The organism is Actinoplanes sp. NPDC051859 (assembly GCF_044452725.1).
Classification (GTDB): Bacteria; Actinomycetota; Actinomycetes; order Mycobacteriales; family Micromonosporaceae; genus Actinoplanes.
Genome location: NZ_JBITBX010000025.1, coordinates 1 through 43,542 on the forward strand (window position 1 = coordinate 1; position 43,542 = coordinate 43,542).

Sequence of the window (43,542 nt, forward strand, 5' to 3'; positions counted from 1 at the left end):
TCCACGGCTTGCTCACACCCAGCCGAACGAGACCGATCTTCACATCGACGCGCTGATCAACATCGATTCAGCAGATCGTGTTAGCAGCTCTAAGGCGGAGCGCGGCGGGCATGATGCAACACGAGGAGCCAACCCGAGTCAGCGCGACGACCCTTACCCTAAACGACCGATTAGGGTAAGGCGTTTTGCAGCATAGCTGGTCAGGGCGACCGCTCCCCGTCTATCAGGGCCTCAGCGTGCCTCCGCCAGGCGGCCTCACGTGGAGCGACCAGCACAAACGCCTTACCCTAAACGTAGGTTTAGGGTAAGTGCGGTCCCGCACCACCGGCGAAGGCGCTCAAACCCCACGCCAAGCGCAGGTGGTACAGAACGCCTGTATCTATTCATCGGTGGGAATCACCAGGCCGGAGCGTGATGCGCCGCGAGCGCCTACGCGATACATCGCCGCTGCGCGTCGCTACGTCCGCGCCCTCTCCTCTGTACTGGCAGCAGGTGTGCCGATCGGTCCCGGCGCCCCTACTGCGGTGCGTGAATGGAGCCGGCAGGACATTGCCGCACTGCGCGAGTTGCATAGGCGTTGGGCGAGACGCTGAGCGCTCGACGGACGTGGGACGCAACACGGCCGCGGAGGTGGTGAGCTAGCCACACGCACCCTCAACGGCACGGTGACCCGATCTTGGCAGCCGGCGAGCCAGGCATGAACTGGCGGCGCACGCTCAGACAACCCTGGTGCTGTAAGCATGGAATCCAAGGGCGACGACGACCAACAAGGCGCCTAGGAAGAAGCCCCATAAGAAGCTGCCGGATCTAGGCCTGGGCCGGACTCGACTGGACGCCATGGCCAGGTTTTCGGTAGCACCCAAGACCGCTTGGGCTGAGCGCTCGAAGATCGGAGCACGATCGACAACCTCAGCTAGGGTCTGAATACCAGCGAGAACCTGCCGCATCTCGTCGTTGGCGTCCCTCAGTTGCTGCGGGTGACTAGCAAAAATGCTCGCGGCATTTGAGACACGGTCCCCCAGATCAGAAGTCAACACCTTAGATGCATCGTAGATCTGCTGCGCGGCGCCAGGGTTAATTGAGAGACTGGCCTCGTAGATCAGCTCTGCCGTACGATGGTTGATGGAGAGACTCGCCTCGTAAAGCATCTCTGCCGTACGATGGTTGATGTTATACGCGGCTTCACTGAGGGAAAGCGCAATGTGCGGCGATATAACTCCATCACGCAGGGCTGTCTTTAGTAGGTCGCCTAGCCTGGGAGCCTCCTTGGATATCTTGTCCAGAACGGACTTGGTCTTGGCGTCAACCATCTCGATGGTGCCGTGGTTGTCCCCATTAATAAAGGTGCCTGGGCCGGTGTTTTGCTGAAGCTGGAACGGTCGCCTAGGTTCGCCCGAGGTCGTCATCAGCTAGCCGTGATGGGCGGGTTGATGTTGCCGTGATTGTTTCCGCCGATGAACGTTCCAGACCCAGAGTTATGCTGCATTCCGATGAAGGTTGCGCGTGAGGCAACTGGTATCATTGCCGCGACCTCTCGCGCGAGTTCAGGGTCAGCCGTAAGGGCCTTCCGAATCTGAACTCGCAGGACGGCGTCACTTTCTTCTCCTCCCGCTGCCACGTCCTCAACAGCTTCTTCCAGCACTGGATTGTCGCGGCGAAGGAGGACGTTCAAGATTCGGTGGCCGACGCTCACGGATGCATCTGATGCCTTGTCGATGAGTCTGTCGCGCACCCTGTCAACGGTGCCCATGCCATAGGCGGCAGCGGTGGCCATGATGTAGGGCACGGCGGACGCCGCGGTGTGAGCAATGTCGAGATCCATTCGAACTGCATACCCGACGACTGCTTGGACAAGAAGGCGACAATCCGATACAAGAATCATCATCGACCGTGTGGGCGACCCCGGACGTGACCATCGAATCGCAGGGCATCCGCCAAACCGCCTACTGCGCCCACCTAAAGGGCTGATCATGTGTTCGTTGCCGCCTAGCAACGGCTGGTTGTCATCGCAGCGGACCACCTCAAGATCGTCATGTCCTGTCACCGATCTTCCCGGACGTCACGAGGCGATCAACGGCGAGGAACCTTTGCTTCCGTAGCGACGTCAGCAAGTTGTCTGGTGCGGTGCTGGTCTCTGATCAGCCCGCTCTTCGCATCTATCCTGTGGTGATTGAGAGACTTGACATGCGCTGTGCACGTCGGGCCAGGCCGGTCACGGTGAACCCGTCGCGGACCTTTCCCGCACGATTCACCAGCCCTGAACGTCGCGGTAGCGCACCAGCACCGGCTCGATGGCGCCGCGACGTACCCACTGCTGACCAGTTCGGACGGCATGGTCGAGCACCCACCAGGCGAGTTGGCATCCGATCCGCTGACCGGACGTAGGCGGGGTCTGTGACGGCGGTAGCCACGAAGATCGTTGGTTGGGCGCGTTCAGCTTCGGTCCAGAACCAGGCCGGGGATTCCTGGGAGAGACTGGTGCAGCCGATCACCCGGTCGTGGTCAGTGAGGGCCCACACGGGAATCCTGCCGCTCGCAGGCGACCTCAGCATGCCAGCGAAAGCCTCCACACCATTTGCCTAATTCGCACCTTTTATGCGATACGCTCTCCTCCCTCGAACCTCGCTAGGGAGAGGCGATTGTCGTGCACCAGATTCAACGAGAGGCCACAACTGCCTCGCACCGAAGGTCGCGGCCGGGCTGGCGATACCGTACGGCCGTGACAGCCGCTATTGGGTTGGCAGTCACAACGGGGACAATCGCCGCGGCGACCCCGGCTCAAGCTATCCCTGCAAATATCCACATCTCTGGCACCGACGGTCAGGGTGTCCGCATGAGGCCCGATCCCAACACTTCCCGAACAGCGGTTGGCAATATTCCGGAGGGGGCCAGTCCGGACTATGATTGTTTCACCTACGGCGAAATGATCGGAAACGTCAACGTATGGTTCTTGGTCAACTGGAATGGAACCCGAGGTTACTACGCCTCTTTCTATGACGATAGCCACTACAGTTCTGAGGCGGATCTAACCTCCCGCTACGGCATTCCGAAATGCGGGCAGCCCTCACAGGGCGGCCTGCCCGCAGGTAGCACGATCTACACCGTGATGAACACCAGTGAAGAGCCGCCCGACGGAGTTTGGTTTCGGAACAGCCCACATACCAACGACACCGATCGCGTCACCGGATTAGGCGTTTATCAAAACGAAAGGGTGCGGGCAATTTGCTGGGCCGATGGAGACGCCGTCGGTCGATACGGCAACAGGATCTGGTACAACGCTGAGAATCTGAGCCGCGCCACCGCCGGGGGCCGCACTAACGCTGGCTTCCTCAATACGCATTACGTCGATGACGGCATGAGCGCCGGCCACCCAGCTCCCGGGGTCCCGAAGTGTGGGGTCTCGTCGATCCCGTCGTCCCCTGAACCGAAGGCCATCGCCGGTTATTACTCGCCATATGGCCCAGGCGACAAATTGCTCCGCGACCGCACAGGAGTGCATAGCGTAAGCATGGGAAACTGGAACCGCTGGGATTCTTGTCCCCAGCTTTCCGATTGGCCATACTATGCACTCGACGGCCAGCTCGGCAGAAACGAATTCTACGATCGTGTAGGCGGATGGAGCTATGGCCGTCTCGGGCCGGCTTTCCTCATCCAGCACATGAAGAGCTACGACATGAACGAGCTTCGACTCTTGGACTACGTCATTTTGATCGACCCCGGAAACGCCGACGACCTCACACCGTGTGATGCGCGCAACGGATCCGGCGATCTGTATGCCTTCTGGTTGAAGTACAACACGAGAGCGCGACTGGTCGTCTTGTCTGGGAAAATCACGCAACAGAACAGTTCGCGCGGAATTCAGAGGAACTATTTCAATCAAATTCGCGCTCAGGCGACAGGCAATAACATCCGCAACCGGGTACTGGTCTGCAACTATTCGGCAGATCATCACCAAATGTACGACGCTGGCCAGTATTGGATCAAAAATAAGATCGGTTCGACATGCCCGACGCTCAATTACGGCGGGCGACGTTGGACCGGCCGAGGTTGGAACCCGTAGGGTCCACCTAGCCCCGCTTCCTGAGGCCGAAGGATGCCGCTGTCGCGCTGCAATGGCGGCATCCTTGCGTCTCCCTCTAGTCCATCACCATTCTCTTGCGGCGATGTGCTGACCATGGAGCGGTCCATGCCGCAAGGTCTTGCACCCAGGTCGCGGTGTTCTGCTGCGCCTTGGTGGACCACTTCGCCGCGTTCGCGGTTGCGAAGTGGTCAAGGACCTCGGAATTGGTCGCGGTCCAAGTCGGGAAGCGGGCTAACCAGTTCTCGGCCTGCTTAGGTGTGTGGCCGCTGCCGATAAGCCACGGGACGAGCATAGCCAGCTCAACCCACGGCGCTGCCTTCATAGCGAACGCCCAGTCAACGACCCGCAGCCCGTCTGGAGTGACGATCAGGTTGGCGGGATTCAGATCGGCATGGATGAGCATGAAAGCCTGGTGGAGGTGTCCAAGCGGCCCAACGTCAACCTCCAAGTCTTGCCGTTCCGAGCGGAGACCTACACCACCGCGTCGTTCCCCTTCATCGTCCTACGCTTTGGCACCGACTCCTCCTCTGACGTGATCTACTCCGAGGACTACCGCGATGCCGTCTACCTGGACAGACCAGACGACGTTAAGGCGTACTCTAGGTTGTGGGACGACCTGCGGGCGGCTGCTCTCGGACCTGAAGAATCCCGCAGGCTCATCGTCGAGCTAGCCAACGAGTTCGAGGGAAGTGGCTCGCAGTGAACACCCCAGACCTGACTCACCTCAAATGGAAGAAGAGCGTGCGGTCGGATAACAACGGCGGGGCGTGCGTCGAGGTGGCTGGCCTCCCCGACTGCGGAGCCGCGGTTCGCGACTCCAAGGACCAGGGCGGCGGACCCATTCTCGCCTTCGCGCCCAGTGAGTGGTCCGCTTTCATTGTCGGAACCAAGAACGGCGAGTTCGCCCTCTAACGATCCCCAACAGCAATAGCGCCCCGGCTTGGCATCGTTGCCAGCCGGGGCGCTATGTTCTTCGAGGAGGGCTACACCGCGATGCCGTTGAGGGTACTGGCGATGCAGCCGCCCCTCGGCGAGCAGGGTCGAGACGCGGGGCTGTGAGACGCCACGGTTAGCGGCGATGTGCTTCTCGCGCCAGTCGAGGCCGTAGCGCAGCAAGAGTGCTTGACGCTGGGCGAGGGTCAGTGGGGCGTTTTCCCAGCCTGTGCGGATGTCGGCGAGGTGGGCGGACAGGGTGCCGGCGTGGACAGGGTCGGCGTTGGTGCTTGGCATATCGGAATTTGGTGTGTTCGGTGTGTCCAAGCCATATGCGTACTGCGGGTCCCACACGGTAGGGAGCAGCGGCTCGATCAGCGGGCGGTTGTAGTCACTCATGCAGCTCCCAGGAGGTCGAAGGGCACGTGCCTGTTCTTGCGGCGTGCTTCGGTGCGGGTGGGTCGGCCGGGCAGTGCCGCAGCCACACGAAGGTGTAACCCGGGTTGCCGCTGGTGAGGTAGCTGCGGACGCGGGCGGCGTGAGTGGTGAGCAGGATCAGCGCGTCTTGGTGGAGGTCGTCGGTTTCAGCGATGTGGCGGTACTCGGCGGCGACGCTGTGTGCGGCCTTGCGGGCGATGTCGGTGATGCCAGTCTCGTCAAGGACGGTCCAGTCAGCAGCTTCGGTCTCGGGATTCGTCCTCACGAGGGGTTGTCGGTCAGCAGGTCGCGTAGCGCTGAAGCGCCGCCGGCCCGGTAGGTGTCGGTGACGTCGCCGTGGCGCAGGCGTACAGGCCGGGCCTGACGTAGCGCTCGAGTGACCCGGTTAGTTAGGTCTGCGCCGGCATCGTCGGGGTCGGCTCAGACGTGGACGCGGTTGAAGCCGGCAAGCATCCGGCGGTGGTGGTTGCGCCAGGAGTTGACACCGGGAAGCCCGACCGCGGGAAGCCCGATCTGGTCGAGGATGATGCCGTCGAGTTCGCCTTCACACAGGTGGATCTCGTCGTCGGCCTGGTGGATCGCGGCGACGTTGAACATCCGTACTGGCTCGTCTGCGACTGCCATGTATTTGCCGTGTCCGTGTCGCGGTGCTCGTGCGTCTGCATGCAGCGAAACCGCATCGCGAGCGGCCGGCGCTCCCGGTCGAGTTGCGGGATGGCGAGGAATCCCGTGAACCTGGTGTGGCCGGGAGCGGGGTCAGAGACGACGCCAAGCCAGAACGTTCGCGCTGTTTCCTGGCTGATTCCGCGGGCGAGTAGATACTGGGCGGCGCCGCCGTAACGGCTGCCTGATAGCGGCTGGTGGTCTCTTCCAGCGTCGCCCGTTGCGAGGCCGAGAGAGGCCGCAAAGCTCGGGCGCGGACAGAGGGACGCCCCTCCTTCCCATGATCAGTTGGTAGGCGTCGCCGCCTTTGCCACACGAGTGGCAGTGCCACACCTCGCGCTGCAGCTGTAGCGACAGCGAAGGGGTGCGGTCCTCGTGCCGGCGACCCGAGCTGCGTGACCAAGTCGTGCAGGCATTTACGGACGCGGTACGCGGCGAGGCCGAATGGAACTTCCGTACGCTTGCCTGCACGCGATACGAGCCAATAGTTCCGCCAGAGCAACCCGACACAACACGAGCGGGGATGGCAGCGTGGCCGTCACGGAGCGGCCGCGGCGCGTCGGTTAGCCTGCCGTCATGGCAAGTGCCGAGCTGGATGAGTTGATCGTCGCAGACGCCGCAGCGTTGCGCGCATGGCTGTCGATCCACCACGAGACCTCCCCCGGCGTCTGGCTCGCCCTGACCAAGAAGGGCGGCACCGTCACCACCGTCACCTGGCAGCAGGCAGTCGACGAGGCGCTGTGTTTCGGCTGGATCGACGGCCAGGCCCGGAAACGGGACCAAGAGTCCTCGTGGATCCGGTTCACCCCTCGTCGATCCCGCAGCTCGTGGTCACAACGCAACACCGCCCACGTGGCCCGCCTCGAAGAACAGGGGCTGATGCAGCCAGCAGGCCGCGCCGCGGTCGACGCCGCGAAGGCGGACGGCCGGTGGGCGGCGGCCTACGCACCGCCCTCGGAAGCCGAGGCACCAGCCGATTTCCTCGCTGCCATCGCCGCCGTGCCGGCAGCACAAGCCATGTTCGACGTGCTCACCAGCGCCAACCGGTTCGCGCTGATCTATCGAATCAACGCGGTCAAGCGGGCGGAGACGCGCGAGCGGAAGATCGGTGAGTTCGTCGCCATGTTGGCCCGCCACGAAACGCTTCACCCGCAGAAGGCCCGGCCGCTGAGTCCGCCGTGACGGTCAACCGGGGATGGTGGTCTGGGCGCGGACTCGGCGCAGCGGGGAGCAGGCGAGCAGCACAGCAGTAGCCAGCAGGGCGACGCCGGCCAGGAGCATGGTTGCCCGCAGTCCGACCCCATGACCGGACAGGCCGCCGAGCAGGGCACCGAGCGGCAGCGCCGCTCCGGTCAGGACGTGCGTTGCGGCATCGGTGGGGGCAAGCAGCGGATTGGGTACGAGCGCACGACGCAGCCCCGCCACCGCGGCGGCGAACGCGGTGCCGCCGTACGCGAAGATCGGGTAGGCGAGCGCAGCCCAGGCGGGACCGTCGGAGAGGCCGAGCAGCAGGGCACCGACGCCGGCGACTCCGGTGCTGATCACCAGGGCCGGGCCGGGTCCGGGTCGCCGGGCGAGAACGGGGCCGGAGACCGCGCCGAGCAGCCCGCCCATGCCGCCGATGCCGAGCAGGATGCCGATCATCGCGGCGCTCAGGTGCAGCGTACGGACCAGGTAGAGCAGCATGATCGCGACCAGGGCAGCGGTGAGCAGGTGCGACAGTGCCGAGGCGAGCGCGACCCAGCGGAGCAGCGGTGCTCGGCGGAGCACGCGAAGTCCTTCGCGCAGTCGTTGCCACACCGCCGGTGCGGGTGCGGTTGTGGGTCCGGGCTCGCGGATTCTGAGCAGCAGCAGGGCAGCGAAGAGGTGGCAGGCGGCGTCGGCGAGGAGGGTGATCGGGGCGGTGACTGTTTGGATCAGGGCGCCGCTGACTGACGGGCCGGCCAGACCGGTGCCGGCTCGGCTGACCTCGAGCCGGCTGTCTGCTTCGTAGAGGCGTCGGGGGCCGGTCAGGGCGGGGAGCAGCGATTGCGCCGCCCGATCAGCGAACAGGCTCAGGGCTCCGGTGACGAAAGCGACCGCGTACAGCTGCGTGAGGGTGAGTCGGTCCAGGGCGACCGCCGCCGGGATGGTGAGCAGGACGGCCGCGCGGGTGAGTGCGGTGTGGACCAGCACGGGACGGCGAGGCAGGTGGATCAGCCACGAGCTGGCGACCGGTCCGAGGAGCAGGCCTGGCAGCAGACCGGCGGCAGCGAGGATCCCGACCTGCACCGCGGTGGCGTCCAACACTAGGACGGCTACGAGTGGGAGGGCCAGCTGTCCGACCTGGCTACCGGCCATCGACGCCGTACGGCTGGTCCAGAACGTCAGGAAGTGCCGGTCGTGTCGCAGCAGCCGCGACGACCACAGCCCCGGCGCCGGGGCGACGCCGGTGGCGGTGTGCGCCTCGGCCGCGGTCATCGCGACGGTTCCCGCACAGCAGTGTCGTGCACCGCGCGGCGCCGGGAGTTGTTTCCCATTCGGCGCAGGAAGTACCGCAGATCATGGGCCGGGCCGCGGTCGCTGGTCCGGTAGGTGCGCCCGGCCGTGGGTGGGGCGTACGACGGCAGTTCACCCCCGCGCTCGAGGATGTCCAGCCAGCCTGCGAGGCGGTGGATGGCGAGGAGGTCGGAGCGGCAGTACAACTGTTCGGGCAGTTCGTCGCCGTGCACTTGCGGGCGGACCACCTCGATCAGTTCGCCGGTGCCGATACCCGGGTCGACCCGGTGCAGGGTGGCACCGACTCGGTCGAGCCGTCCGTCGTACACGGCGAAGAAGACGCCGTGGTCACCGCGGTAGTAGGGCAGCAGGCCACCGTGCACGTTGATCACGAGTGGGCCGGCGGCGGCGAGCGTGGGGGGTGCGAGCGGCGAACAGCCGATGATCACCACGACGTCGACGAACTCCGTCCGCAGGGCGTTCACCACCGCGTCTTCGTTGACCGAGCGCACTCGTAGTCGGTGGGGACCGGGATCCGCCCACAGTTCGGGGCTGTGCGTGAAGTATTGCCGGCGGTATCCGTCCTTGCCGGTAAGGATGCGCCGGCAACGGTGGTAGTGGTGGTACGCCCAGTCGCGGTAGCGGCCCCGGCGGCGCAGTCCGGCAGTCTGGACGCCTTCCGGTTCGACGACGACCAGGGCAAGGTCGAAGCGACTGGCAAGCAGCGATTCGAGGTACCGGTGATGGTGGTCGTCGGCGCGCAACAGCGCGAGGCGCAACGGGGTCACAGCGCACCCCCCGGCACCGCCACCGTCCGGGTCGACCAGCCGGACAGGCGTTCCACCGCGGAGCGTGCACCCCGGGAGGCGCTCACCCGGTCGTCCGCAACGGTGACCACCGCCCCGTCAGCCCCGGGCCGCACCGATACCAGGCCCGGCAGGTCGATCCAGGCGGCGTCGGCTCGGGCGGGAGCGCCGCGCAGGTCTGCGCGGCGCAGGCTGGCGTGCCGTCGCGCTTGGCGGCCGATTCGGTGGTGGGTGGGCGGCAGCGCTGCCGAGACGGCCGAGCGTACGGCGCCGAGGATCACGTCGTGGCCGGTCGCGAGCTCGATGACCGAGGCGATGCAGCCGTCGATCCGGCCGGGCGCGATGCTCGCCACGGACACCCGGCGGCCGTCGGCGTGCAGGACCAGTTCGGCCGGCCCGCGGGTGAGTCCGGTCGCGGCGAGGGCGGCCCGGGCCCGGGATCGCAGCCGGCGGGCGGTGCCGCCGCGGGCCGTACCGGGGCAGTCGTAGTCGCGGCCGGTTCCGTCGGCCGTGACGTCCTCGACGATGCCGATGATGTCGCCGTCCTGCGCTTGGACGATGTAGCGTGCCGACTCGTCGGGTCCCGGTGCGGCCACGGTCCGCCGACCGGCGACGAAGCCGGCGGACCGGGCCATTGCACCCGGATCGGGGGTCCGGGCGCCCAGGAGCGCCGCCACCCGGGCCGTCGTCTCCGACAGGCCGGGGCCGTCGCCGATGAGCAGGGCCGGGGCGATCGACCGGCCGCCCGCGGGGGCGAACGCGGTGGCGATGCTGGCCGGGTCCAGGCCGGAGGCGGGTCGCAGCGACCAGCCGTCGGCAGCCAGCCGGGCCAGACAGCGCTCGTCCGTGCTGACCGCGAGGGTCCGCAGGCCCAGGGCCCGACCGGCCCGTACGGTTCGGCGGGCACAGGAACTCGCATCACCGGTGGTCGTCCATTCGCCGGCGATGAGCCCTAGCCAGCCGATCGGCGCGCTCATGCCGGCACCGCCGGAGTGACCCGGTCAACGATGGCAGCGCCGGCAGGGTGGTCGACCGGCGAGCCCTCGACGCGAGGCGGGCCGGCCCGGTCGGGACGCGGCTCGCCGGCTCCGGCAAAAGGGTCGGCCCGTCCAGGCAGGACAGCGGGGCGAGCGGGCAGGAAGTCGTCGATCCGGACGCCCAGCCCGGCCTGTTCGGCGCGGTCCCGGGCGTACCGGGCCACGGCCAGATCGAGGACGCCCAGGCCGGCCGGCGAGAAGATCGTCGTCCGGCGCGGGTCCCGCACGCCGGTCGTGCCGGCCAACAGCAGGTCGCCGAGGTTGGCGGTCAGGAACGACCGGTTGCCGGAGAGCCGCTCGGCCAGCGCCAGCGAACCGTCGGCCCGGCAAGCATGCTCGGCGTCGTCGACCACGTTCACCGCGGCGAGCACACTCTCCGGGGTCACGTCCCGCAGCGAGGTGTGCAGGACCAGAGTGCCCGGTCGCAGCCGGCGGGTGTCCAGCCAAGGCGCCGCAGCGCGGGTGGACAGCACCACGAGACTCGCGGCGGCGAGCGCCCGGGCCCGGTCCGGCTCGAAGCGGACCCGCAGCGTCGGCAGTTCCCGAGCGACCCGCGCCGCGAACGCCCCTGCTCGCTCGCGCCGCAGATCGTGCACAGTGACCTCAAGGAGATCCGGATGCACCACGTGCAGATACCGCAGTGTCTCGAACCCGACGGCGCCGCACCCGACCAGCGTCACTCCGGCCGCGTCCTCCCCCGTTCCCAGCGCCGACGCGGCGAGGGCGGCACCGGCCGCTGTCCGCCGGGCCGTGATGAGCGACCCTTCGAGCAGGGCTTCCGGACGCCCGGTCACTGCCGAGTTCAGGATGATGGTGGCCGCGGACAGGGCCGGACCACCTTCGCCGTCGTCCGCGGCGGACGCCTGCCACGCGACACCCGCCGCGGGCTTGGTGCCGCCGAGGAAGGCGGGCCGGGCCACCAGCTCGCGGAACTCCTCGGGCGGGTTGAGGACGGCCGGCCGCGGCACGGCGGTCGCCCCCTGCGAGTGCAGCACGTACGCCCGGCGGACGGCGTCGAGGACGCTGACCTCGCGGGCGTCGAGCACGGATCTCAGGTCGTGATGGGTCAGTACGAGCACGGTGTCCCCCGTTGCCATTACTGGCACGCCCTGCGGCGTGAACTACGGGATTCATCCTGCGCTCAGGCGATGGAACGGCCACTGGAACGCCGACTGGAACGGTGGCTGGAAGTGCAGGTCAGTCCACGTCCCCGGCCCGCAGATCGGAGCGCAGGAGGCCGTACATGAGCATGTCGCGCCATTCACCCTCGCGGAACCGGGCGCCGCGCAGCACGCCTTCGCGGCGGAAGCCGATCCGTTCCAAGGCTCGCTGTTCGGCGATGTTGTCGGCGTCGGTCTGCGCCTCGAGCCGGAAGGCGAGGGTGCAGTCGAGCAGGTGCCGCACCAACTCCCGCTGGGCGGCCGTGCCCAGGCCTCGGCCCCGGTATTCCGGCAGCAGGGCCAGGCCGATCTCGTAGCAGCCCCCGGGCGGTCCGCCGCGGTCCTTCGCATCCCAGCTGGCGATGCCCAGGACGGTGTTCGGGCCGCGCTCCGGGTCGTCGCCGACCACCGCGAGTGCGGAGGAGTCGGCGCTGACGTACCCGTCCTTCTCCCAGCGACGGCGCCGGGCGCGCGGGTCGCGGAAACCGGCCCAGACGTAGCGTCCGGTGACGCTCGGGTCCGAACTGAGTCGTTCCAGGAACGACAGGTCCTGTTCGGAGAAGGGCCGCAGTATCACGTGGTCGTCCATTACCACCTCGAGAGAATCGGTCACGGGTCACAGCATCATCGGCCATCGCACCGGCGCGGGGGAACCGCAGGAGCGGTGAGAAGCGTCGTCGTCCGTCCGGTCAGGACCACCGGGCCGGGTGACGAGGTGGGTGCCTCATCGGGTCGCTCCGGCCGGAAGGGCCAGTGCCAACGCGGAAGAGCCGTCGAGGAACATCAGCCCACGCTCGGCGAATCCGGCGAATGCCTCCTGCACGGCTTCGACCGGCAGCCGCCCGCCCAGGCGCTCGGAGACAGCATTGGCCCCGATCGGGCGGTCTGTGCAAGCAAGATAGATCTCGGCGAGGTCGCCTTCGAACGTGTACGTCCCCTCGGTGCCCGGATGCCGACCGTCGTAGATCTGCAGGAAACCGGGCGCCGAGTAGTACGTGAGGACGGGTGGGTCCGGGCGGGCCCAGGCCGCTTGCCAGTCTTCGATGGCCTTGCGCAGTCCGGCGTACGCGTCGTCGGGCAGCGGGTCGGCGAGCTCGTACTCGAAGAAGTAGGCGATCTTGTCCAGGTCGAAGCTTGCCGGATAGACGTAGCGGTAGCCGCGCTCGGGCCGGCGGGTGAGGACGCCGGAGTCCGCTTCGGTGTAGAGCGGGCTGAATCGCTCCAGCCAGACCCGCCCGGCCCCGACCGGTGGCTGGAGGTGGACCAGGTGCGGCACGACCGCGGCCTGCTCCCGATAGTCGTCGGCGGATTCGCCGGGGAAGCCCCACAGGACGTTCCAGGAGATCGTGATGCCGTAGTGCTGTCCCCAGCGCAGCACGTTGATGTTCTGCCCGGCGCGGACGCCCTTGCGCATCAGGGCCAGCACGCGGGTGCTGAGCGACTCGATGCCCGGCTGGAGGTGGGTCACGCCGCCCGCACGGAGCTGCCGGAGCTGTTCCCGGCTCAGGTTTGCCTTGACCTCGTAGAAGATGTCGTAGGTGGTGCCGGTGGCGGCCAGCTCGGGAAACAGTCCGGTCAGGTACGAGGTGTCCACGATGTTGTCCACCGCCTCGAAACGGAAACTGCGGTAGCGGCGCGCCTGGGCGGCGAGCTCGGCGGATACCCGGGGTGCCGACTTGGCGCGGAAGGCCATGGTGGAGCCGTTGAGTCCGCAGAAAGTGCAGTGGTGTTTGGCTCCCCACCAGCAGCCGCGCGCGGACTCGAAGGGAATGCGGATAGTGCGGAGTCCGGTGACCGGTTGCAGACCCAACGCTTCGGCGCGGGCGAAGTATTCGTCGTAGTCCGGCAGCGGTGAGTCGTCGAGTCGGGTGTACGGAGCCTGTGCCGCAGCCGCGGACACGCCTGCCTCGACACGGCAGGCGACGCCGGGCACCGCGCCGGGATCTGCGCCGGTGGACAGGGCGGCGAGCAGTTCGGGCAGGGCCACATCGCCCTCGCCGATCACCGCGTAGTCGATGCAGCCGGCCCGCCGTACGTGTTCCAGGCCCATCTCGTCCTCGAAGTTGGCGCCGCCGAACACCGTGACCAGGTCAGGGAATCGGTCCTTCAGCCGGCGGGCCAACGCGAAGGAGGCCGCGTTCTGCTGGAAGGTGCAGGAGAAGCCGACGACGCCGGTCTCGGCCCAGGCAAAGTCGCTCAGCAGCGCGTCCAGGTAGGCCGGGACGTCGCGCTCACGGATCCGGAGCAGCAGTTCGCGGCTGTCGTGCGCGGAGTAACCGGGCAGGGTCAGCTCGGCGGGGAAGTCGTCGAGCAGGGCGCCGTCCGGGTCGGGGGCCGCAGCGCCGAAAGCCGCGACGGAGAAGAGCCAGTCGCCGATCATCAACCCGCGGTCTTCACACAGCAGTCGGTACGTTTCGGCGCCGATCCGGGCCGCGAAGTCGAGATTGGCGTGCAGCGTGCGGACGGCGTACCCGTGTTCGGCGGTGAGGGCCTTGAGCAGGCCCAGCTGGATGGAGGGCCGGTCGGCCAGCAGGAACGGCATGGCGACCAGGACGACCGGCCATGCGGCACGCTGCGCCGCGCTCGGACCGGTTGAGGGCGTCGGTCCGAGCGGGCGCAGCGGGATCGGTCGGCGGCTCGCGGGTGTCTTCCCGGGATCCGCCGCGCTAACCTGACTCACCGATGATCGCGGTCAGTTCCGCTGGTCACAGATGATCGCGGTGAGGTCGGTCCGGGTCGGTGTCACGGCGCCGGCGGTGAACGACACCCGGAACTGTTCGCTGAAGGTCGCTGCCGGAGCGTCAGCGGCGACGCGCGGTGCCTGGCAGGTGATGACCCTGGTCTCGGTCACGACGGCGGGCTGCTCCGCGGTGGCCGCGGACGCTGCTGCCGGGGTGCCCAGCAGGGCACCGACGGCGAGTCCTCCGATGATGACACCCGACCCCCCGCGGATCGATTTCGGTGCACCAGTCTTGTCGGACATCTTTTTCCTTTCGCTGGTCGCCTCGTCGAGGTCCCGGACGACGGCACCCGGCCCGAACCCCCCGAGGCCTCAGCTTAGCCGCCAATTATCACCGTCGATGTTTAATATCCGGCAGATCCGGGAAGGAGATCCATTTTGGAGCGAACCGTGGCGGCCTCGGGATGGCCCAGCCCGTCGAAGATCCGCATTGCCCGCAGCCAGGCATCCCGGGCGGCGGGCTGGTCACCGGCAGCCCGGTGCGTGTCGCCGAGGCGCAGCAGCGTCATCGCCACCTGATAGCGGTCGCCCAGGTCGTGCCAGAGCGCGAGCGCCTGGTCGTAGCAGGCGATCGCCTCGTCGTGGTGGCCGAGATGATGGTGGGCGTAGCCCAGGCTGTCCCAGGTGTCGGCCCGGCCCGGCCAGTCCCCCGAGCCCTGGTGGACGACCAGGGACTGATGGCAGTACTCCAACGCCTGCTCGTGGTAGCCGAGCTGGCTGTGATACCAGCCGACCCAGTTCAGCGCGTCGGCCTCGCCCGCGGGGTCGCCGGCGAGCCGGAACAGCTCGAGCGCCTTGCGGGCCTGGTCCAGCGCCTGCTGAAAGTGGCACTGTCGTTCCAGCACCCGGCCGAAGTTCAGGTGGATCCGCGCCTGCCCGGGCAGATCGCCCAGCTCGGCGAAGACCCGCAGGGCCTGCCGGGCATGGGCACCGGCCTCGTCCAACCGGCCGAGCTGCAGGTAGGCGAGGTTGAGCAACCGGTGCGCCTGCCCTTGCCCGCCGAGATCGGCGAGCCGCCGGGCCGCCCGCAGCGCCGCCTCCATCGTGGCCGCCCAGTCGTGCCAGTGGCCCTGGTAGTTGAGGAAGGCGGTCATCGTCCAGGCGAGGCCGTACACGCGCTCGTCGTGGCCGGTGCCGCTGGCCAAGGTGATCAGGGCGAGCAGGTTCGGGTGTTCGGCGCCGAACCAGGTCAGCGCCCGGTCCGGGCTGGTGAACTGGGCCAGGGTCACCGCCTCCGCGCTCGACCCCACCTCCAGCGGCACCCGGTAGGGATAGAGCAAGCGGTCGGCGGCGTGCGCCGTGTGCAGGTAGTGGTCGAACATGCGGGTCAGGGCCAGCTCCCGCTCGGCAGTGGCTCCCGGCGAGCGGGCCTGCTCGGCGGCGTACGCGCGGAGCAGGTCGTGGAAGCCGAACCGTCCGGGCGTGCCCTCATCCAGCAAGTGCGCGGCGCACAACGCGGCCAGCAGCCGGCGCGCCTCGGGCACCGAAACGCCGGCGAGACTGGCCGCGGCGGTGACCGAGATATCCGGGCCAGGGTGCAGACCCAACAGCCGAAACAACCGCGCGACTGGCGGCGCAAGCAGGTGGTACGACCAGGAGAGCACGGCCCGCGCGTCGGTGGCTTCGTCCTCGCCGACGAAAGCATCCAGCCCACCTCGGGCCGAGGCGAGATCACCGGCGAGCGCGGCCAGCGAGAACCGCGGATGAGCCGCGGCGCGGGCGGCCACAATGGCGAGTGCCAACGGCAGCCGGGCGGACACGGCGATGATGTCGTCCACCGCCCCGGGCTCCGCCTCCACCCGGGACGGGCCGATCCGCCCGCGCAGCATCTGCCGTCCCTCGTCGGCGGTCAACAGGTCCACCGGCACCGCGACCGCGCCGGCAGCGACCAGGCCGGACAGCCGATTTCGGCTGGTCACCAGCACGAGGCAGCCCGCCGAGCCCGGCAGGAGCGGCATCACCTGATCGACGTCGCGGGCGTTGTCGAGCAGCACCATCATCCGCCGCCCCGCGAGCAGACTGCGGTAGAGCGCGGCTTGCTGTTCCAGAGTGGCGGGGACCCGGCGGGCGGGCACGCCCAGCGCGTCCAGGAAGCCGCGCAGCGCGTCGCCGGGCTCGACCGCCGACAGGTTGGGGTCGAAACCCCGCAGATCCACGTAAAGCTGACCGTGCGGGAACCCACCGCTGATGCGGTGCGCCCAATGCACGGCCAGGGAGGTCTTACCGACTCCGGCCGTGCCGGTCACCACGGCGATGACCAGACCGTCGCCGCCTTCGCTGACCACCAGGTCGTCGAGGCGGTCCAGCTCAGCGTCGCGGCCGACAAAATGCGGGATAGCGTACGGAAGCTGCGCCGGAACCGGCAGTCCGGGGCCGGCGTCTGTCCCGGCAGCCTCGCCGACCGGCCGCAGCAGCGCAGTCGCCCCGCTCAGGCTGGGATCATTCGTCAGAATGCGCTGGTAGAGCTCCTGCAGATCGGCGGACGGGTCGACGCCGAGTTCCTCCTTCAGGTAGCGGGCCACCGCGTGAAACGCCGCCAGCGCCTCGCCCTGCCGCCCGCTGCGGTACAGCGCGGTCATCAGGGAACCGCGCAACCGCTCCCGCATGGGATGCTCGGCGACCAGGCGTTGCAGCTCGGCGACGAGATCCTGATCGTTGCCCATTGCCAAATCGATCTCAATGCGCTCCTCGAGCACGCTGATCCGGCGTTCGGCGAGTCGCTCCCGCTCGGCGTCGAGCAGCGGGCTGGTCAGCCCGTCGAAGGCCGGGCCGCGCCACAGCTGCAGCGCGGCGTGGACGGCCTGCGCCGCCTCCGGCAGCTCCCCGGCGGACCGGGCGGACCGGGCGCGACCGATCTCCCGGTCGAAAACCTCGAGATCCAGGCAGCCGGGCGGCAGGGACAGCCGGTAGCCGATGTCGGTCCAGGCCAGCAACCGCGACGGCGCACCCGCCGAGCGGACCGGCTCGAACGCGCGCCGCAGCCCCGAGATGTACTTGTGCACGAGGTTCACGGCGTACGCCGGGGCGGCCGCACCCCAGACCGCCTCGATCAACTGCTCACGGCGCAGGGGGCGGTTGGCGTGCAGCGCCAGCACGGCGAGCACCACTCGCTGCTGCACCGGACCCAGGGTCAGGCAGGTGTCCCCCTGCCAGGCTTGCAGGGGGCCGAGCACCTCGACGCGGAGCGCCGGTCCCGGGGTGTCCAATGCAGCCTCCCGTTGCAGAGACAGAGCCGCCCACAGTCTACGAGCGCACGGTCACCCATTCATCGATGGCCGCAAATTCTGCCAGAAGCGCAGCTATCGGGTCGGCGGGCCGACCGACAGTCCCGAGTGGTGGTCGGCGAAGTCCCGCACGGTTCGCGAGGTGATCTCCCGGTGCAGCCGAACGAGCTGGCTCACCTCCCGGCGCATCGTGGCGGTGGTGGCGCGGACGTCCGGCAGCAGGTCGTGGCCCGGCTCCTGAGCAGTCCGCGGCAATCCCGCAAGCGCGGACCGGCGGGTCACCTCGAGCCAGCAGGCGATAGCGACGAGCCGCCGCCCGGCCGCGGCATCTGCCAGGAGATCGGGTGTTGCCCAGCCGTCGTGCAGCAGGGTGATGCTGTCGCGGATCTCCACGACTCGCTGGTGCAGCAGCTCCCAGGAGTTGCCCGGAGCCAGCAGGTCAGCCGTCCGCGACGCAGGCTCGTGCAGGACCAGCTCGGGGGTAGCGGCCCGCAGCAAGGTCCACAGTCCCGCGAGGCGCTGGCGGCGCGCCCGGTAGACGAGGGCGCGTACGGCCGGCTCGAGGGCCGCGACCGAACAGGCCAGGGCGATCACCACGAAGCGGGTGAAGGAACACCAGAAGCCAGCCAGCACCAGCCCGGCGGGCGCGTCCGGGACGAACCACCGGATGGCCCGGATCACCAGGTACGGCAGTTCGGCGCCAACCCCAACGGTCAGGGCGACCATGCTGTACCGCACCAAGGGGCTGCGCACCGACCGGGCGGTACGCCAGAAGATGAGCGCAGCGGCGAGAGCGGTCGTGACGCCGTACGCGATCCAGGCGACGGCATAGCCGATCCACCAACCGCGCGCCTGCGCGCCGAAGCGGTCGGCCTCCGGGGTGATCAGAAAGAACAGGACGGCGAGCACGGCCATCGTCGCGGCGGCCAGCAGGGGCGCCCAACGGGCCGGACCGGGCTGGGTGTCCCGGCGCAGGTGCAGCGCAAACCACCACACGGCGGCGAAGTCGGTGAGTGCGACCAGGGCGACGACCAGGTCGCTCAGCTGCGGCACCCCGGTCGTCGCGTCGATCCACTCGGCGATGCCGGCCTGGATCGCCACCGAGCCGAGCGCGAGACAGAGCAACACGATCCAGGCCGGCCGCTGTCCGGGCCGACGCACGGCCGGCAGGCGCAGGATCACCACGATCCACACCACGACAAGGATCAGGCCACGCAGGCTCTCCACCCAGGCGGGGACATCACGCACGGGAGGCCCCCAGCAGCTCGCTGGCGCGTCGCTCGGCCGCGCCTACCGTGCGCGGCGGCCGCTGCCCCGCAGCTCGGAGCACCATCGCCGCGAAGGTCTCGGCGACCTCCTCCTCAATGCTGTCGCACACCCGGGCCCGGCTCGCACTGCCTTGGTCGGGGCGGCGCGGCACGCCGTGCCCGGCCAGGATGTGACAGAGCTCGTGCAGAATGATGTGGTCGCGGTAATAACCGGTGGCCCCGGCACGGTGGATGATGCGGTCGCTGACGCCGTCGTCGTACCACAGGCCGGAGGGTAGGCCGCGCAGGTTGACCGCGTGCACCGTCAATGGCCGCCCACGCAGCCGCGCAGTGTCCCGGCAGAGCGCCTCGATGTCCCATGGCTCGGGCAGGTCCGGTAACCGGGCGACGAGCCTGCCCGCAATGGCACGCGTGTATTTGGCCGTCACGACCGTCTCCGTTCTCCGCCCCACCGGGCAGCGCCGGCTCACCGCCGGTCGATGGTCTTGACCATCTCGATGGCCTTCTCGATGGCGGCCAGCTCCTCGGGCCGCAACGACGAAAAGCGCATCGCCAAGGTCTCCACGGACGGCGGGCCGGCCGCGCCGGCGGTCGGCTCCGGTGCCGGCATCAGCGCTGTCGGGGGTACGCCGAGGAAACGGGCCAGCACCGCTCGAGTCCGGTCGGTGATGTTGACCGCGCCGCCGCTCAGGATGTTGTGCATGTGCCCGTGCGAGATGGTGTCGCCGTCGGTGCTGTCCCGGATGTGCCGGGCCAGGACCCGTACGGACGGGACGCGGCCCCGGCCGTACCGCACCTCGAGGAGGCGGAGGACGGTGCCGGCGAGCCAGACACCGGACGTGTCGCCGGTCGGCGTGCTGCTCATGGGGTCACCTCGTCAGGTCGTTGCCGCCCGCCCGGCCCCGGCAGTGCGGAGGCCGTCGAACAGATCCCGGTCGGGTAGCGGCGCGCCACTGCGGTCCCAGGTGCGGATATAGGTCTCCGAGCCGAGGATCGCCGGCATGGGGCCGCGGTACAGCTTTTCGATCCACGTGCCACCGACCTGGCTTGCGTGGGCGAGGACGGCGACCTGCTTGCGCTCCCACACCTGCGCGACGTCGACACTCGTGGTGATGCGGTCGTCCACTCGCCGGTTCTCTGCCGTGGCCACGGGCTTCGCAAAGGCGTCGCCGAGGCCAGCCTGCTCGGCAGCCGCATGGATCCCGGCCCAGTACGCGGCGCCGAGCGCCACCGAGTAGACCTTGGCCGGAATGCCGGTGCGCTCGGCCGCCCGGTGGGTCGCCACGGCGGCGTGCACGTGGTCGGGGTGGTAGTGGACCTCGGGATCGTAGGTCACCACGACCTGCGGCCGGTGCTGCTGCATGAGAGCGGCGAGCCGGTCGGCGACCTCATCGACGGGCACGTCGCGGAACGCATCGGCACGCGGCTCGCCCGCCATGCCGGAATCCTGATAGCCGAGGAGTTCGAGGTGGTGCACGCCGAGGTGTGCGCAGGCGGCACGCAGCTCCGCGAGCCGGGCCGCGGCAGGCTCCCCACCGGTGCAGGTGACCAACACGACCCGTACGCCCTGGCGGGCATAGTGCGCGAGGATTCCACCGGTGTTTGTCGACTCGGGACCGGGGTGGGCGTGCACCACCATCAGCACCAGCGCCTGTGCCTTCGCCATCGTCGCGAGGATCCCTTCGTAGCGGGCGGCTCGGGTTCGAGTCAGTCTACGGTCCCATCGATTTGTTTCTTCGCGCGCCATCGCGACAATCCACTGCAGACGGAACAACACTGCAGGTGGTGGCGGGGAGAATTCCCGTCCACTATGGCGTCCGATCCACTTGACACTGTTGGGTGACCCTCCTTAGGCTCGGTCGGGTCATCGAAGAATGTGCCGTTCGGCGCCATTACGAAATGACGATCACGCCATATTCCTGTGACATTTCGCAAGCGGCACACCACGTCAGACCGGCGGGCGTTCCGCCGCCCTGGGCGCCACGGCGAGAATCGGGGGCGTCGCGCTCAGGACACCGCACTGTCCCCGCTCCAGGAGATCTTCATGGCCACACAAGTCATCACCGTGCTGACCGACGACCTCGACGGCGGGACCGCCGACCGGACGGTCGAATTCGGCCTCGACGGCGTGACCTACACCATCGATCTGTCCGAGGACAACGCCGGGCGGCTGCGCACCGCGCTGGGTCCGTTCCTCACCGCCGCCACCCGTACCGGCCGAGACAAGCTGGGCCCACCACGCCGCCGCGGTCCCGCACGACCCCGCCGGTCCGATCGCGGCGAAAACCATGCGATCAGGACGTGGGCCGGCGAGAACGGTTACGCCGTCGCCGGGCGCGGCCGCATGCCACTCTCCGTCGTCGAGGCGTTCTACCGGGCACACTGACCGCCCGCTGGAACCCGTGCGATGTGATCGGCTCCGGGTTCAACCCGGCCCGCGGTCAGGTGCCGGCGCGCACTTTCGGTCAGGTGCCGGCGCGCACTTTCGGTCAGGTGCCGGCGCGCACTTTCGGTCAGGTGCCGGCGCGCACTTTGGCCGGGTCTTTCCACACCTTCGCCGCGCACGGGCCCGCCCCGTGTTGGGCAGGCCGAGGCAAGGACGATCGCAAGCCCGGCCGCGGCGTCAGCGGACGGCAACTGTCAGCCGCAGAGGCGCCGCGGGCCGGGTGCGAGGCCGGCTCAGTGCCGGTGGCGGTGATGCCAGAAATGCATGTGCCCGGAGCCGCGGTGTGACGGCGGCGTGAGCACGATCATCGTGATCAGCATGCTGACGATCAGCAGCGTGCCGAGCAGAAAATCGATCACTGTGGGGACCCCCTCCCCGCTGGTGCGACCAGCTCGTCACTGAGCGTCGCGCGTCCGGGGGTGGCCCGTCAACCCGTACGGGGAGCTCAGCCCTCGTACTCCTCGATGATTTGTGCGCTGGGGCCGAAATCCCAGTACGCCGTGATGACAGAGGCGTGCGAGGTCCCGGAGAGGCGGATGACCAGCACCGTGTCACTGCTGCGGGTCGAACTGGCGACGTACCCGGGGCGCAGCTCGGTGTCGATCAGGTCGATGCGCGACTCCGAGTAGGCCACGATGGCGTCGCCGCCGTCCGCGCTCACCCGGTATCGGGGGCGCCGGTCGGGAGGTGTCGGCGTCGGGGTCGGTGATTTGCTCGCCTGGGACGGCGGGGGCGTCGTCGGCGGCTTGGTCGTGGGCGGTTCGGTCGTCGGCGTGCGGGTGGGCCGGGCCGAGGAGCGGCTGGGTTGTGGCTTCGGCGGGGCCGGGGTGACGGTCGGATCGGCCGGACCGAACCTGACCTCCGTGTACCGTCTGTTGACATCGATGGCTACCGGCGCCTCGGCGGTGATGGCCGGGGCAATTCCGACGCGGACCCCGAACCAGGACACCGTGATGGCCGCGGCCGCCGCAGTCAACCAGGCGACAACGAATCTCCAGCTCCGGCCCATGATTACATTCTGCCTCAGCGATAGATAGATTGTGACCATGGCCCAGGTGCTGGTGATCGAGGACGACCGCGACATCCGAGAGGCCATCGACCGGTTACTCTCGGTGACTGGTCATGTCGTTCGGCTGTGTGCCGCCGCCCTGGACGGGCTGCGCGAGCTGGCGAGCTGGCGGCCCGACGTGGTCGTTCTGGACCTCAATCTGCCCGATCTCGACGGTGCGACCGTATTGCGCCGGATCCGCGCCACGTCCGCGGTGCCGGTCGTCGTGGCGACCGCCCGGGGCGCGGAAAGCGAGATGATCAGCCTGCTGCGTGCCGGTGCCGACGACTACGTGGTCAAGCCGTACTCCGCCGAGCAGCTCGAAGCCCGGATCGCGGCGGTGCTGCGCCGGGGCGTCACGCCGCCCGAGGCAAGCACGCTCGTGCAGGGCGGCCTGGAACTCGACCCTGAGGCGCGGACGGCGTCGTTGGACGGGGCGCCGCTGCAACTGTCACGGCTCGAGTTCGACCTGCTCGCGTACCTGATGCAGCGGGCCGGCAAGGTGGTCACCCGGCGGCAGCTGCTCGACGAGGTCTGGTGTTCGGAAAGCCGGTCGCTGGAGACGGTCGACGTGCACGTGACCTGGCTGCGCCGCAAGCTCGGCGAGCGGGCCGCGGAACCTCGTTACCTGCACACCGTCCGCGGCGTCGGCATCCGCCTGTCCGCACCGGGCGAACCGGCAAACTAGCGGCGGCCGGCCAGCCAGCAGCAGGCCGAGGCAGCCAGCAGCAGGCCGAGGCAGCCAGCAGCAGGCCGAGGCAGCCAGCAGCAGGCCGGAGCAGCCAGCAGCAGGCCGGAGCAGCCAGCAGCAGGCCGGAGCAGCCAGCAGCAGGCCGGAGCAGCTAGCGGCGGGCGTGGGCGCCGCTGCCGCCGGTGGGTCCGCCGAAGAAGCGGTGCCAGAAGCGGCGGCGAGGCGGAGTGGGCGGCTTTTCCTCGGCGGAGAGGCCGAGGGTGAGGACGACGCGGGCGCCACCGAGGTTGCTGCGGCCGATCGTGAGCTTGCCGCCGGTCTCCTCGGCGAGACGCTGGGCGATGTCCATGCCGAGCCCGGTCGAGTCGGCGTCGCTGGCGCCGCGGGACAGGGCCGCCTCCGGGTCGCGGAAACCGGGTCCGCCGTCATCCACGGTCACCGACGCCTGGTCCGGGCCGCGCTCGACCGTCACCCGGCACGCGGCGGCGTCCGGGGTGTGGTGGAAAACGTTGCCCAGGAGAACGTCCAGCGCCTCTGCGACCACCGAGAAGGCGGCGGGGACCGTGATCCCGGCCGGCGGCGCGTCAGCCTGCCACGGGCGGCCCTGATCCTCGGCCAAGGCGCCCCAGAACTGGGTCCGGTCGGCCACGACCGCCCCCAGGTCGCAGCGCAGTCGGGGCCGGGCCGCCAGGGGCCGGGCCGCCTCCACGATCACCGCGTTGATCTCGTTCTCCAGCCGGTCCACCATCCGGACGTGCCGGTCCCGGTCGGGTCCCGCGGGCAGTGTCTCGGTGTTCAACCGCAACGCCGTCAGCGGTACGCGCAACCGGTGCGACAGGTTGGCGGCCAGCGCCCGCTCGGTAGCCAGCAGCTCCACGAACCGCTCGGCGAGGACGTTGAGCGCGCCACCCACCTCCTCGATCTCGCGGGGGCCGCTGGGCTGGACCCGGGCGTGCAGGCTGCCGCCGCCGAGACTCGCGGCGGTCCGGGCCAGGTCCCGACTCGCTCGGACCACCCGGGCAGCCAGTCGGTCGGCGAGCAGCGTGGAGACGACGACCAGCACGATGGCCTCGCCGAGGAGCACCAGCCAGGCAAAAGCGACGCCGGAGCGCAACGATTCGGTGGGGACGTACACCTCGAGCACGGCGATGGCGCCCTCGGGGAGGGCGACCGGACGCAGGTAGACCCGGCCGCCGTCGATCTCGGTGGTGCCGGCGACCTGCTGTTCGCGGATGCGGGCGACAACGGTGGCATCCACCCGGGAGGGGCCGACCGTGCCCAGCGCGGGCAGGTGGGCCGCGAGTCGCCCGTCTTTGCCCGCCTGCGTGCTTTCGATCGAGGTGAGCACCAGCTCCCGGTCCTTGGCGACCACGACGACGGCGGACAGGCCGAGCGCCTGACGCTCCGCCTCGCGCATCGCGCGGTCCTGCGCGGCGGTCAGCACCAGCATCGCCAGCGGAATGACGAAGGCCAGGGCCACCAGGGTCGTCACCGCGAGGGCGACGCCTACGTAACTGCGTCTCATGCCAGGGACACCGCCGGTCGAGTGATCAAGAACCGACAATAGCGGCAGGGGACGGACCGCGCCCACCGCGGTCCGTCCCCTGCCAGTGCCCCTGACCCTCTAGAAGGTCAGGCCCCAGGAACGCAATGTGCCGGTGTCACCGGTGTAGAGGTCGCGCACCCGCAGCTTCCAGGTGCCCGCGGCCTGCTCGGCCGAGGCGTCGACCGTCACGTCGAGCTTGACGTCGTCGGCCCGGTCGAACCGGCTCGACTTCTTGAGCCGGAACTCCGTGCCGTCCGGCGCGATCAGGTGGATCTCCAGGTCGCCCCGGAAGGTGTGCGCGATGTCGGCGTCGACCTTGAGGTTGGCCGAGGCCTGACCCTGCCGCTGCACCGTGATCGGCGACTCGACGGCGGCCCGGTCGCGGATCGCGAACGGGGCGTCGTTGGACACCCGAGCGCCAGTCGACTCCACCGGCGCCTTGACCCCGGTCAGCTTCCAGGCGGCGTACGCGGCCACGTCGGTGTGCGTGTCCAGGGCGGCGGTGCTGATGTTGTCCAGAGTGTCGCAGTCCTTGTGGTAGCAGGGGTCGAACGGCTGTCCGGCCTTGCCACCCCAGCGCTGGGCCTGGGCCTGGCTCATCGTGGCGGCGAGGCTCAGCGTGGCGGTGCCGCCGCTGGGGATGCCGGCCGCCATGAACGCGGCGTGGTCGGAGCGGCCGCGCAGGCCGACGCCCTCGGACTCGATGCTCTTGGCGGTGAAGCCCTCCTGGAAGGCCTGCGTGATGAACGCGCCCTTGGCGTCGTCGTTGTAGACGAAGTACCCCGGGTTCGGCGAACCGATCATGTCGAAGTTCAGGTACGCGGTCAGCTTGGCCTTCTCGGCGGCGGGCAGCGAAGCCACGTACGCCTTCGACCCGACCAGGCCGTCCTCCTCCGCACCCCACCAGCCGAAGCGGATGGCCTTGTCGCCCTTGGCGCCGGAGGCGGCGTAGGTCAGCGCGACCTCGAGGACGCCGGCGGAGCCGCTGCCGTTGTCGTTGATGCCGGGGCCCTCGTCGACGCTGTCCAGGTGCGCGCCGAGCATGACGACCTGGTTCGGGTCGCCCCGGCCGGGCAGGTCAGCGATCAGGTTGTAGCCGGTCTTGCCCCCCGAGGTGAACTCGGTGACCTTGGTGGTGTAGCCGGCGGCGTCCAGCTTGCTCTTGACGTAGTCGATCGAAGCCTGGTAGCCGGGGGTGCCGTGCGCGCGGTTGCCGCCGTTTTCCTCGGCGATGCGGGCGAACTCGTCCAGGTGCGCCTCGACCTTGGCGCCGTCGATGTCCGGGGCCGTCGAGGTGGTCTGGCCGCCGTTCGGCGCGGGCGCCGAGGGGACCGGGCCGGACGGAGTTGCCGACGGGGTCGCGGACGGCGTGGCGGTCGGCTTCGGCGCCGGGTCGGTCGGCGTCGCGGTGCAGGTCGGGTCGTTCTGCGCCGGCACGGTCACCGCGTCCCAGGCTGCCTTGACGGCGTCGAACTCGGTGCAGCTGTTCGGGTGCAGTTCCTTCGTCGCGTCCAGGGTCGCCTTGCGGACCTGGCTGTAGGTCCAGCCGGAGGTCTTGCGCAGCAGGGCGTGGTAGTAGATCTCGCCCGCTTCCCACAGGCCGATGCCGGTGACCGTCTTGTTGTTGCAGGTCGGGCTGGCCGGCTTGCCCGCAGGCTTGGAGCCCTCCGCGGCCAGGTAGAACCAGTGGTTCAGCGGGCCGGCGGCCGAGTGCACCTCGGTGCGCGGGATGGCGGTGGTCCAGCAGTTCGGGTCGCCGCTCTGCGCCGGGTCGAACATGGTGCGGATCGGGCCCTGGCCGACCAGATCGACCTCTTCGCCGACGAGGTAGTCCGCGGGGTCGTTGGGGTTGTTGGCGAAGTGCTCGGCGAGCGTGCCGAAGATGTCGCCGGTGCCCTCGTTGATGCCGCCGGTCTCGTTCGAGGTGCCGCGGCTGCCGCCGGGGGTGTGGCAGAAGACGCCGTGGCCCAGCTCGTGTGCGACCACGTCGACCGAGTTGACCTGGCGGGCGTTGTCCTGGGTGTGGCCGTACTTGGTCTCGTCGCGGCTGGCGTCGCCGTTGCCGGCGCAGCTGTAGAAGGCGTTGACGTCGTCCAGCCCGACGAACATGGTGGCGGTGCGGCCCTTGCCGTCGATGCCGTTCCGGTTGAACTTGGTCTTCAGCATGTCCCACATGGTGGCGCCGGCGAACTGGGTGTCGACCGCGCCGGTGACCAGGTCTTTCGCCTGACCGTTGCCCCAGGAGTCGTCGGCGTCGGTGAAGGCGCGACCGCCGGACTCGTTGACCGTACGCATATTGCCGCGGGTCGGGTCTTTCAGCTCGAACTGGCCGCCGCTGCCGGTGGTGCCCAGCTGCACCTTGCCGTTGTAGTGGCCGTTGCCGGTGCCACCGGCGATCTCGTCCCAGGAGCCGGCGTAGGCGCCGGTGCGCGCGTCGATGAAGGCGTGCACCCGGCTGGGACCGTGGTCGGACTGGCCGTCGACGACGACCTCCCAGACGAGGCGGCCCTTCTCCTCGGCGATGACGCCGAGCGTCGGCGTGCCGCGCACCTTGCCGGGGTGCTTGCCCAGGGCGGCGGCGCTCGCCTGCTTCGCCGTGAGCTTGGCCTTGGTGGTGACCTTCAGCGGCCCGGCTGCGGCGGTGCTGCCCTTGACCGCACCGTCCTTGCCGGTGACCACGACGGTGTCACCGCCGACGAAGACCGGCAGATCTTGATAGGTACGGGCGTAGCTGACGTAGGTCAGTCCACGCTCGGTCGTGGTCGCCTGCTGGCGGGTGAACTTCTCCCCCGAGCCCTTCGTGAAGCCGGTCGAGCTGCCGGTGACGTACTGGTCGGCGGCCGCGGTGCTGACGGCGAGCTGGTCGGCGGCGTTGGGCGGGTTGACCCCGGCGCTGACGGTGTATCCGGCGGTCACGACCGCGCCGGTGCCGAGCACGGCGAGCGTGACGCCGCCGAAAACGGTCGCGCGCAGTGCCGCCCTGCTCTTCCTCGCATGCTTCACGAGTGGTCCTCCCCAGGCCCGAATCGATCATCGTGACGCTGGGAGTCTGGGCGTCGGTGCCTTAAGGGCGCCGGAAGGTTCGCTATCAGAGCGGTAACGGCATCGTTATAGATGACGTATTCGATACGCTGCGGCGCCAAGCCACACCGGTCAGTGACGGGCGGGCTCGTCGGTCGTGAGTCCCGTGATCGAGGCGAGTGTGGAGTCCGGGTCGGCACCGAGCCCGGCGAGAAGGTTGACGAGCATCGGCACCAGGACCCGCGGGACGCCGTCCGCGCCGAAGTAGCCGCCGACGTCGAGCAGGACGTACCCGTGCATGGCGGTCCACAGTTGAGCCGCGATCGCTGCGGGATCGGCCGGGCGCAACCGGCCCTGCGCCACCGCACGTTGGGTGCCGGCCACGATCTCGTCGAAGGTGTACCGGCCGCGGCCGCGCTCGGAGGCGGCCTGTGGCCGGAACTTGCCGAGGGCCGCGCTGCCGAACATGACCGCGTACAGATGCGGGTTCTGGCGGGCGTTGATCAGGTAGGCCTGGGCCAGCCCGGCCAGGTCGGCGATCGCGTCCTCGCTGCGCGGCACCTCCGCGAGCAGGGCGGCGAGCCGGGCGAAGCCTTCCGCGACCACCGCGTCGGCGAGGTCGGCCATCGAGCCGAAGTGGGTGTAGACCCCCATGGTGGAAGTCTCGGCCTCCGCGGCGGCCCGGCGCAGCGTGAGGGCCGCGGGTCCCTCCTCGGCGAGCAGCCGGGCGGCACCTTCGAGCAGGCGGACCCGCACGTCAGGCTGGGCTCGGTGGTCGGTCACGCGACCGATCCTAGCGCTATAGCAATTGATATATCATGTGCTATGGTCGGCGTTGGAGGTGTCCTTCATGACTGAGTGGGACGCGATCGTCATCGGCTCCGGCCTCGGCGGGCTCACCTGCGCCGCCTACCTCACCGCCGCCGGCAAGCGCACCCTGGTGCTCGAGCAGAACCAGGTGGCCGGCGGCTGCAGCCAGGTGTTCCGCCGCAAGGGCAACCGCTACGAGTTCGACGTCGGCATGCACTACATCGGCGAATGCCACCCCGAGGGACGGATGACGGCAGCGCTGCGCGGCCTCGGCCTGGACCAGCGGATCGAGTTCCGCCCGCTCGACCCGGACGGGCACTCCACCCTGGTGTTCCCGGGCCTCACCTTCCGGGTGCCGAGCGACTGGGACACCTACCTTGAGCGACTGGCCGAGGCGTTCCCCCGCGAACGACGCCGGCTGCGGCTGGCCGCCGGCATCCTGCGGCGGGTCGGCACCGAGCTGCGCCGCGGTGAACTGCCCGGCCGGAGCCTGCGCAGCCTGCTGCGATTCGCCCGGTCGGCCCCGACACTCGCCACGCTCGGCCAGCTGCCGCTGAGCCGACTCTTCGCCCTGTGCCGGCTCAGCCCGCTGGCTCGGGCGGTGCTGGTCGGCGAGTCCGGCGACTACGGCACACCGCCGTCGCGGTCCTCGGTCGCCTTGCACGGCGGGTTCCTCGATCACTACCTCACCGGCGGCGCCTGGTATCCCCGCGGCGGCGGCCAGGTCCTGCCGGCCCAGCTCATCGACGTCATCGCGACCCACGGCGGCGCGGTGCGCACCAAGACCCGGGTGCGGAGGATCCTCGTCGAGAACGGGACCGTCACCGGCGTCGAACTGGATGGCGGCGAGCGAGTCCAGGCGCCGATCGTCGTGTCCGGGGCGGACCTCAAACGCACCTACCTCGACCTCGTCGGGCCAGAGCACCTGCGCCCGCAGACCGTCGCCCGGATCGGGAAGTACCGGATGGCGCTACCGCTGTTCAGCGTCTACCTCGGACTGGACATCGATCTCACCGAGCGGCTCCCCAACAGCACCTACTGGTGTTACCCGCACACCGACGTGGAAGGCGTCTACCGCGACGTGCTGGAGGGCCGGCTCCCCGCCGAGGTGCCGATCTTCCTCACTTCGGCCAGCACGAAGGACCCGGGCAACCCGCACACCGCTCCGGCCGGCCACAGCACGGTCGAGGTGATGTGCCTCGCCCCGCAGGGCACGTTCTGGCCGAGCGGCGACGACTATCGCCGCGACGCGGACTACCTCGCCCGCAAGGAGAAGCTCACCGAGCAACTCATCGACCGGGCCGCCACCGTGATCGGCGGCCTGCGGGACCACATCGTCTGGCAGGAAGCGTCCACGCCGGCCACCCAGGAACGGTTCACCCTGTCCACCCAGGGATCCTGCTACGGCATCGAGATGGCCGCCGACCAGATCGGCCCGCGCCGGCCCGGCCCGCGCACCGAGATCCGCGGCCTCTGGCTCACCGGCGCCAGCACCATCTGGGGCAACGGCATCGTCGGCGCTGTCAGCAGCGGACTGGGTACGGCCGGAGCGATCCTGCGCCGCCCGCTGAGCGCCGAGGTGCGCGCCGGAGCGGTGCTCGCCGACCCGGCCAAGCTCAGCCCGATCGGCCCGAACTGGGACCCCCTCGCGGCGTCCAAGCCCAGCTCCCCGCTGCGTCGCCGCTCCCGCACCGGGTCCGGTAGAACTGAGCGGTGACACTCACTCTCTGCACCGACCGGACAGCCGCCGACTGGCTCACCGACAGCCCGCTGCCCTGGCAACGGCTCGTGGCGTTCGGTCCGGCGGGATTCGCGGCCTCCGCACGGCTCCGGCTGTTGCCTGATCCCGCATACCCGGAGCAGAGCGAGAACGACGTCGAGGCCGAGGAGTGGCGCTCCGGGCAACTCCCTGTCCTGTTCGAGGTCCTGGCGGCCGGAACGACCACGCCGGACGACTGCTCCTTCTGCTTCTGGGAGGGTTCCGGCATCTCCTGGGCCGGCAAGCCCACTGGGGACGGCCCGAAGGTGGTGCTGCCCGAACGTGCGTACTGGCTGTTCCGCGGGCCCGCGACCACGCCCGTTGCCGAGGAGCCGGCGTTCGTGTGGCCCGCGGACCGGGCCTGGTGCTTCGCTTTCGACGTGGATCCGCACTGGGCGGGGATCAGCGGCCCGATCGACCTGATCGACCGGCTGGTGGCCGACCCCCGCCTCGACGTCGTCCGCGCCGACCCGGACGAGCCGCAGCCGCACTATCGCTGAAGGACCGCGCGCAGCTTGGCGGCGAACTCTTCGGGTTTGCCCGCATAGCCGAACTCGCCGCCGAGGAAGCCGCCGTGGTGGCTGGGAAACACCGTGGCCTCCTGGCCGAGCAGCGCTGCCGTGCCCAGCGCCGTCCGCGCGGTGTAGGTGCCCGCGGACTCCTCGCCGACCGCGATCACGATCCGGGTCGGCGCGGCGGTCAGCGCTGCGGCGTCCGGCTGGAAGTCGGTCACCGCCCAGGACTTCCTCGACAGCAGCGGATCGTCGCGGTTGCCGTCGTCGGTGGCGGGCATGCCCATCAGCGCCGGATCGGGTAGCGGCTGGGCGAAGAACTCCTCGGTGAACTCGCCCTGCCAGGCAGCCATCGCCATGAACGCCGCCATGCCCGCGCCGAACCCCTTCGCCTCGTACGCGTCGTTGAAGCGGGCCCGGCCACGGGTAGCCGCCTCCGCGTCCGGCAGCACCGCGTTGATCGGCGGTTCGTGGGCGACCAGGGTGGCGACGTCGTCCGGATGGGCCGCGACCCAGGCCAGGGCGGTCACCGCGCCGCCGCTGCTGGCGAAGACGTCCACCGGCCCGGCGCCCAGCTCGCCCACCAGCGCGTGCAGGTCGGCCGCCTGGTCCTGCGGCGTGTGGTCGGTCCGGCCGTCCCGCCGGGTGGTGCTCCGCCCCAGACCACGCGGGTCGTACGTCACCACCGTCCGGTCGGTGAAGTGGGCGGCGAGCGCACCGAAGCCGTCCGCCGTCATCGGCTGGCCGATCATGACCAGCACCGGGTTTCCGGCGGCGGGCGGAAGCGGTCCGCGCACGTCGTAGACCAGGTCCACATCGGGCGTGACGAGGGTGTGTGTCTGCGGCTGCGTCATAACGCCGACAGTACGACAGCCGAGGCCGGGGAAGCGGACTCGCCACTCCCCCGGCCTCGGCTGCTGTCTCAGTTCGCCGGAGCCGGTTCCTTGCCGCGCAGCGTCAGCAGGACCAAGGCCACCGGCAGCAGGCCCAAGCCTTGGATGAGGCACAGCGTCTGCGGCTCCAAGGCATCGCCCAGGAACCCGAAGGTCAGCGACGCCACCGGGAAGGTGACCGTCATCAACGCCTGCATGGCGGCGAAGAAGACCGGCTTGTCGCCCGCCGGGACGGTGTGCTGGAACAAGGTCACGAACTTGACCCCGAGCAAGCCCGCACACCAGCCGACCACGAACAGCGCCACCGGGATCACGACCCGATCGGTCACCAGGCCCGGCACGAGCAGGCCCGTGGCGATGCCCGCGATGCAGAGCGGGCCGAGCGTCGCCGGGCGCCCGGGAATGTGCGGGCCGGAGAACGAGCCGACCAGCATGCCGATGCCGAGGGCCGCCTGGAACAGCACCAGGGTGGACGGGCTGTCACCGAACAGGCCGCGCACGTAGAGCGGATAGATGACCGCACCGGCGGTGGCGAACAGGTTCGCCGCGGCGAAGCAGACCAGCACGGACCGGATGAACGGCAGGTCGGCGAGGACGTGCCGCAGTTTGCGCCGGACCGGTGCGGGCGCCGGGGCGACCAGCGTGCTCGTGCCGCCGGACCCGGCCGCACCGGACGGGTCCGGGTCGGCGGGCGGCTCCGGCGCCTGCAGCGACGCCGGCCGGAAAGCGGTGAAGTGCAACAGCACCGCCGACAGGAGATAGCTGCCCGCGCAAACCCCGACGAGGGCCGCAGGGCCACCGAGGTGGACCAGGAACGGCCCCGCCACCGCCCCGGACAGCCCGGCGATGGACTGGGTGGACATCTCGAACGACGTCGCGTGCTGAATGTCCTCCTTGTCCACCAGCTCCGGCACCGACTTGGTCAGGCACGGGTCGAAGAAGCATTGCGCGGCAGCCAACAGGAGCACTGCGGCGTACGGCGCGAGCAGCGGCAGCTCCCCGACCAGCGCCCACACCAGCAGGACCAGGGCGACGGTAGCCGCGCACAGCTCGGCTGCCCGCATGATGGTGCGGCTCGCGTACCGGGACAGGGTGCGGGCCACCACGGGGATGAGCAGGACGGCAGGCAGGCTGGCCAGCATCATGAACGGACCGGTCGAACGGCCCCGGTGCGCCTCGCTGACCGCGCTGACCACCCACCACACGATGCCGGTCTGGAACATCCGCCCGGCGACCTGACTGCCGATCTGCGCGGCCCACACCCGGGCGAAGGCCCGGTTGCGCAGGATCAGGGGCTTGCTCATGAACGCTCCAAGGGCAGGAAACCGGTGTGGATGAGGAACCGCACATAGCGGGCGAGGACGTCCGGCCCGACGGCTGGACACTCGACACCGGAACCGGCGAGCTCCTGTCGGGTGATGGTGCTGTCGCAGCGCGGCGTCGGTTCGCTGCGCTGTCTGCTGGTCGAGGCGCCCGGCATGAGCGCCACACCCGGTAGCGAGCTGCCCGGGCCGGCGGTCCGCGCGGCGTCGTCGAGGGCGACAACCCAGTCGTCCCACGTCAGCCGCCGCAACCCGACGCCGGTGGCGCGGAGCGCGTCGAACACCCCCTCCGGCCGGGTGTGCACCGGGTTGACCAGGTGGAAGGCTGAGCCGTCCAACGCCGCAGTCCGGGACAGCCGGACGAACGCGGCTGCCACGTAATCGGCAGGGACCATGTCGACGGCGGCAAGCTGGTCGCCGTCCGGAGCGGCACCGAGCTCGACGCACGCCCGGACCAGGTTCCAGAACGCGTCGCCGGCACCGGTGGCGCCGCTCGTCGCCGCACCGCTGATCCGGCTGGGCCGGTGGATGGACACGGGTAGGCCGCGCCGGGCCGCCTCGCGGAGCAGCTCCTCCGCCACCCACTTGGTCTGGATGTAGCCGTTGGCCGGCAGCCCGTCCACCTCGACCCGTCGATCCTCGGTGAAGACCGTCTCCGCATCCTTCGTGGAGAACAGCACGCTGGTGGTGGAGACGTAGTGCAACGGGATTCCGCGTACCGCGGCCAGCCTGATCAGATCCAGGGTGGCGGCGACGTTGGTCACCCGCATCCGCTCGTACGGGTCGGCCAGGTGCACTCGGGCGCCGTTGTGGTAGATCACGTCGACCGTGCCGGAGAGCTCCGTGAACCGGGCGTCACCGAGACCCAGCAGCGGCTCCTCAAGGTCACCAGGCAGCGCGATGATCCGGCCCCGGTACCGCTCGTCCCACAGCAGGTACCGGGTCAGGCCGCTCTCGATCCGCGCCAGAGCTGCGCTCGGGTCGGCGGCCCGTACCGGGCAGATGATCCGGGCCTGCGGATGCACCGTGAGCAACTCGGCGAGCAGGAAGGAGCCGAGGAAGCCGGAGGCGCCGGTGAGCAGGATCAGCTCCGGCTCCTGGCCCGGCCGGTATCCGCCGGTGCCGATGGTGAGCGCCGGGTCGAGCCGGGCGTCGGCGACCAGCATCGCGGTGCCGGCCGTGCGGGCGACGCCGGCCAGCGTTTCCGCTACCGCGGCGACCGTACGGCCGAGGAACACGTCCCGGACGGACAGTTCGACGTCGAGTGCGGCTCGAATCCGCGCCGCCAGCCGCGTCGCCAGCAGGGAGTGCCCGCCGAGGGTGAAGAAGTCGTCGTCGATGCCGACGGCGGGCAGGCCCAGTTCCTCGGCGAACAGGTCGCACAGGACCTGCTCGCGCTCGTCGCGTGCTCCCCGGCCGAGGTCGGCGACCACGACCGGTGCGGGCAGCGCAGCCCGATCGATCTTGCGGTTGGTGGTCAGCGGCATGACGTCGAGCACGACCACTGCCGGCACCATGAAGCTGGGCAGCAGCCTCGCGGTGTGGTCCCGCACCCCGTCGGGGTCGGGCACGCGGCCGGCCGCCGGCGTCACGTAAGCGACGAGACGTTTGTCGCCGGGCCGGTCCTCCCGCACGATCACCGCGGCCTGGTGCACGTCCGGGTGGCCGGCGACCACCCGGGTGACCTCGCCCAGCTCGATCCGGAAGCCACGGATCTTCACCTGGTCGTCGGTCCGGCCGAGGAACACGAGCTGCCCGTCCGGAGCCCACTTCATCAGGTCACCGGTGCGGTACATCCGCTCCCCCGGAGTGCCCCACGGGCAGGCCACGAAGCGTTCCGAGGACAGGCCGGGCCGGTGCAGGTAGCCGCGGGCCACCCCGGGTCCGGCCAGGTACAGCTCGCCCGCCACGCCGGGTGGCACCGGCCGCAGGCGCTGGTCCAGCACGTACGCCCGCATGTTGGTCAGCGGTCCACCGATCGGCGCCGGCCACTGCCCCGGGCGCAGCGGGCGGCTGTTGGTGGCGTCCACCGTGCACTCGGTCGGCCCGTAGCAGTTGATCATGCGGCGAATTCCGGCCCACCGGTCCACCACCTCGGCGGACACGGCCTCACCCGCCACCACCAGCGTGTGCACGCCGGCCAGGGAGTTCTCCGGGAGCACGGCCAGCGCGGCCGGCGGGATGGTCATGTGGGTCACGCCGGTGGCGTCGACCGTGTCGGCCAGCGGCGGTCCGACGGTCAGCCGATCCTTCGACGGCACCACCAGGGCCGCGCCGGACAACAGAGCCGGCCAGATCTCCGCCTGCGCGCCGTCGAAACTGGGCGAGGCGAACTGGAGGAACCGACTGTCCGGTCCCATCTCGTACCCGTCGACCAGGGCGCGGACCAGGCTCGCGACGCCGGTGTGGCTGACCGCGACGCCCTTGGGTCGGCCGGTGGAGCCCGAGGTGTAGATGACGTAGGCCGTGTTCACCAGCCGCAATGGGCGGACCCGGTCCCCATCGGTCACCGGATAGACCGGCTGGGCGGCCACCTCGGCGGCCACCTCGGCCGAGTCCAGCACGGCCAGCGGCGCGTCGACCGGCGGGAGGCCGCTGGCCGTCTCGGCGACGGTCAACACCACCACCGGCCGCGCGTCCTCGACCGTGAACCGGATCCGCTCGGCCGGGTAGGCCGGGTCGATCGGCAGGAACGCCGCACCCGTCTTGGCGACCGCCACCATGGCGACGATCCAGTGCACGGAGCGCGGGAACGACAGCGCCACCAGATCCTCGGGGCCGGCGCCGCGCCCGATCAGCCAGCGCGCCAACGTCGTCGCCCGCGCATCCAGCTCCGCGTAGGTGAGGGTGCTGTCGTCACCGATCAGTGCCGTGGCGTTTGGCGTACGGGCGACCTGCGCCGTGAACAGCGCGTCGATCGTGTCGGTATGTACCGCCGTCCGTGTGTCGTTCCACGTCTGCAGCACCTGGGTCCGCTCCGCCGCGGAGAGCACGTCGAGGCGGCCGATCGGACGGTCCGGCGTGGTCGCCACCGCCTCGATGACCCGGACCAGCCGGGCGGCCAGCGTCTCCGCCGTCCCCCGGTCGAACAGGTCAGCGGCGTATTCCAGCGTGCCCACAAGACCGGCCGGTTCGCCGTCCGCACCCACGTTCTCGCCGAATGTCGTGGTCAGGTCGAACTTGGCAATCGGCAGGCCCACCGGTTCGGGGGTCACGTCGAGGCCGCCGAAGCCGTATGCGCCCCGGGCGTTGTTCTGCAGCACGCACATCACCTGGAACAGTGGCTGCCGGGCCAGCGAACGGTCCGGGGCCAGCTCCTCGACCAGGTGGTCGAAGGGGACGTCGGCGTGCGCGTACCCGTCCAGGGCGGTTTCCCGGAACCGGGCCAGCAGCTCCGTGAACGCCGGGTCGCCGGACAGGTCGGCCCGCAGGACGAGGGTGTTGACGAAGAACCCGATCAGGTCGTCGAGGGCTTCGTCGGCCCGGCCCGCGACGGGCGTGCCGATGGGCAGGTCGTCGCCGGCGCCGAGCCGGTGCAGCAGCACCGCGAACGCGGCCTGCAACACCATGTGCAGCGTGGCGTCGTGCTCGCGGGCCAGGTCGACCAGCGCGCGGTGCAGCTCGGGGCGCACCGTGAACGGCACGTGACCGCCGGCGTGCGAGGGCACCGCCGGGCGGGCCCGGTCGAAGGGCAACTCCAGCTCGGCCGGCATCCCGGCCAGGGCCTTGCGCCAGTACGCGGTCTGCGTGCCGATCAGGCTCTCCGGGTCGCCGACCGCGCCGAACAGCTCGTGCTGCCAGAGCGTGTAGTCGGCGTACTGCACCGGCAGCGGCGCCCAGTTCGGCCCCTCCCCCGCGATCCGGGCGGTGTACGCCTGTCCGAGGTCACGCAGCAGCGGCGTCATCGACCAGCCGTCGCCCGCGATGTGGTGCATGACCACCGCGAGCACGTACTCCTCCGGGCCCAGCTCGAACAGCCGTACCCGGACGGGCGCCTCGGCACCCAGGTCGAACAGGTGGTTGATGGCATCGGCCAGGGCGGCGTCCAGTTCGGCCGGTGCGATCCGGACGTGGTCCAGCCGCAGTCGGCCCTCGGCGGGGTCCAGCACCCGCTGCACCGGGCTGCCGTCCTGCTCGGCGAACAGCGTACGCAGGGTCTCGTGCCGGGCGACCAGGTCGTCCAACGCTGAGCGCAGCGCGGCCGTGTCCAGGACGCCCCGCACCCGCAGCAGGACGGGCATGTTGTAGGTGGCGCTCGGCCCTTCGAGCTGGTGCAGGAACCACAGCCGGCGCTGGGCGGCCGACAGCGGCAGCTCGGCGGGCCGGGTCATGGCGAGCAGCGCGGGCCGGATGTCACCGGCCGCGGTGGCCGCGACGGCGGCGAGGCGGGCCGGGGTGGACGCGGTGAACACGTCCCGGACGGCGATCTGGACGCCGAGCGCGGCGCGGACCCGCGAGGCTAGCCGGGCCGCGAGCAGCGAGTGCCCACCGAGGGTGAAGAAGTCGTCGTCGATGCCGATAGACGGCAGGCCGAGCAGGTCCGCAAAGAGTCCACAGAGGATCTCCTCGCGCTCGTTGCGCGGCGCGCGGGCGGGCCCGGTGAGGACGGCGAGGTCCGGTACGGGCAGCGCCTTGCGGTCGACCTTGCCGTTGATGGTTAGCGGCAGCGTGTCCAGGGGCACCACGACGGCCGGCACCATGAACTCGGGCAGCAGCCGGGCCGCGCACTCGCGGACCTCGGTGGCGCTGACCGGGCGGCCGGAGCGGCCGGGGGTGACGTAACCGACCAGCCGCTGGTCACCGGGCCGGCCCTCGCGGACGACCACGACCGTCTGGCCGACGTCGTGGTGGGCGGCCAGCGCCGCCTCGATTTCGCCGAGCTCGATCCGGAACCCACGCAGTTTCACCTGACCGTCGGTGCGGCCCACGAAGACGATCTGGCCGGCGGAGTTCCACCGGACGAGGTCGCCGGTGCGGTACATCCGCACGCCGGGGCGGCCGGTCGGGTCGGCGACGAAGCGTTCGGCGGTCAGGTCGGCGCGGCCGACGTAGCCGCGGGCGAGGCCGGGTCCGGCGAGGTACAGCTCGCCGATGACGCCGTGCGCCACCGGTTGCAGATGCCGGTCGAGCACGTACGCGCGCATCCCGTCCAACGGCGTGCCGATCGGTGCGTCCTCCTCGGGCAGGTCCGCCGAGTCGGTCATCGGGTACGCGGTCGCGAAGGTCGTCGCCTCGGTCGGGCCGTACACATGGCTCAGGGTGGTGTTCGGGCAGTTCTTGAGGAACCGGCGCATCGTGCCGGGGCTGCCCGCCTCACCACCGGTCAGCACCTCGCGCAGCCCGCCCAGGTGCTCGGAGCCCTCCTCGACGAGCAGATTGAACAGTGCGGTGGTGAGGAACGCCGAGGTGACCCGCCCCTCGGCGATCGTCCGGCCGAGCGTCGGCACGTCCAGTTCGCCGGCCGGAGCGACGACGACCGTCCCGCCGCGCAGCAGCGGCACCCACAACTCGTAGGTGGAGGCGTCGAAGGCGTGCGGCGAGCGGCACAGCACCCGGTCGTGGGCGCCGCCGTCCCAGCGCCGGTCGGCGACCAGCGCGACGATGTCGCGGTGCCGGACCGCCACACCCTTGGGGCGCCCGGTCGAGCCCGAGGTGTACATGACGTAGCCGAGGCTGTCGGGGTGCGGCCGGATGCCCGGGTCGTGGTCCGCCCCCGGCTGGTCCGTGGCGACGAGCACCGTGGCGTGATGCTCGAACTCCAGCCCGGCCAGCTCCGGGTCGACGAGCAGCACGGCGGCGTTCGCCTGCCCGGCGATCCAGCTCAGCCGGTCGGCCGGGTAGGTCGGCAGCAGCGGGACGTACGCGCCGCCGGCCTTGAGCACGGCCAGCATGCTGACGACCAGGTCGATCGAGCGGTCCATCAGGACGGCCACGGCCGTCTCGGGGCCCGTCCCGGCGGCGATCAGCCGGTGGGCGAGCCGGTTGGCCCGGACCTCGAGTTCCGCGTACGTGACGGTCGTGTCGCCCAGGACCAGGGCCGGAGCGTCCGGGGTCCGGGCGACCTGCGCCGCGAACATCTCCGGCACCGAGGTGACCGGCGGCCGGGGCAGCGTCCGGTCCCCGGCGGTGAGCATCTGCTGGTGCTCGGCCGGGGTGAGGGTGCCGAGCCGGGCGAGCCGGATGTGCGGGTCGGCGGCCACGGTGGTCAGGATCCGGATCAGCCGGTCGGTGAGGGACTGTGCGGTGGAGCGGTCGAAGACGTCGGCGGCGTACTCGACGACGCCGGCGAGCCCGCCCGGCTCCGCGCGGCTGCCCAGCTCCTCGAACGCGGCGAGCAGGTCGAACTTCGCCACGTTCAGGTTCATCGGCACGGCGGCGACGGTGAGCCCGGGGAAGGTCAGTCCGGCGCTCGCGGTGTTCTGCAGGGCCAGCAACACCTGCACGAGCGGCTGCCGCGACGCCGACCGGGTCGGCGCCAGCTCCTCGACCACCCGGTCGAACGGCACGTCGGAGTGGGCCAGAGCGCTCAGCGCGGTCTCCCGGACCCGGGCCAGCAGGCCGGCGAAGGTGGGGTTGCCGCGCAGATCGGTGCGCAGCACCAGATTGTTGACGAAGAACCCGGCCAGATCGTCCAACGCCTCATCGGTACGCCCGGCGATGGGCACACCGATCGGCAGGTCGTCCCCGGCGCCGGCCCGGTGCAGCAGGACGGCGTACGCCGCTTCGAGGACCATGTAGAGGGTGGTGTCCGTCTCCCGGGCCACCTTCCACAGCGCCCGGTGCAGGTCGGCGTCCAGCCGGAACCGGATGTGCCCGCCCTGGTGGGTCGCGACCGCCGGGTGCGGGCGGTCGAACGGCAGCTCCAGCTCCTGCGGCGCGCCGGACAGGGTCTTCTTCCAGTACGCGAGCTGCTGGCTGAGCATGCTGTCCGGGTCGGCGCCGTCGCCGAGCAGTTCCCGCTGCCACATGGTGTAGTCGGCGTACCGGGCGACGAGCGGCGTCCACCGCGGAGCGTGTCCGGCGACCCGGGCGGTGTACGCGGTCGACAGGTCGCGCAGCAACGGCGCCATGGACCAGCCGTCGGCGGCGATGTGGTGGATGACCAGGCCGAGCACATGCTCGGTCGGCCCGAGTCGCCACAGCCAGGCGCGGACCGGCAGCTCCCGGTCGAGGTCGAACCGGACGGCGGCGGCGTCGTCCAGTTCGCCGCGCAGCGCGTCGGCGTCGAGGGTGACCTCGGTCAGCGTCATCTCGAGGTCGGCGGCACCCAGAACGAGCTGGCGCGGTTCGCCGTTCTCGTCCGGGAACACCGTACGCAGGCTCTCGTGGCGTCCGACGAGGTCGGTCAGCGCGGCGCGCAGGGCGGCGGCGTCGAGGTCTCCGTCGAGGCGCAGGGCGTACGGCATGTTGTAGGTGGCGCTGGGGCCTTCGAGCTGGTTGAGGAACCACAACCGCTGCTGGGCCGCCGACAACGGCAGCGGGTCGGGCAGGTCCATCATCCGCAGCCGGGGCCGAGCGGTGCCGGCTGCGGCCTCGGCGACGGCGGACAGCCGCGCGGGTGTCGACGCGGTGAACACCTCACGCACCGGCAACTCGATGTTCAGCGCTGTACGGGCCCGCGACGCGAGGCGGGTGGCGAGCAGCGAGTGCCCACCCAGCGCGAAGAAGTCGTCGTCGGCGCCGACCGTCTCCAGCCCGAGCACTTCGGCGAACAGGCCGCACATGATGCGTTCGACGGGCGTACGCGGCTCGCGGCTGGTTCCTGCGTGGGCGAGGTCGGGGGCGGGCAGCGCGCCCCGGTCGAGCTTGCCGTTGCCGGTCAGCGGGAACGCGGGCAGCACCATGACGACCGACGGGACCATGTAGTCGGGCAGGACCCGACCGACCTGGTCGCGGACCAGGACCGGGTCGACGTCACCGGTCACGTAGCCGATCAGCCGGTCGTCGCGGACCAGGACGGCCGCGCCTGTCACGCCGGGCTGCTGAGCCAGCACCTGCTCGACCTCGCCCAGCTCCACCCGGAAGCCACGGAGCTGGACCTGGTCGTCGCTGCGGCCCAGATATTCCAGGTGACCGTCGGCCAGCCAACGGCCCACGTCACCGGTGCGGTAGAGCCGCTCACCGGCCGCACCGAACGGGTTCGCCACGAAGCGCGTCGCGCTCAGGTCGGGGCGGTTGAGGTAGCCGCGGGCGAGTCCGGCGCCGGCGACGTAGAGCTCGCCGGCCACGCCGACCGGGACCGGGCGCAGGCGCTCGTCGAGGACGTACATGGCGAGGTCCGGGATCGCCGCGCCGACGACCGAGCCGGGCAGAGAGGCGGCGGACTCGGCGTCGAGGGCGATGTAGGAGACGTGCACGGTGGTCTCGGTGATGCCGTACATGTTCACCAGGACGGTGGTGGCGGGGTCGTGCCGCGAGTACCAGTCGGCCAGGCGACCCAGATCCAGGGCCTCGCCACCGAAGATGACCGTCCGCAACGACAGCTCGGCGCCGAGCGCCGGGGCGTCCCGGTCGGCGGCCATGAGCTGATAGAACGCCGACGGGGTCTGGTTGAGAACCGTGACCTTCTGGTCGACCAGCAGCCGGAGGAAGTCCTCCGGCGAGCGACTGTCCGCATAGGACACCACGACGAGGCGGCCGCCTTTGAGCAGCGGACCCCACAACTCCCAGACCGAGAAGTCGAACGCGTACGAGTGGAACAGCGTCCACACGTCGTCCGGGCCGAAGTCGAACCAGTGGTCGGTGCGGTCGAGCAGGCGTACCGCGTTGGTGTGCGGGACGACGACGCCCTTGGGGCGGCCGGTGGAACCGGAGGTGTAGATGACGTAGGCCGGGTGGGCGGGAAGCAGCGACACGCCCGGATCGGTGTCCGGCCGACCGGCGGAATCGGCGAGCGTCTCCGGCGTCACCGTGCATACCGGGTCGGCGTCCGCGAGCATGAAGGCGATCCGGTCGACCGGGTAGGTGGGGTCGACCGGCAGGTACGCCGCGCCGGACTTGAGCACGCCCAGCAGCGCCACCACGGCCTCGTGACAGCGCGGGAAGCGGATGGCGACCAGCTTCTCCGGGCCGGCACCGTGCGCGATCAGGTGGTGCGCGAGACGGTTCGCGGCCGCGTCGAGTTCGCCGTACGTCATGGACGTTTCGCCGCAGGTCAGAGCGATCGATTCGGGCCGGGCAGCCACCTGCGCCGCGAACCGGGTGACGATCGTGTCGGTGCCGACGTCATGTGGTTCCGGTGCGGTGGTGAGGGCCCGGCGCTCGTCCGACGCCAGCAGTTCGACATCGCGGACCAGGGCGTCCGGGGTGGCCGCAAGAGCGGCAAGGACAGTGCCGAGCCGGTCGGCGAGCGCCTGGACCGTGCCCGCGTCGAACACGTCGGTGGCGTACTCGATCATGCAGTCCACGCCGCCGGACCGCCGCTCGGTGAAGTTCACCAGCAGGTCGAACTTCGCCACGTTGAGCACGACGGGCTCGGTCTCCACCTGGATGCCGGGCAGGTCGAGACCGCCGGCGGCGTTGTTCTGCATGGTCACGATGACCTGGAACAGGGCCGTGCGGGCCAGCGAGCGGGTCGGGGCCAGCTCCTCCACCAGCTTGTCGAACGGCATATCCTGGTGCGCGAAGGCTCCCAGGGCGGTTTCCCGCAGCCGGGACAGCAGCTCCCGGAAGGTCGGCTCGCCGGACACGTCCGCGCGCAACACCAGCGTGTTGACGAAGAACCCGACCAGATCGTCCAGAGCCTCATCGGTACGCCCGGCGACGACCGTACCCACCGGGATGTCGTCCCCGGCGCCGAGCCGGTGCAGCAGGGCCGTGACCGCGGTATGCACCACCATGAACAGCGTGCTGTCGGTCTCCCGGGCCAGCTTCACCAGGGCGTGGTGCTGATCGGCGGGGATGGTGAAGGAGACCCGGTCGCCGTGGTGGCTCGGCACGGCCGGGTGCCGCCGGTCGAACGGGAGGACGATCTCGGCAGGTGAGCCGTCCAGGGCCTTACGCCAGTAGTCCAGCTGCTCGGCAAGGAGGCCGTGCTCGTCCCCGAGCAGCTCGCGCTGCCACATGGTGTAGTCGGTGTACTGGACCGGCAGCTCCTCCCAGTCCGGTGCCACGCCACCGAGGCGGGCCGCGTACGCCTGCGACAGGTCGCGCAGCAGTGGCCCGACCGACCAGCCGTCGCCGGCGATGTGGTGCACCACCAGGACCAGGACGTGGACGCCCGGCTCCGGGACGAACAGCCGCGCGTGCACCGGCAGGTCCACGGACAGGTCGAAGGTCTGCCGGCCAGCCGCGGTCAGCAGGTCCGGCAGGTCACCAGCCGCGACCGGCACGGCGACCAGGTCCAGATGCACCTGCCCCGGGTCGAGCACCAGCTGCACCGGGACGCCCTCCCGCTCGGGGAAGATCGTCCGCAGGCTTTCGTGCCGGGTGAGCACGTCCCGAAGTGCCGCGGCCAAGGCGCCGGCATCCAGGTCGCCGGTAAGGCGGAGCGCGAACGGCATGTTGTAGGTCGCGCTGGGGCCGTCCAGCTGGTTCAGGAACCACAGCCGCTGCTGGGCGTAGGACAAGGCGGTCACTGGTGGACCCTCCTCTCTACGGGACTTGAGAAGGTGCCCGTGGTTAGATGCCGGTGAGAGCCGGGGTGACGGCCCGTGGTGGTCGCCCT

The 43,542-nt window shown here is 70.1% G+C and carries 35 protein-coding genes; 9 read left to right on the top strand and 26 right to left on the bottom strand.

From position 1 onward, the window contains the following. A partial coding sequence (locus ACIA1L_RS32355; protein ID WP_396076864.1) for a hypothetical protein occupies positions 1-196 on the top strand: 196 nt, incomplete at its 5' end. Positions 197-716: 520 nt separating this feature from the next. On the opposite strand, the gene ACIA1L_RS32360 is transcribed toward ACIA1L_RS32355, so the two are convergent. Together ACIA1L_RS32360 and ACIA1L_RS32365 are read right to left on the bottom strand one after the other, a co-directional pair. Further along, entirely contained in the window at positions 717-1,406 is a 690-nt protein-coding gene (locus tag ACIA1L_RS32360) for a hypothetical protein (protein ID WP_396076865.1), read from the bottom strand. Beyond that, entirely contained in the window at positions 1,406-1,822 is a 417-nt protein-coding gene (locus ACIA1L_RS32365) for a hypothetical protein (protein WP_396076866.1), read from the bottom strand. Before ACIA1L_RS32365 ends, ACIA1L_RS32360 begins: the two co-directional genes overlap by 1 nt. A gap of 897 nt (positions 1,823-2,719) precedes the next feature. Between ACIA1L_RS32365 and ACIA1L_RS32370 the strand changes: the two genes are divergently transcribed. Then, positions 2,720-4,060: a hypothetical protein gene (locus ACIA1L_RS32370; protein WP_396076867.1), complete on the top strand. Its 1,341-nt coding sequence runs from the start codon at positions 2,720-2,722 to the stop codon at positions 4,058-4,060. Positions 4,061-4,136: 76 nt separating this feature from the next. Here the strand turns inward: ACIA1L_RS32370 and ACIA1L_RS32375 are convergent, their stop codons facing one another. Further along, positions 4,137-4,484: a phosphotransferase family protein gene (locus tag ACIA1L_RS32375; protein WP_396076868.1), complete on the bottom strand. Its 348-nt coding sequence runs from the start codon at positions 4,482-4,484 to the stop codon at positions 4,137-4,139. On the opposite strand from ACIA1L_RS32375, the gene ACIA1L_RS32380 reads away from it, so the two are divergent. Then, positions 4,473-4,784, top strand: coding sequence for a Scr1 family TA system antitoxin-like transcriptional regulator (locus tag ACIA1L_RS32380; protein ID WP_396076869.1), 312 nt, complete (start codon positions 4,473-4,475; stop codon positions 4,782-4,784). The two genes, ACIA1L_RS32375 and ACIA1L_RS32380, sit on opposite strands and share 12 nt — an antisense overlap. Next, positions 4,781-4,993: a DUF397 domain-containing protein gene (locus ACIA1L_RS32385; protein WP_396076870.1), complete on the top strand. Its 213-nt coding sequence runs from the start codon at positions 4,781-4,783 to the stop codon at positions 4,991-4,993. Before ACIA1L_RS32380 ends, ACIA1L_RS32385 begins: the two co-directional genes overlap by 4 nt. A gap of 412 nt (positions 4,994-5,405) precedes the next feature. On the opposite strand, the gene ACIA1L_RS32390 is transcribed toward ACIA1L_RS32385, so the two are convergent. The 3 genes from ACIA1L_RS32390 to ACIA1L_RS32400 form a co-directional block, all read right to left on the bottom strand. Beyond that, positions 5,406-5,717 (bottom strand): hypothetical protein, encoded by a 312-nt coding sequence (locus ACIA1L_RS32390; RefSeq protein ID WP_396076871.1) that lies wholly within the window; start codon positions 5,715-5,717, stop codon positions 5,406-5,408. 155 nt (positions 5,718-5,872) lie between these two features. Further along, positions 5,873-6,076, bottom strand: coding sequence for a hypothetical protein (locus ACIA1L_RS32395; protein ID WP_396076872.1), 204 nt, complete (start codon positions 6,074-6,076; stop codon positions 5,873-5,875). 132 nt (positions 6,077-6,208) lie between these two features. Next, the gene (locus ACIA1L_RS32400) at positions 6,209-6,766 is read right to left on the bottom strand and encodes a CHC2 zinc finger domain-containing protein (protein ID WP_396076873.1); all 558 of its coding nucleotides are present in this window, start codon (positions 6,764-6,766) and stop codon (positions 6,209-6,211) included. Here ACIA1L_RS32400 and ACIA1L_RS32405 point away from each other — a divergent pair. Further along, the gene (locus ACIA1L_RS32405) at positions 6,692-7,297 is read left to right on the top strand and encodes a YdeI family protein (protein WP_396076874.1); all 606 of its coding nucleotides are present in this window, start codon (positions 6,692-6,694) and stop codon (positions 7,295-7,297) included. The two genes, ACIA1L_RS32400 and ACIA1L_RS32405, sit on opposite strands and share 75 nt — an antisense overlap. A 3-nt stretch (positions 7,298-7,300) precedes the next feature. Here ACIA1L_RS32405 and ACIA1L_RS32410 read toward each other — a convergent pair whose 3' ends face one another. The 12 genes from ACIA1L_RS32410 to ACIA1L_RS32465 all read right to left on the bottom strand — a co-directional run bounded on the left by ACIA1L_RS32410 (position 7,301) and on the right by ACIA1L_RS32465 (position 20,494). Next, a complete protein-coding gene (locus ACIA1L_RS32410) occupies positions 7,301-8,575 on the bottom strand; it encodes an MFS transporter (RefSeq protein ID WP_396076875.1) in 1,275 nt (424 codons plus the stop codon). After that, positions 8,572-9,381: a formyltransferase family protein gene (locus tag ACIA1L_RS32415; protein ID WP_396076876.1), complete on the bottom strand. Its 810-nt coding sequence runs from the start codon at positions 9,379-9,381 to the stop codon at positions 8,572-8,574. Before ACIA1L_RS32415 ends, ACIA1L_RS32410 begins: the two co-directional genes overlap by 4 nt. Next, complete coding sequence (locus tag ACIA1L_RS32420; protein WP_396076877.1) at positions 9,378-10,376, bottom strand: hypothetical protein; 999 nt, start codon at positions 10,374-10,376, stop codon at positions 9,378-9,380. Before ACIA1L_RS32420 ends, ACIA1L_RS32415 begins: the two co-directional genes overlap by 4 nt. After that, complete coding sequence (locus tag ACIA1L_RS32425; protein ID WP_396076878.1) at positions 10,373-11,533, bottom strand: 2,3-diaminopropionate biosynthesis protein SbnB; 1,161 nt, start codon at positions 11,531-11,533, stop codon at positions 10,373-10,375. Before ACIA1L_RS32425 ends, ACIA1L_RS32420 begins: the two co-directional genes overlap by 4 nt. Before the next feature lie 100 nt (positions 11,534-11,633). Beyond that, positions 11,634-12,209, bottom strand: coding sequence for a GNAT family N-acetyltransferase (locus ACIA1L_RS32430; protein ID WP_396076879.1), 576 nt, complete (start codon positions 12,207-12,209; stop codon positions 11,634-11,636). A 111-nt stretch (positions 12,210-12,320) separates the two neighbouring features. Continuing rightward, positions 12,321-14,276, bottom strand: a complete 1,956-nt coding sequence (locus tag ACIA1L_RS32435) for a RiPP maturation radical SAM C-methyltransferase (protein WP_396076880.1) — start codon at positions 14,274-14,276, stop codon at positions 12,321-12,323. A 12-nt stretch (positions 14,277-14,288) separates the two neighbouring features. Then, complete coding sequence (locus ACIA1L_RS32440) at positions 14,289-14,579, bottom strand: hypothetical protein (protein ID WP_396076881.1); 291 nt, start codon at positions 14,577-14,579, stop codon at positions 14,289-14,291. Positions 14,580-14,680: 101 nt separating this feature from the next. Then, complete coding sequence (locus ACIA1L_RS32445; RefSeq protein ID WP_396076882.1) at positions 14,681-17,542, bottom strand: AfsR/SARP family transcriptional regulator; 2,862 nt, start codon at positions 17,540-17,542, stop codon at positions 14,681-14,683. 93 nt (positions 17,543-17,635) lie between these two features. Next, a complete protein-coding gene (locus ACIA1L_RS32450) occupies positions 17,636-18,808 on the bottom strand; it encodes an MAB_1171c family putative transporter (RefSeq protein WP_396076883.1) in 1,173 nt (390 codons plus the stop codon). Continuing rightward, a complete protein-coding gene (locus ACIA1L_RS32455; RefSeq protein ID WP_396076884.1) occupies positions 18,801-19,256 on the bottom strand; it encodes a hypothetical protein in 456 nt (151 codons plus the stop codon). Before ACIA1L_RS32455 ends, ACIA1L_RS32450 begins: the two co-directional genes overlap by 8 nt. A 38-nt stretch (positions 19,257-19,294) precedes the next feature. Next, positions 19,295-19,693: a hypothetical protein gene (locus tag ACIA1L_RS32460; RefSeq protein WP_396076885.1), complete on the bottom strand. Its 399-nt coding sequence runs from the start codon at positions 19,691-19,693 to the stop codon at positions 19,295-19,297. Between the two features lie 12 nt (positions 19,694-19,705). Next, on the bottom strand, positions 19,706-20,494 hold the full coding sequence (locus tag ACIA1L_RS32465) for a PIG-L family deacetylase (protein WP_396076886.1): 789 nt from the start codon (positions 20,492-20,494) through the stop codon (positions 19,706-19,708). Between the two features lie 378 nt (positions 20,495-20,872). Here ACIA1L_RS32465 and ACIA1L_RS32470 point away from each other — a divergent pair, with 378 nt between their 5' ends. Continuing rightward, positions 20,873-21,214 (top strand): Lsr2 family protein, encoded by a 342-nt coding sequence (locus ACIA1L_RS32470; RefSeq protein WP_396076887.1) that lies wholly within the window; start codon positions 20,873-20,875, stop codon positions 21,212-21,214. Positions 21,215-21,507: 293 nt separating this feature from the next. Here ACIA1L_RS32470 and ACIA1L_RS32475 read toward each other — a convergent pair whose 3' ends face one another. Both ACIA1L_RS32475 and ACIA1L_RS32480 read right to left on the bottom strand, forming a co-directional pair. After that, positions 21,508-21,633 carry a hypothetical protein gene (locus ACIA1L_RS32475; RefSeq protein WP_396076888.1) on the bottom strand — a complete coding sequence of 42 codons (126 nt, stop codon included), beginning with the start codon at positions 21,631-21,633 and terminating at the stop codon, positions 21,508-21,510. Between the two features lie 86 nt (positions 21,634-21,719). Next, positions 21,720-22,283: a hypothetical protein gene (locus tag ACIA1L_RS32480; RefSeq protein WP_396076889.1), complete on the bottom strand. Its 564-nt coding sequence runs from the start codon at positions 22,281-22,283 to the stop codon at positions 21,720-21,722. 46 nt (positions 22,284-22,329) lie between these two features. Between ACIA1L_RS32480 and ACIA1L_RS32485 the strand changes: the two genes are divergently transcribed. After that, positions 22,330-23,010 (top strand): response regulator transcription factor, encoded by a 681-nt coding sequence (locus ACIA1L_RS32485; protein ID WP_396076899.1) that lies wholly within the window; start codon positions 22,330-22,332, stop codon positions 23,008-23,010. 154 nt (positions 23,011-23,164) lie between these two features. On the opposite strand, the gene ACIA1L_RS32490 is transcribed toward ACIA1L_RS32485, so the two are convergent. From ACIA1L_RS32490 to ACIA1L_RS32500, 3 genes are all read right to left on the bottom strand, one after another. Then, a complete protein-coding gene (locus tag ACIA1L_RS32490; protein WP_396076890.1) occupies positions 23,165-24,538 on the bottom strand; it encodes an ATP-binding protein in 1,374 nt (457 codons plus the stop codon). Between the two features lie 99 nt (positions 24,539-24,637). Then, a complete protein-coding gene (locus tag ACIA1L_RS32495; RefSeq protein WP_396076891.1) occupies positions 24,638-27,562 on the bottom strand; it encodes a M28 family peptidase in 2,925 nt (974 codons plus the stop codon). Positions 27,563-27,712: 150 nt separating this feature from the next. Continuing rightward, a complete protein-coding gene (locus tag ACIA1L_RS32500) occupies positions 27,713-28,363 on the bottom strand; it encodes a TetR/AcrR family transcriptional regulator (protein WP_396076893.1) in 651 nt (216 codons plus the stop codon). 67 nt (positions 28,364-28,430) lie between these two features. Between ACIA1L_RS32500 and ACIA1L_RS32505 the strand changes: the two genes are divergently transcribed. Continuing rightward, positions 28,431-30,107 (top strand): phytoene desaturase family protein, encoded by a 1,677-nt coding sequence (locus tag ACIA1L_RS32505; RefSeq protein WP_396076894.1) that lies wholly within the window; start codon positions 28,431-28,433, stop codon positions 30,105-30,107. Then, on the top strand, positions 30,104-30,649 hold the full coding sequence (locus ACIA1L_RS32510; RefSeq protein WP_396076895.1) for a hypothetical protein: 546 nt from the start codon (positions 30,104-30,106) through the stop codon (positions 30,647-30,649). Before ACIA1L_RS32505 ends, ACIA1L_RS32510 begins: the two co-directional genes overlap by 4 nt. On the opposite strand, the gene ACIA1L_RS32515 is transcribed toward ACIA1L_RS32510, so the two are convergent. The 3 genes from ACIA1L_RS32515 to ACIA1L_RS32525 all read right to left on the bottom strand — a co-directional run bounded on the left by ACIA1L_RS32515 (position 30,640) and on the right by ACIA1L_RS32525 (position 43,453). Next, entirely contained in the window at positions 30,640-31,515 is an 876-nt protein-coding gene (locus ACIA1L_RS32515) for an alpha/beta fold hydrolase (RefSeq protein ID WP_396076896.1), read from the bottom strand. The genes ACIA1L_RS32510 and ACIA1L_RS32515 overlap by 10 nt on opposite strands. A gap of 68 nt (positions 31,516-31,583) precedes the next feature. Then, positions 31,584-32,858 (bottom strand): MFS transporter, encoded by a 1,275-nt coding sequence (locus ACIA1L_RS32520; RefSeq protein WP_396076897.1) that lies wholly within the window; start codon positions 32,856-32,858, stop codon positions 31,584-31,586. Then, positions 32,855-43,453, bottom strand: coding sequence for an amino acid adenylation domain-containing protein (locus ACIA1L_RS32525; RefSeq protein WP_396076898.1), 10,599 nt, complete (start codon positions 43,451-43,453; stop codon positions 32,855-32,857). The genes ACIA1L_RS32520 and ACIA1L_RS32525 overlap by 4 nt, the downstream gene beginning before the upstream one ends. Between the last annotated feature and the right edge of the window lie 89 nt (positions 43,454-43,542).

Coding starts and splice junctions, on each gene's coding strand:
- ACIA1L_RS32360 (WP_396076865.1), bottom strand. CDS start 1,406: ATGACGACCTCGGGCGAACCTAGGCGACCGTTCCAGCTTCAGCAAAAC.
- ACIA1L_RS32365 (WP_396076866.1), bottom strand. CDS start 1,822: ATGGATCTCGACATTGCTCACACCGCGGCGTCCGCCGTGCCCTACATC.
- ACIA1L_RS32380 (WP_396076869.1), top strand. CDS start 4,473: ATGGATGAGCATGAAAGCCTGGTGGAGGTGTCCAAGCGGCCCAACGTC.
- ACIA1L_RS32375 (WP_396076868.1), bottom strand. CDS start 4,484: ATGCTCATCCATGCCGATCTGAATCCCGCCAACCTGATCGTCACTCCA.
- ACIA1L_RS32395 (WP_396076872.1), bottom strand. CDS start 6,076: ATGGCAGTCGCAGACGAGCCAGTACGGATGTTCAACGTCGCCGCGATC.
- ACIA1L_RS32405 (WP_396076874.1), top strand. CDS start 6,692: ATGGCAAGTGCCGAGCTGGATGAGTTGATCGTCGCAGACGCCGCAGCG.
- ACIA1L_RS32410 (WP_396076875.1), bottom strand. CDS start 8,575: ATGACCGCGGCCGAGGCGCACACCGCCACCGGCGTCGCCCCGGCGCCG.
- ACIA1L_RS32420 (WP_396076877.1), bottom strand. CDS start 10,376: ATGAGCGCGCCGATCGGCTGGCTAGGGCTCATCGCCGGCGAATGGACG.
- ACIA1L_RS32425 (WP_396076878.1), bottom strand. CDS start 11,533: ATGGCAACGGGGGACACCGTGCTCGTACTGACCCATCACGACCTGAGA.
- ACIA1L_RS32440 (WP_396076881.1), bottom strand. CDS start 14,579: ATGTCCGACAAGACTGGTGCACCGAAATCGATCCGCGGGGGGTCGGGT.
- ACIA1L_RS32460 (WP_396076885.1), bottom strand. CDS start 19,693: ATGAGCAGCACGCCGACCGGCGACACGTCCGGTGTCTGGCTCGCCGGC.
- ACIA1L_RS32465 (WP_396076886.1), bottom strand. CDS start 20,494: ATGGCGAAGGCACAGGCGCTGGTGCTGATGGTGGTGCACGCCCACCCC.
- ACIA1L_RS32470 (WP_396076887.1), top strand. CDS start 20,873: ATGGCCACACAAGTCATCACCGTGCTGACCGACGACCTCGACGGCGGG.
- ACIA1L_RS32480 (WP_396076889.1), bottom strand. CDS start 22,283: ATGGGCCGGAGCTGGAGATTCGTTGTCGCCTGGTTGACTGCGGCGGCC.
- ACIA1L_RS32490 (WP_396076890.1), bottom strand. CDS start 24,538: ATGAGACGCAGTTACGTAGGCGTCGCCCTCGCGGTGACGACCCTGGTG.
- ACIA1L_RS32505 (WP_396076894.1), top strand. CDS start 28,431: ATGACTGAGTGGGACGCGATCGTCATCGGCTCCGGCCTCGGCGGGCTC.
- ACIA1L_RS32515 (WP_396076896.1), bottom strand. CDS start 31,515: ATGACGCAGCCGCAGACACACACCCTCGTCACGCCCGATGTGGACCTG.
- ACIA1L_RS32520 (WP_396076897.1), bottom strand. CDS start 32,858: ATGAGCAAGCCCCTGATCCTGCGCAACCGGGCCTTCGCCCGGGTGTGG.